Origin of the sequence: Luteimonas galliterrae (assembly GCF_023374055.1) — a bacterium.
Lineage (GTDB): Bacteria > Pseudomonadota > Gammaproteobacteria > Xanthomonadales > Xanthomonadaceae > Luteimonas_C > Luteimonas_C galliterrae.
In genome coordinates this window covers 1031976-1089646 of record NZ_JAMBEP010000001.1, presented here as the reverse complement: position 1 = coordinate 1089646, position 57671 = coordinate 1031976, and the positions used below count along the sequence as shown (strand labels likewise).

The 57671-nt window shown below is 65.4% G+C and carries 49 protein-coding genes and 2 tRNA genes (2 of these 51 cut by a window edge); 22 read left to right on the top strand and 29 right to left on the bottom strand.

The window, feature by feature from the left end; translation table 11 throughout:
* The 3 genes in view from M2650_RS04920 to M2650_RS04910 are tightly spaced (each overlapping or abutting the next) and all read right to left on the bottom strand, a layout consistent with a single transcriptional unit that may run on beyond the window.
* On the bottom strand, positions 1-551 hold the 5' portion of the coding sequence (locus M2650_RS04920) for an IMPACT family protein (RefSeq protein ID WP_249471976.1). 34 nt of this gene lie to the left of the window's left edge; the window shows 551 of its 585 coding nt (coding positions 1-551); the start codon lies at positions 549-551; its stop codon lies off the left edge, out of view.
* Complete coding sequence (locus M2650_RS04915; RefSeq protein ID WP_249471974.1) at positions 548-1519, bottom strand: hypothetical protein; 972 nt, start codon at positions 1517-1519, stop codon at positions 548-550. The genes M2650_RS04920 and M2650_RS04915 overlap by 4 nt, the downstream gene beginning before the upstream one ends.
* Positions 1516-2070, bottom strand: a complete 555-nt coding sequence (locus M2650_RS04910; RefSeq protein WP_249471972.1) for an RNA polymerase sigma factor — start codon at positions 2068-2070, stop codon at positions 1516-1518. Before M2650_RS04910 ends, M2650_RS04915 begins: the two co-directional genes overlap by 4 nt.
* A 196-nt stretch (positions 2071-2266) precedes the next feature.
* Between M2650_RS04910 and M2650_RS04905 the strand changes: the two genes are divergently transcribed.
* Positions 2267-5143: an EAL domain-containing protein gene (locus M2650_RS04905; RefSeq protein WP_249471965.1), complete on the top strand. Its 2877-nt coding sequence runs from the start codon at positions 2267-2269 to the stop codon at positions 5141-5143.
* Positions 5144-5299: 156 nt separating this feature from the next.
* Here M2650_RS04905 and M2650_RS04900 read toward each other — a convergent pair whose 3' ends face one another.
* Entirely contained in the window at positions 5300-7825 is a 2526-nt protein-coding gene (locus M2650_RS04900; RefSeq protein WP_249471962.1) for a TonB-dependent receptor plug domain-containing protein, read from the bottom strand.
* A 230-nt stretch (positions 7826-8055) separates the two neighbouring features.
* On the opposite strand from M2650_RS04900, the gene M2650_RS04895 reads away from it, so the two are divergent.
* On the top strand, positions 8056-8550 hold the full coding sequence (locus M2650_RS04895) for a DUF1579 domain-containing protein (protein ID WP_249471959.1): 495 nt from the start codon (positions 8056-8058) through the stop codon (positions 8548-8550).
* Between the two features lie 92 nt (positions 8551-8642).
* Here M2650_RS04895 and M2650_RS04890 read toward each other — a convergent pair whose 3' ends face one another.
* Together M2650_RS04890 and xseA are read right to left on the bottom strand one after the other, a co-directional pair.
* On the bottom strand, positions 8643-10070 hold the full coding sequence (locus M2650_RS04890) for an aldehyde dehydrogenase family protein (RefSeq protein ID WP_249471956.1): 1428 nt from the start codon (positions 10068-10070) through the stop codon (positions 8643-8645).
* A gap of 185 nt (positions 10071-10255) precedes the next feature.
* Positions 10256-11602 carry an exodeoxyribonuclease VII large subunit gene (gene xseA / locus M2650_RS04885; protein WP_249471953.1) on the bottom strand — a complete coding sequence of 449 codons (1347 nt, stop codon included), beginning with the start codon at positions 11600-11602 and terminating at the stop codon, positions 10256-10258.
* Between the two features lie 47 nt (positions 11603-11649).
* Between xseA and ispG the strand changes: the two genes are divergently transcribed.
* Both ispG and M2650_RS04875 read left to right on the top strand, forming a co-directional pair.
* Positions 11650-12927, top strand: a complete 1278-nt coding sequence (gene ispG / locus M2650_RS04880; protein ID WP_249471951.1) for a flavodoxin-dependent (E)-4-hydroxy-3-methylbut-2-enyl-diphosphate synthase — start codon at positions 11650-11652, stop codon at positions 12925-12927.
* Complete coding sequence (locus tag M2650_RS04875) at positions 12911-13636, top strand: phosphatase PAP2 family protein (protein WP_249471949.1); 726 nt, start codon at positions 12911-12913, stop codon at positions 13634-13636. Before ispG ends, M2650_RS04875 begins: the two co-directional genes overlap by 17 nt.
* Before the next feature lie 86 nt (positions 13637-13722).
* Here M2650_RS04875 and M2650_RS04870 read toward each other — a convergent pair whose 3' ends face one another.
* The 7 genes from M2650_RS04870 to M2650_RS04840 form a co-directional block, all read right to left on the bottom strand.
* The gene (locus M2650_RS04870) at positions 13723-14283 is read right to left on the bottom strand and encodes a hypothetical protein (protein WP_249471945.1); all 561 of its coding nucleotides are present in this window, start codon (positions 14281-14283) and stop codon (positions 13723-13725) included.
* A 220-nt stretch (positions 14284-14503) separates the two neighbouring features.
* Positions 14504-15418 (bottom strand): DMT family transporter, encoded by a 915-nt coding sequence (locus M2650_RS04865; RefSeq protein WP_249471944.1) that lies wholly within the window; start codon positions 15416-15418, stop codon positions 14504-14506.
* 210 nt (positions 15419-15628) lie between these two features.
* Positions 15629-16669 (bottom strand): UDP-N-acetylmuramate dehydrogenase, encoded by a 1041-nt coding sequence (murB, locus tag M2650_RS04860; protein WP_249471941.1) that lies wholly within the window; start codon positions 16667-16669, stop codon positions 15629-15631.
* Positions 16666-17721 (bottom strand): quinone-dependent dihydroorotate dehydrogenase, encoded by a 1056-nt coding sequence (locus M2650_RS04855; RefSeq protein WP_249471936.1) that lies wholly within the window; start codon positions 17719-17721, stop codon positions 16666-16668. Before M2650_RS04855 ends, murB begins: the two co-directional genes overlap by 4 nt.
* 2 nt (positions 17722-17723) lie before the next feature.
* Positions 17724-18005, bottom strand: a complete 282-nt coding sequence (locus tag M2650_RS04850) for a DUF4190 domain-containing protein (protein WP_249471933.1) — start codon at positions 18003-18005, stop codon at positions 17724-17726.
* A 19-nt stretch (positions 18006-18024) separates the two neighbouring features.
* A complete protein-coding gene (gene amaB, locus M2650_RS04845; RefSeq protein WP_249471930.1) occupies positions 18025-19560 on the bottom strand; it encodes an L-piperidine-6-carboxylate dehydrogenase in 1536 nt (511 codons plus the stop codon).
* A gap of 77 nt (positions 19561-19637) precedes the next feature.
* Positions 19638-19714, bottom strand: a tRNA-Arg gene (locus M2650_RS04840).
* A 53-nt stretch (positions 19715-19767) separates the two neighbouring features.
* On the opposite strand from M2650_RS04840, the gene M2650_RS04835 reads away from it, so the two are divergent.
* Positions 19768-21888, top strand: coding sequence for a TonB-dependent receptor family protein (locus M2650_RS04835; RefSeq protein ID WP_249471928.1), 2121 nt, complete (start codon positions 19768-19770; stop codon positions 21886-21888).
* A gap of 866 nt (positions 21889-22754) precedes the next feature.
* Here M2650_RS04835 and M2650_RS04830 read toward each other — a convergent pair.
* Entirely contained in the window at positions 22755-23567 is an 813-nt protein-coding gene (locus M2650_RS04830) for a transporter (protein ID WP_249471925.1), read from the bottom strand.
* 126 nt (positions 23568-23693) lie between these two features.
* The gene (locus tag M2650_RS04825) at positions 23694-25265 is read right to left on the bottom strand and encodes a sensor histidine kinase (RefSeq protein WP_249471922.1); all 1572 of its coding nucleotides are present in this window, start codon (positions 25263-25265) and stop codon (positions 23694-23696) included.
* A 202-nt stretch (positions 25266-25467) separates the two neighbouring features.
* Between M2650_RS04825 and M2650_RS04820 the strand changes: the two genes are divergently transcribed.
* From M2650_RS04820 to M2650_RS04810, 3 genes are all read left to right on the top strand, one after another.
* Positions 25468-26439, top strand: a complete 972-nt coding sequence (locus M2650_RS04820) for a helix-turn-helix domain-containing protein (RefSeq protein WP_249471920.1) — start codon at positions 25468-25470, stop codon at positions 26437-26439.
* A gap of 272 nt (positions 26440-26711) precedes the next feature.
* On the top strand, positions 26712-27368 hold the full coding sequence (locus M2650_RS04815) for a response regulator (protein ID WP_249471916.1): 657 nt from the start codon (positions 26712-26714) through the stop codon (positions 27366-27368).
* A 144-nt stretch (positions 27369-27512) separates the two neighbouring features.
* Positions 27513-27923, top strand: coding sequence for a response regulator (locus tag M2650_RS04810; protein WP_249471912.1), 411 nt, complete (start codon positions 27513-27515; stop codon positions 27921-27923).
* A 5-nt stretch (positions 27924-27928) separates the two neighbouring features.
* Here the strand turns inward: M2650_RS04810 and M2650_RS04805 are convergent, their stop codons facing one another.
* A complete protein-coding gene (locus M2650_RS04805; protein ID WP_249471910.1) occupies positions 27929-29095 on the bottom strand; it encodes a hypothetical protein in 1167 nt (388 codons plus the stop codon).
* Positions 29096-29521: 426 nt separating this feature from the next.
* Between M2650_RS04805 and M2650_RS04800 the strand changes: the two genes are divergently transcribed.
* From M2650_RS04800 to M2650_RS04775, 6 genes are all read left to right on the top strand, one after another.
* Entirely contained in the window at positions 29522-30463 is a 942-nt protein-coding gene (locus M2650_RS04800) for a formylglycine-generating enzyme family protein (protein ID WP_249471908.1), read from the top strand.
* Positions 30460-30819 (top strand): DUF1622 domain-containing protein, encoded by a 360-nt coding sequence (locus tag M2650_RS04795; protein WP_249471906.1) that lies wholly within the window; start codon positions 30460-30462, stop codon positions 30817-30819. The genes M2650_RS04800 and M2650_RS04795 overlap by 4 nt, the downstream gene beginning before the upstream one ends.
* A 192-nt stretch (positions 30820-31011) precedes the next feature.
* Entirely contained in the window at positions 31012-31824 is an 813-nt protein-coding gene (locus tag M2650_RS04790; RefSeq protein ID WP_249471904.1) for a DUF2092 domain-containing protein, read from the top strand.
* A complete protein-coding gene (locus M2650_RS04785; RefSeq protein ID WP_249471901.1) occupies positions 31821-32411 on the top strand; it encodes a DUF6515 family protein in 591 nt (196 codons plus the stop codon). Before M2650_RS04790 ends, M2650_RS04785 begins: the two co-directional genes overlap by 4 nt.
* Before the next feature lie 156 nt (positions 32412-32567).
* Positions 32568-33104: a DUF4136 domain-containing protein gene (locus tag M2650_RS04780; RefSeq protein WP_249471898.1), complete on the top strand. Its 537-nt coding sequence runs from the start codon at positions 32568-32570 to the stop codon at positions 33102-33104.
* A gap of 261 nt (positions 33105-33365) precedes the next feature.
* Positions 33366-35621 (top strand): patatin-like phospholipase family protein, encoded by a 2256-nt coding sequence (locus M2650_RS04775; protein ID WP_249471895.1) that lies wholly within the window; start codon positions 33366-33368, stop codon positions 35619-35621.
* Between the two features lie 7 nt (positions 35622-35628).
* On the opposite strand, the gene M2650_RS04770 is transcribed toward M2650_RS04775, so the two are convergent.
* The 7 genes from M2650_RS04770 to M2650_RS04740 all read right to left on the bottom strand — a co-directional run bounded on the left by M2650_RS04770 (position 35629) and on the right by M2650_RS04740 (position 39628).
* On the bottom strand, positions 35629-36255 hold the full coding sequence (locus M2650_RS04770) for a DUF4136 domain-containing protein (RefSeq protein ID WP_249471892.1): 627 nt from the start codon (positions 36253-36255) through the stop codon (positions 35629-35631).
* A gap of 179 nt (positions 36256-36434) precedes the next feature.
* Positions 36435-36956, bottom strand: coding sequence for an iron chaperone (locus M2650_RS04765; RefSeq protein ID WP_249471889.1), 522 nt, complete (start codon positions 36954-36956; stop codon positions 36435-36437).
* Positions 36957-37009: 53 nt separating this feature from the next.
* On the bottom strand, positions 37010-37237 hold the full coding sequence (locus M2650_RS04760) for a hypothetical protein (protein ID WP_249471887.1): 228 nt from the start codon (positions 37235-37237) through the stop codon (positions 37010-37012).
* A 98-nt stretch (positions 37238-37335) separates the two neighbouring features.
* On the bottom strand, positions 37336-37746 hold the full coding sequence (locus M2650_RS04755; RefSeq protein WP_249471885.1) for a VOC family protein: 411 nt from the start codon (positions 37744-37746) through the stop codon (positions 37336-37338).
* 29 nt (positions 37747-37775) lie between these two features.
* On the bottom strand, positions 37776-38231 hold the full coding sequence (locus M2650_RS04750) for a helix-turn-helix transcriptional regulator (protein WP_249471883.1): 456 nt from the start codon (positions 38229-38231) through the stop codon (positions 37776-37778).
* A 101-nt stretch (positions 38232-38332) separates the two neighbouring features.
* The gene (locus tag M2650_RS04745; protein ID WP_249471881.1) at positions 38333-39280 is read right to left on the bottom strand and encodes an alpha/beta fold hydrolase; all 948 of its coding nucleotides are present in this window, start codon (positions 39278-39280) and stop codon (positions 38333-38335) included.
* A gap of 87 nt (positions 39281-39367) precedes the next feature.
* Positions 39368-39628, bottom strand: coding sequence for an Arm DNA-binding domain-containing protein (locus tag M2650_RS04740; RefSeq protein WP_249471879.1), 261 nt, complete (start codon positions 39626-39628; stop codon positions 39368-39370).
* Between the two features lie 178 nt (positions 39629-39806).
* Here M2650_RS04740 and M2650_RS04735 point away from each other — a divergent pair.
* From M2650_RS04735 to M2650_RS04725, 3 genes are all read left to right on the top strand, one after another.
* Positions 39807-39882 (top strand) — tRNA-Ala (locus M2650_RS04735).
* A gap of 399 nt (positions 39883-40281) precedes the next feature.
* Entirely contained in the window at positions 40282-40674 is a 393-nt protein-coding gene (locus tag M2650_RS04730) for a hypothetical protein (RefSeq protein ID WP_249471875.1), read from the top strand.
* Between the two features lie 656 nt (positions 40675-41330).
* Complete coding sequence (locus M2650_RS04725; RefSeq protein WP_249471873.1) at positions 41331-42194, top strand: acid phosphatase; 864 nt, start codon at positions 41331-41333, stop codon at positions 42192-42194.
* Positions 42195-42214: 20 nt separating this feature from the next.
* Here M2650_RS04725 and M2650_RS04720 read toward each other — a convergent pair whose 3' ends face one another.
* The 5 genes from M2650_RS04720 to M2650_RS04700 form a co-directional block, all read right to left on the bottom strand.
* A complete protein-coding gene (locus M2650_RS04720; RefSeq protein ID WP_249471872.1) occupies positions 42215-43471 on the bottom strand; it encodes a dicarboxylate/amino acid:cation symporter in 1257 nt (418 codons plus the stop codon).
* Between the two features lie 169 nt (positions 43472-43640).
* Positions 43641-44456: a L,D-transpeptidase family protein gene (locus M2650_RS04715; RefSeq protein WP_249471869.1), complete on the bottom strand. Its 816-nt coding sequence runs from the start codon at positions 44454-44456 to the stop codon at positions 43641-43643.
* Entirely contained in the window at positions 44453-45298 is an 846-nt protein-coding gene (locus M2650_RS04710; RefSeq protein WP_249471864.1) for a MurR/RpiR family transcriptional regulator, read from the bottom strand. Before M2650_RS04710 ends, M2650_RS04715 begins: the two co-directional genes overlap by 4 nt.
* A 16-nt stretch (positions 45299-45314) precedes the next feature.
* Complete coding sequence (locus tag M2650_RS04705) at positions 45315-46412, bottom strand: dipeptide epimerase (protein ID WP_249471861.1); 1098 nt, start codon at positions 46410-46412, stop codon at positions 45315-45317.
* Positions 46413-46428: 16 nt separating this feature from the next.
* Positions 46429-47856, bottom strand: a complete 1428-nt coding sequence (locus M2650_RS04700) for a C40 family peptidase (RefSeq protein WP_249471857.1) — start codon at positions 47854-47856, stop codon at positions 46429-46431.
* Positions 47857-48027: 171 nt separating this feature from the next.
* On the opposite strand from M2650_RS04700, the gene M2650_RS04695 reads away from it, so the two are divergent.
* From M2650_RS04695 to M2650_RS04680, 4 genes are all read left to right on the top strand, one after another.
* Positions 48028-49542 (top strand): transglutaminase-like domain-containing protein, encoded by a 1515-nt coding sequence (locus M2650_RS04695; RefSeq protein WP_249471855.1) that lies wholly within the window; start codon positions 48028-48030, stop codon positions 49540-49542.
* A 68-nt stretch (positions 49543-49610) separates the two neighbouring features.
* Positions 49611-52595: a TonB-dependent receptor gene (locus M2650_RS04690; protein WP_249471852.1), complete on the top strand. Its 2985-nt coding sequence runs from the start codon at positions 49611-49613 to the stop codon at positions 52593-52595.
* Positions 52596-52697: 102 nt separating this feature from the next.
* Entirely contained in the window at positions 52698-54269 is a 1572-nt protein-coding gene (locus M2650_RS04685; RefSeq protein ID WP_249471850.1) for a serine hydrolase, read from the top strand.
* A 79-nt stretch (positions 54270-54348) separates the two neighbouring features.
* A complete protein-coding gene (locus M2650_RS04680) occupies positions 54349-54990 on the top strand; it encodes a M15 family metallopeptidase (protein ID WP_345779836.1) in 642 nt (213 codons plus the stop codon).
* A gap of 882 nt (positions 54991-55872) precedes the next feature.
* On the opposite strand, the gene rnd is transcribed toward M2650_RS04680, so the two are convergent.
* Positions 55873-56976 carry a ribonuclease D gene (rnd, locus tag M2650_RS04675; RefSeq protein WP_249471845.1) on the bottom strand — a complete coding sequence of 368 codons (1104 nt, stop codon included), beginning with the start codon at positions 56974-56976 and terminating at the stop codon, positions 55873-55875.
* Between the two features lie 117 nt (positions 56977-57093).
* On the opposite strand from rnd, the gene M2650_RS04670 reads away from it, so the two are divergent.
* On the top strand, positions 57094-57671 hold the 5' end (the start) of the coding sequence (locus tag M2650_RS04670) for an SUMF1/EgtB/PvdO family nonheme iron enzyme (RefSeq protein WP_249471840.1). Its footprint extends 1336 nt past the window's final position; the window shows 578 of its 1914 coding nt (coding positions 1-578); it begins with the start codon at positions 57094-57096; its stop codon lies beyond the right edge, outside the window.

Sequence of the window (57671 nt, the reverse complement as noted above, 5' to 3'; positions counted from 1 at the left end):
TCGCGTAACCGCGCTTTCAAGCCGTCGACGCGCTCCAAAGGCATCGAAAGCACGAAATTGACGCCTTCGGCATCGAAATTCTCCTCTTTCTTCTCCGCTCCGAACGCTGCCAGCGCCGCATGCACTTCGGCGACGTCGGCGAAGGGGCAGAACAGCCGGACTGGGGCCATCACAATCAGGGGCGTTCTTTCGGCGCGGCGCAGGCATTCCGCCGCAGCGCCGCCGTAGGCGCGCACCAGGCCGCCGGCGCCCAGATTGATGCCGCCGTACCAGCGAGTAACGACCACGATCACCCGGTCCAGCCCCTGTCCGTCGATCGCCGCCAGGATCGGCCGCCCGGCCGTTCCGGACGGCTCGCCATCGTCGCTGGAACGGTACAACTCGCCGATCCGGTAGGCCCAACAATTATGGGTGGCGTTCCGGTCGCTGTTCGCGGAGAGCCAGCCGAGCGCCGCTTCGGGCGAGTCCGCCGGCGCGGCATGCGCCAGGAAACGGCTGTGCTTGACCTCGATCGCATGCGAGGCCGGTGCGGCCAGCGTGTGCGGGCTCACGGAAGGATCGGATCCGTTTTCGTCTGCTGGAAGCGCTGCAGGTCATCGGGCAGCGGCTGGCCCGGATAACGCCGTTGGAACTCGTGCAGGCTGTCGTGCGCCTGCTGCAGATTGCCTTCGGCGATCAGTTCGCGCACGCGCCGCAGCCAGGCTTCGCGTACTTCCGGCGAATTGGCATAGGCCGGCGGTTCGTCGCCGGCATCGCTGGCACTGTCGGCATCGACGATCGGCATGTCTTCGAACGCTTGCGCTTCGCGGCGCAGTTCGGGGGCTTCGGCCGCCCTTTGCGCATTCGATGCCGCCGATTTGGCGCGCGCCGCGCCGGCGGCTTCCTGTTCCGCAGGCATGACGGCATCCGCTGCGGACAAGTCGTTAGCGGCCGGCGGCGCCATGGCTGCGGCGGCGGGCGCAGGCGGCGGAGGCGGAGCGGCGGGAGCGGGCGCTTGCACTTCCATCGCGCGGCTTTCGTCGATGGCGGTCGGCGGCTCTTGCGGTGCCGGAACCGAATCGCGCTTGGGCGCCTGTGTGACCGCATCCTGGCGCGATTCGGCCGACGCGGGGGCTTGCTCCGCCTGCTCCGGTACGGCCTGTTCCGGCACGGCCTGTATCGAAACATCGGCGTCGTACTCCGGTGCAGGTGCGGGTCCTTTGACCGTCGCCGTCGCGGCCGATCGGGCAGCCGGCGCACGCATTTGCGGCGGCTCCGGCAACGGCCGCAATCGCCAGGCGATGCCGACCGCCAATACCAACGAAGCCGCCACGCCCAACGCCACCGGCCAGCGCCGCGCACTGCCTGGTTTCGGGCGGGGGCGCGACGCGACCGCATCGTGCGCGGCGGCCAGGATGCGCGCGTCGACCGACGACGGCGGGCCGGCGCTGGGGCCGAGCCGCGACAGGCGCTGCGCCAGTTCGCGTTCTTCCGGCGTCAACGGTTCGCGTTCGGCGGGCAGGCGGGGATCGATGCTCATTCCTGCAACCTCGTGCGCAGCTTGTCCATCGCGTAGCGCAACCGCGATTTGACCGTTTCCCGGCCGACGCCGGTGATGTCGCCGATCTCCTCCAACGTCAGTTCCTGCTCCAGCCGCAGCGACAGCACTTCGCGCTGCTCGTCGGGCAATTCGTCGAGCGCCAGCTGCAGCCGGCGGCGTTGCTCGAACTCCGACAGCGTGCGCTCGGGCGTGTGAGGATCGGGCACGCGCGCGGCGCGCTCGTCGGCGTCGTCGGGCGCCGCGGGGCGGTGCTTCTGCGCGCGCCAATGGTCGTTCATGCGGTTGTGGGCGATGCGGAACAGCCAGGTCGAGAAGGCCGCATCCGGTTTCCAGTGCTGGCGGGCCGAAATCACCCGCTGCCAGACGTCCTGGAAGATCTCGTCGGCCAGGGCCGGATCGCGGGCCTGGCGCAGCAGGAACCTGTACAGGCGGCCGCGATGGCGCGTGTACAGCCGCTCGAACGCGGCAACGTCGCCGGCCGCATAAGCGAGCATCAGCGCGTCGTCGCCGGGTTCCGTGGCAGCATCCATGCTGCGCAGGGTAAGCGTAGAGGCCCTCGCCGGGAAGCCGGCGCAAGGCTCGGCCCACCCCGGCATGGCGGGTGTCAGACAGTGCATATAGTCAGGAACGGCTTCCAAACAGCGATGGGGTTGGCCGTTTGCCTGCCGCCGCACGCGTTATCCTGATTGCATGGCAGGGGGCCTGACATCGCAGCGGGTCGAAGGGATGGCTGACGAGGGGCTGCTGGCGCAACTGGGCATGCCGACGTCGGGCCTGGCGGGCATGCTTGTCGAAACGCTGCCCACCGGTTCGCAACTGGTGGTGCGCTGGCGCGACGCGAGCGGGCGCGAGGGCAATGCCGCCACGGCCGGCACCTCGCGGCTGATGGACCGTTCGGCGCGGCTGCTCGCGGGCGAGGCGGTCGCCGCCGGCAGCGACGAAATCCTGGAAACCTGGATCGCCGACGACGAGACCCGCATCGCGATCGCCGCGGCCTTGGCCGAAACCCTGCCGGTCGCCTCCCAGCAGGCCTGGCTGGCCCTGGCCCGGCGCACCGTGTCCGCCACGCTGGCCACGATCCGCGCCCAGGCGCGGATCGAATCGCTGCAGAAATCCGAGCGGCTGCAGCAGGCGCTGTACGAAATCGCGGACCTGGCTGGCTCGGGCCTGGAAATGAACGACATGTTGCGCCGGATCCACGCCGTGGTCGGCGGGCTGATGTACGCGCGCAATTTCTACATCGTGCTGTACGACGATGTCGCCCGCACTTTGCGCTTCCTGTATTTCGCCGACCAGATCGATGCGTTCGAGTCCGAACCGGACCGCGCGATCCCGCTCGACGACATGCCCAGCAGCCTGACCGTCGGATTGCTGCTGCACGGCGAGCCGCTGCGCGGGCCCTCGGAGGAAATCCGCAAGAAGCTGGGCATCCCGCGCGACCCCGAACACGGTCCCGACAGCCAGGACTGGCTCGGCGTGCTGATGCGGCGCGAAGGCCGGGTCAGCGGCGCCATCGTCGTGCAGGCCTACGATCATCCGGCCAGCTACAGCGACGAGGACCGGGTGCTGCTGGAATTCGTCGCGCAGCACATCCAGACCGCGCTGGACCGCAAGCACGCCCAGGTCGAACTGGAGCGCCGCGTGGGCGAGCGCACCCGCGAGTTGCAGCGCGCCAACGAGGAATTGCAGGCGGAGATCGTCGAGCGCCAGCGCGGCGAGGAACTGCAGCGCGCCTTGTTCCGCATCGCCGAACTCACCGCCACCAGCGACAGCCTCGAACGCTTCTACGCCCAGGCCCATGCCGTGGTGGACGAGCTGCTGTACGCGCGCAACTTCTATGTCGCCATGCTGTCTGCGGACGGGCAGCATCTGGAATTCCCGTACTCGGTCGACGAACGCGAGAGCAAGCGCAAGACGCGGCGCCTGTCCTCGGGCCTGACCGAATACGTCCTGTCCACGGCGCAGCCGTTGCTGGCGCACCGCAGCGACATCGTCGCGCTGGAAACGCAGGGCAGGGTGCGCAGCTTCGGCGAGCAGGCGCATTGCTGGCTCGGCGTGCCGCTGTTCCGCGGCGACACCGTGGTCGGCGTGATCACCGTGCAGAGCTATCAGGAAGGGATCAGCTTCACGCTGCGCGACCAGGAACTGCTGACCTTCGTCGCCCACCAGATCGGCAGCGGCCTGCAACGCAAGCTGGCGCAGGACAACCTCAAGGCCGCGCACCTGGAACTGGAGCAGCGCGTCGAAGAGCGCACCCGCGAGCTGGAGGAAAGCAACCACAAGCTGTTGGCGCAGATCGGCGAGCGCTTGCGCGCGGAGCGGCGCCTGACGCACCAGGCCCTGCACGACGCGCTGACCGGCCTGCCCAACCGTGCGCACCTGCTGGACCGAATGAACGAGGCGATCGCACGTGCCATAGACGATCCCGCCTTCAAGTTCGCGGTGCTGTTCCTCGACCTGGACCGCTTCAAGCTGGTCAACGACAGCGTCGGCCATGCTTCCGGCGACGAGATGCTGGTGGAAGCGGGCAGCCGCATCGTCTCGGCCGTGCGCCCGGACGATGTCGTCGCGCGGCTGGGCGGAGACGAATTCGCGGTGCTGGTGGAAGGCGTCGACAGCGCCTCGGCGGCGGAAAACCTGGCGGCGCGGATCCTGCGCGCGCTGGGCGCGCCGGTGTGGATCGCCGGACGCGAACTGTTCCCGGCCGCGAGCCTGGGCATCGCCATGTGGCAGCCGCGCTATCGCAGCGGCGAGGAACTGCTGCGCGACGCCGACGCCGCGATGTACCGCGCCAAGGCGCTCGGCCGCGGCCGCAGCGCGGTGTTCGACGAGCACATGCGCGAGCATGCGATGCGCCTGCTCGACCTCGAGGCGGATCTGCGCCGCGCCATCAACCGCGACGACTTCGAACCCTGGTACCAGCCGATCGTGCGCCTGACCGACGGTGCCGTGATCGGCCACGAAGCCCTGTTGCGCTGGAACCACGAGCAGCGGGGCGTGCTGGTGCCCGGCGATTTCATGGGCCTGGGCGAAGACAGCGGCCTGATCGAACAAGTCGACTGGATGCTGTACCAGCAGGTCGCCATGGAACTTTCCAACGGCGGCGAAGGCTATGTTTCGGTCAACGTCTCGCCGCGGCATTTCCGTTCGCCGGATTTCGCCGACCGCTTGCTGCGCATGCTGGACGTGTGCGGCGCCGATTCGCACCGTCTGCGCATCGAGATCACCGAGGTGGCCCTGCTCGACGATGCGCCGCGCGCGCTGCGCATGCTGCGCACGCTGCGCGACCATGGCGTGCTGGCGCAGCTGGACGATTTCGGCACCGGATTCTCGGCACTGTCCTACCTGCACAATTTCCCGATCGCCACGCTCAAGATCGACCGGAGCTTCGTGGCCGGCCTGCACGGCGAATCCAGCCCGGAGAGCATGGCGGTGACGCGCGCGATCCTGGCGCTGGCCAGCGCGCTGGGCATCGAGACGATCGGCGAGGGCATCGAGACCGAAGAGCAGCGCATCTCGTTGCGCGATCTGGGCTGCGAGTACGGGCAGGGCTACCTGTTCGGCCACCCCGTGCCCGCCCCGCGCAGCGCGGCTAGGCTCTAGCTGTTCCTCCCCCTTTGAAAAAGGGGGATCGAGGGGGATTTGCTTTTGATCTTGCTCTTCGGGGCAACAACAAAAGCAAATCCCCCTGTGTCCCCCTTTTTCAAAGGGGGAGAAAGCAAGAAGGCGCGGGCAGCTGGGTCGCCCGCGCCCGGTTGCTCAGAATCGGAAATCCAACCTGGCGTAGTAGCTACCGCCATTCATACCGAACGGCATCGTCTCCCAGCCGTAGGTGAAGCCCGCCTGGGGGAACGGGAAGCCCACGTCCGGGTCCCACTTGTCGGGATAGACGTCGAATATGTTGTTGCCGCCGACGGTCAACTTGATCTTGTCGCTGAACTTGTAGGCCACCGCCAGGTCGGCCAGCCATTTGCCGTCCCCTTCATACGGGCCGAAGCCCAGGCCGGCCACCTCGCCGAAGTAGTTCTCGCGGACGGTGACTTCCCACTTGTCGTTGCTCCAGATGCCCTGCAGCACGTGGTGCTCGCGCGGCTGGCCTTGTTCGATCAGGGTTTCCTGGACGATGCCGAAGATCGACGACTCCGGGATGATCGGCGACTCGGAATGGACGTCGGTCACCTCGGTCTTGTTGAAGTGCAGCAAGGCCGTCAGGTTGAGGTTGCTGCCGCTGGCGAACTTGTGTTGCGCGTTGGCCACGATGTCCAGGCCGGTCGTGCTGGTGTCGATGGCGTTGGTGAAGAACTGCACCACGCCGGCGCGGAACGGCGCCAGGGCGGCGGCGATGGGGCAGTTGCTGTTGGTCGGCGTGCAGGGCAGGCCATCGGTGCCGATGGTTTCCGGCGTGATGCCTTCCGAATACACCAGGCGGTCTTCGATGTCGATGCGGAAGATGTCGGCGGTGATCGAGAAATTCTCGATCGGCTTGAACACGATGCCGAACGACTTGCTGAGCGAGGTTTCTTCCTTCAGCGCCGGAATGCCGAGGGCGCGGGCGACGTCGCTGTCGTTGCGCGCGGTCAGCACTTCGGTCAGCACGCCGTTGTTGAGGTTGGTCGACACCTGGCTGAAGAATTCCTGCTGCACGCCCGGGGCGCGGAAGCCGCTGGCGATGGTGCCGCGGAACGCGAACACCTCGCTGGCGTCGTAGCGCAACGACAGCTTGCCCTTGGTCGTGTTGCCGAAGTCTGAGTAATCCTCGAAACGCACCGCGGCGCCCACCAGCAGCTTTTCGGTGAGATTGGTCTCGGCGTCGAAGTAGACCGCCATGCTGTGGCGGCCGTCGTCGACTTCGGTCGCCGGTGTGAAGCCGGGGAAGCCCTGGGTGCCGGACGGCGCCGGGTCGCCGGTCTGGCCGAAGATCGGGATGCTGGGATCGTTGGTGCGGCCGTAGGTGTAGGACACCGGATCGCCGGCTTCCATGATGTAGCGGTCCTCGCGCCATTCGAAACCCGCGGCGAGATAGAGCGGATTGTCGCCGAAGCCGTCGACATCGCCGCTGAGGTCCAGGTTGAAGGTGGTCTGTTCGAATCGCAGCGTGCCGGTATCGGCCTGCGTGGGCGTTTCGCCGTAGATGCCGCCGCCGGGCGCCGGCTCGTACCACCAGCTGACGTTGGCGGTGTTGTGTTCCTCGAACGAGAATTTATTGCGGCCGTGGTTGATCGAAACGTCCCATTCCCAGTTCTCGCCCAAGTCGGCGCGATAACCGACCGCCAGCGAAGCGTCCTCGACCGTAGTGACGATCTTGGGCAGGAAGCCGTCCGGATACAGATCCGGAATCGTGCGGTTGTCGTGCGGGCCGCGATAGAAGCCGAAAGATTCGCCTTCGCGCTTGGACAGGCCGCCGAACCAGTACAGCGCGCCAGGTCCGATCGGCAGTTCGCCGTTCATCCACAGATAGGCGTCTTTGGCGTCCGCATCGCCCAGATGCAGTTTCACGTCGCGGCGGCCGGCATCGAACTCGGCCTGGTCGTACCAGCCCAATGCGTTGGTGGTCGCCTTGCCGGCGCGGTTGGTTTCGCCGCGATCGCGGTACTCGCCAGTGAGGTTGATGAAGCCGCCGTCGCCGAGCGCGAAGCCGGTGTTGACGCTACCGTGCAGCACGCGGCCGTCGCCCTCGTAGGTTTCGCCGGCCATCAGCGAGACGTCGGTGTGGTCGGTCTGGGTCTTGAGGATGATGTTGATCACGCCGGCGATCGCGTCCGAACCGTATTGCGCCGCGGCGCCGTCGCGCAGCACTTCGATGCGTTCGATCGCCGATACCGGTATCGCATTGATGTCGGTGCCGGCCGAACCGCGCGCGATGGTCTGCTGCACGTTGACCAGCGCCTGCTGGTGACGGCGCTTGCCGTTGACCAGCACCAGCACCTGGTCGGGGCCGAGCGCGCGCAGCGTGGCCGGGCGCAGGATGTCGGTGCCGTCGCTGACCGTGGTGCGCGAGAAGTTGAAGCTGGGCTCGAGCAGTTGCAGCGCCTGGCCGACTTCCATCGCGCCGGTATTGGCCAATTCTTCCTGGCCGATGATGTCCACGGGCGCGGCGGTTTCTTCGGCGGTGCGGCCGAGCACGCGCGAGCCGGTGACCCGCACCGCGTCGAGGGTCTTGGCGGCTTGGCCGTCGGCGGCCGTTTCCTGGGCGAAGGCCGGCAGGGCCAACAACAGGGAAGCGGCGAGGGTGCTGATCGGCAGGGCGAGAAGAGCGGACGAAGGCTTGTTGCGTGAATTGGGCATCGCGGATTCCTCATGTCATCCAGATCAAAGGCACGGCCCATGCCCGCATCCCATGCATCGGGCCGCGCCACCGTTTCACGGATCCCCCTTCATCGATTTGTAACACTCCGTTCCAGTTGTGGAAATGCGCTTGCAACGATGCAAACGATTACATATGCGCCAGGCGCGGTCGCGAACGTCGAAATGTGAAACGTGCAACACTTCCCGCCCCTCATTCAGGTGAGCGAGCCATGGCTAAAAAGGAATTCGAAGCCTCGAAAGCCGAGGGTGCGCACCGGCGCCTGGCGGCGATGGCCGGCGACTGGGAAGGCACTTTCAAGCTGTGGTTCGAGCCGGGTGATCCGGTCTGCGAATCCAAGCAAACCGGCAGCATCCGCTCGGTGCTCGGCGGCCGTTTCCTGCTGCACGAATACGAAACGGAGATGAACGGCGAACCGATCTCCGGCATCGCGCTCTACGGCCACCATCTGGATGGCGGAACCTGGGAGGCGGCCTGGGGCGAGAGTTTCGGCACCGGCACCCAGCTCATGTATTGCACCGGACCGGCCGCGGGCGGTTTCAACGTGCTCGGCAGCTACGGCGACGGCCAGGGCGGGCCGGATTGGGGCTGGCGCACCGAAATCGAGCAACCCGATGCGGATACGCTGGTGATCGTGATGACCAACATCTCGCCCGACGGCGAAGAAGCCAAGGCCGTCGAGACGCGCTACACCCGCAAGCGCTGACCCTTGCTTTCGTAGGTGCGAATTTATTCGCACGCTCTTGATCGATCGAAAAGCGTGCGAATACATTCGCGCCTACGAGAGCAGTACCGTCGCTATTGCTTGATGATCAGCAATCGCAGCTCGGTCATGTCCTCGATCGCATAGCGCACGCCTTCGCGCCCCAGGCCCGACTGCTTGACGCCGCCGTACGGCATGTTGTCGACGCGGAAGCTCGGCACGTCGCCTACGATCACGCCGCCCACTTCCAGCGCGTCCCAGGCGCGCATCGCATGCGCCAGGCGGCCGGTGAAGACGCCTGCCTGCAGGCCGAAATCGCTGTCGTTGACGCGTTTCAGCGCATCGTCGAAATGGCCGAAGGCTTCGATGCAGGCCACCGGACCGAAGGCTTCCTTGCGGTACAGGTCGCTGCCGTGCGGCACATTCTCGAGCAGGGCGGCGGGCAGCATATTGCCCGCGCGCTTGCCGCCCGCAAGCCGGATCGCGCCGCCTTTGACTGCGGCTGCGATCCATTTTTCGACGCGCTTGGCGGCGTCCTCGTCGACCATCGGTCCGACGAAGACCTTCTCGTCGCGCGGGTCGCCCATTTTCAGTTTGCCGGCCGCGACGGTCAGTTTTTTCTTGAGCCTGTCGTAGACCGCGGCATGCGCATAGATGCGCTGCACACTGATGCAACTTTGGCCGGACTGGTAATAGGCGCCGAAGACCAGGCGCTCGACGACCTTGTCCAGGTCCATGCCGGGATCGTCGTCGACGATGCACGCCGCGTTGCCGCCCAGTTCCAGCGTCACTTTCTTGCGTCCCGCGCGGGTTTTCAATTCCCAGCCGACCAGCCCGCCGGTGAAGCTCAGCAGGGCGATGCGCTCGTCCTCGACCAGCAGGCCGGCGTCTTCATTCGAGCAGGGCAAGATCGAGAACGCGCCTTTCGGCAGGTCCGTCTCTTCCAGCACTTCGCCGATGATCAGCGCGCCGATCGGCGTCTTGATCGCGGGCTTGAGCACGAATGGACAGCCGGCGACGATCGCGGGCGCGACTTTGTGCGCGACCAAGTTCAACGGAAAATTGAAAGGCGTGATGAAGGCGCAAACGCCGACCGGCACCCGCTTGACCATGCCGCGGTAGCCGCGCGTGCGCGGGCCGATTTCCAGGTCGAGGACCTCGCCGCCGATGCGGGTGGCCTCGCCGGCGGCGATGCGGAAGGTGTCGATCAGCCGCGTCACTTCGCCGCGGGAATCCTTGATCGGCTTGCCGGCCTCGATGCACAAGGCCAGCGCCAGCTCCTCCTGGCGTTCGGCGAAGCGCTTCACGCAGTGCTCCAGCACGTCGCGGCGCTTGTCCGGAGGGAATGCCGCCATGGCCGGGCGCGCCCGGTGCGCGGCCACGATGGCCTTACGCACTGCGGTGGCGTCGGCGAAGGCGACGCGGGTGGCGCGCTTGCCGGAGTATTTGTCCAGAACCTCGAGGTCCTTGTTGGCCGCGACGGCGTGGTTGGCCAGGTAGTAGGGGTAGGACTTCTTGAGCATCTGATTCTCCTTTCGCCAAGCATCCGGCAAGCAGGGTTAACTTCACATGCAGACTGAGGATGCCGCTTTGCCTTTCGTAGGTGCGAATTCATTCGCACGCTTTCTGCCGTCGACCAAGAAAAGCGTGCGAATGAATTCGCACCTACGAGAATCCAAGGCAGCTCGAGAGGCGATGGTGCATAGGGTTAGGGGTCGGTGCCTTCTACCCGCACCCGTAGGCGACCATCAGATAGGCGTGCGTCGAGCTCGTCGCCGGCCTTCGTGTCGCCGACGCTGCGTACGATACGGCCATCGTCATGCTGCAAGATGGCATAGCCGCGCGCCACCGTCGCCAGCGGGCTGACGGCTTCGAGCGAACGCGCCAGCGCGCGCAGGTGCAATGCGTGTTGTTGCAGCCGCCGCGCGATGCCGGCCTGCGGCCGCAGCGACAGCGCCGCCAGGCGCGCATGCAGCACGGCTAGGCGGCGTTTCGGATCGGCCGCGCGCAATACCGCGTCGATGCGGCGCAGGCGCGCGCGCCGATGTTCGAGTTGCGTGCGCCAAACGGCGTCGAGCCGGCGCCGCGCATCGGCTTCGCGCCGGCGCAGCAGCTGCAGCCGCGCCTGCGGCCGCAACGCGTTGAGCCGCAGCGCGGCGCGATCCGCGCGTTGCGCGTCCTGGCGCAAGCGGTGCCGGGCCAAACTGCCGATGCGCCGCTGCAGCGCGGCCAGGCGCGCGCAGAGTTCGCGCTGGTCCGGCGCCAGCAATTCGGCCGCGGCCGACGGCGTCGGCGCGCGCAGGTCGGCGGCGAAATCGGCGAGGGTGAAATCGGTCTCGTGGCCGACCGCGGACACGACCGGTACCGGCGATGCGGCGATAGCGCGCGCCAGCGCTTCGTCGTTGAAGGCCCACAGATCTTCCAGCGAACCGCCGCCGCGGGTCAGCAACAGCGCGTCGTAGCGATCCGAGCCGGCAGCGCGATTGAGCATGGCGAGGATCTGCGCCGCGGCGCCGCTGCCTTGCACCGGCACCGGGAGGATCTCGACATCGGCCAGCGGAAAGCGGCGCGCCAGCACGCTCAGCACATCGCGCACCGCCGCGCCCGATGGCGAGGTGATCACGCCCAACCGACGCACGTAGACGGGCAGGGGACGCTTGCGGGTTTCGTCGAACAGGCCTTCGGCGCCCAGCCGCGCCTTCAATTCTTCGTAAGCGCGCCGCAGGGCGCCTTCGCCGGCTTCTTCCATGTGGTCGAGCACCAGCTGGTAATCGCCGCGCGCTTCGTAGAGCGTCAGCCGGCCGCGCGCCAGCACGCGCAGGCCTTCGCGCGGCTGGAACGGCAGCCATTGGCTTTTCGGCTTGAACATCGCGCAACGCACCTGCGCGCGGGCGTCCTTCAGGTTGAAATAAAGGTGTCCGGACGACGGCCGCGACACGTTGCCCAGCTCGCCTTCGACCCAGATCAGCGGGAAGGCGCTTTCCAGCAGGTCGCGGGCCAGCGTATTGAGCTGGCTGGGGGTCAGGATTTCGCCGGTGGGCGCTGCGGCATTCATTCGGTCAGGATAAACGCTGCGCGCCCTGCGGCGGGTAAAATGGCGCCATGTCCGCCGCCCAGCCCTTGCCCTGCCACCACGAGCCCGCGCCGCCGTTCGGCCCCGCGCCGCGCCGCGCTACGCGCCAGGTGCGCATCGGCAACGTCGCGGTCGGCGGCGACGCACCGGTGGTGGTGCAGTCGATGACCAATACCGATACCGCCGATATCGCATCGACGGTGAAACAGGTCGCCGAACTGTGGCGCGCCGGTTCGGAACTGGTGCGGGTGACGGTCAACAATCCCGAATCGGCCGCGGCCGTGCCGCGCATCGTCGAAAAATTGGCGATGATGGGCATCGAAGTGCCGATCATCGGCGACTTCCACTACAACGGCCATCAGCTGCTCGCCAACGAGCCGGCATGCGCCGAAGCCTTGGCCAAGTACCGGATCAATCCCGGCAACGTCGGCTTCGGCAAGAAGCGCGACACCCAGTTCGCGCAGCTGATCGAGTTCGCGATCCAGTACGGCAAGCCGGTCCGAATCGGCGCCAACTGGGGCTCGCTGGACCAGGCGCTGGCGACGCGGCTGATGGACGAGAACCACCTGCGCGCCGACCCGTGGGACGCTTCGCGCGTGCTGCGCGAAGCCCTGATCCGCTCGGCGCTGGATTCCGCCGCGCGTGCGGTCGAACTCGGCCTGCCGGCCGAACGCATCGTGCTGAGCTGCAAGGTCAGCGGCGTGCAGGAACTGATCGCGGTGTACCGCGATCTCGCGCAGCGTTCGGATTTCGCCTTGCATCTGGGCCTGACCGAAGCCGGGATCGGCAGCAAGGGCATCGTCGCTTCCAGCGCCGCGCTGTCGGTGCTGCTGCAGGAAGGCATCGGCGACACCATCCGCATCTCGCTGACGCCCGAGCCCGGCGCGCCGCGCACGCAGGAAGTCGTGGTCGCGCAGGAGCTGCTGCAGACCATGGGCTTGCGCGCCTTCACGCCGATGGTGACCGCGTGTCCGGGTTGCGGCCGCACCACCTCGGAATTCTTCCAGGAACTGGCGAAAGTGGTGCAGGAACATGTGCGCGCGAAGATGCCGGAATGGAAGATCAGCCATCCCGGCGCGGAGAATCTGACGCTGGCGGTGATGGGCTGCGTGGTCAACGGGCCGGGCGAATCGCGCCATGCCGATATCGGCATCTCCCTGCCCGGCACCGGCGAAGCGCCGGCCGCACCGGTGTTCATCGACGGCGAGAAGAGCGTGACGCTGCGCGGAGAGAACATCGCCCGGGAATTCGTCGCGCTGATCGACGGCTACGTCGAGCGCCGTTACGGCCGTGACGCCGGGGCCTGACACCGGCGAAGCGCTGAAGCAGGAAGCGCGCTTCGGTGCGGTTTTCCTGCGCGTGCATGGGTGGCGCTTGCTGATCCTGTTCGGCTGCCTGTTGCTGCCGTTGTGGGGCTTCATCGAGATCGCCGACGAGGTTCACGAGAGCGAAGCCTTCGTTTTCGACGAACCCGTGCTGATGTTCGCGCACGACATGGCGCGTGCCGGTTTCGACCGGTTGTTCCTTTTCTTCTCCGCGATCGGCTACCAGTACGGCGTGGTGCCGTTCGACCTGCTGCTGGTGCTGGGGCTGGCGTTCGCAGGCCACTATCGCGAAGGCCTGTTCGCCGCGGTCGCGCTGGGCGGTTCGGCGCTGCTGAATCTGGCGACCAAGCAGTTCTTCGCGCGCGAACGGCCGACGTTATGGGAATCGATCTCGCCGGAGCACACCTACAGCTTTCCCAGCGGACATGCGATGGGTTCGGCGACGCTGGCCTGCGTGCTGATCCTGCTGGCGTGGCGCACGCGCTGGCGTTGGCCGGTAGCCGTTGCGATGCTGGTTTTCGTGGCGATGGTGGGCTTGTCGCGGATATATCTGGGCGTGCATTACCCGTCCGACATCCTGGCCGGTTGGCTCGCCGCAACGGCATGGGCGATCGGCTGCTACGCCGTCGTCTTCAACGGCCACCTGCGGCCGTGGAAACGGCCCGGTCGCTCGATTCCGCCAGTGCGCTGAAGCTTTTCGTAGGTGCGAATTTATTCGCACGCTTTTCGGCAGTTAAAAACGTGCGAAATAAATTCGCACCTACGAAAGCCCTGCATTCATGGCGAATTTGGCAAGTACTCCTTCGGCAGCGGCATGCCGGGGCGCTCGGCTTCCCAGAACACCGACACGACCCACCAGCGGCTGCCGTCGTTCATCAGCTGGATGCTGTTGATGCCGCGCAGATGCACGCTGGCATCTTTCTCCATCTTGCCCTCGTAGGTGCTGAAGACGTGGGCGATATGGCCGAACTTCTCCACCCGGCGCGCCAGTTCAATCTCGGTGAAGCCCTTCTCGAACATCAGCGCGCCCGAGGTCGCGATGAAGTCGTTGACCTCCAGCAGGCGAATGCCGACGTCGCCGTCCGGGCGTACGCCGGTGGGCATCAGCCGCCCGCCGGGGATGAACAGCGAACGCATCCGGTTCCAGTCGCGCGCCTTGCCGGCCGGACCGGAGATGACGTCGTAGAGCGCGGCGACGATGGCGTCGATGCTCTCGACGTCTTTCGGCGCGGCGGCGGGTACTGTGATGGTCACGGGCTGCTTGGCGGTCGGCGGCGGCGTTTGTGCGAATACGGACGGTGCGACGGCGAGGAGAACTATCAGCAGATACGAGCGCATGCATTCACCGATGAAGAAGCGGCTGGTTTGCCGGAGGTTATGGTTAACATCCCGCGCTCGTTTCGGAAAGTGCAGGAAGACCGCTTTCCTTCTCCCTTCGGGAGAAGGTGCCCGAAGGGCGGATGAGGGTACGGTGTGTGGTTGCAGCACCGCATTCGCGCCGTACCCTCATCCGGCGCTGCGCGCCACCTTCTCCCGAAGGGAGAAGGAAAAGCGTGGCTTACTCCCCCGGCTTGGCCGCTTCCACCGGCGCGGAAGTGGCCGCGCGCCGCGCCAGCTGGGCCTCTCGGTGCGCGATGTAGGCGTTGGCGGTGAAGATGACCGCGGCGCCGATGGCCGTCCAGCGAGAAATGCCTTCGCCGAACAGCAGCCAGCCCGCCGTAGCGACGATCGGCAGCTGCATGAAGCTGATCGGCGTCAGCGCCGACACGTCGCCCAGCTTCAAGGCGCGCGTCCATAGCAACTGGCCGCCGGTGCCGAGCACGCCGGTGCCGATCGCCCACAGCCAGGCGATGCCCTGCGGCCATTGCCAGACGTACAGCGCCGGTACCAGCGAGATCGGCACCCAGAACAGGTAGGTGTACAGCACGATGGTGTCGGCCGAGTCGACCCGCGACAGCTGCTTGATCTGGATCGCGACGATGCCGCTGAGCACCGCCGCCGACAGCGCCACCAGCGTGCCGAGGGTGAAGCTGGCGCTGCCCGGCTGGACGATGATCAGCACGCCGACGAAGCCGACGATGACCGCGCTCCAGCGCCGCAGCCGCACCTGCTCGTGCAGGAAGATGGCCGCTGCGATGGTGACGAACAGCGGCGTGGAATAGGACAGCGATATCGCCTGCGCCAGCGGCAGGTGGCCGATCGCCCAAAAGCCGCACAGCATCGACACCACGCCGATCGCGCTGCGCAACAGATAGCGCGGCAACTGCTGCGTCTTGAGCACGCCGGGCCAGCTGCGGCGCAACAGCGGCAGCAGGGCGAGCAGGCCGAACAGGTTGCGGAAGAAGGCGATTTCGTAGGTCGGCAACGTTTTCGACGCCAGACGGATGAGCACCGCCATCAATGCGAAAAAAACGGTGCTGCCGAGCATCAGCAGCGCGGCGCGGGTGTGGGTGGTGAGGGGGCGGGCGGTCATTTCGGTTTTGCGGTTGTCATTTTTAGCCGTCATTCCCGCGAAGGCGGGAATCCAGCGACTTTGCTTTAGCCCTCTCCCGCCTGCGGAAGAGGGTTGGGCGAGGGCGCGCGTAATGGCAGGTCGCCTCGTCGCGATCTGGAGAGGCCTTAAAGTCGCTGGATTCCCGCCTTCGCGGGAATGACGGCTTATTAAAGGCAAGAGCGGGTTGCCTTACCACTTCGCGCCAATCACTCGGGGTTCCGGTTCGAGAGCGACGCCGAAACGTTCGCGTACCGACGCCGCAATCCGCCGCGCCAAATCCAACAGCTGCATCCCGCTGGCATTGCCGTGATTGACCAGCACCAACGCATGCTTGTCGGAAACGCCGGCGTCGCCGTCGCGATGGCCCTTCCACCCGCAGGCGTCGATCAGCCAAGCCGCCGACAGCTTGCGCGTGGCTTCGCCATCGCCGCGGAACACCGGCAGCGTGGCGTGTTCGGCCTGCAAGGCTTCGGCCTGCGCTCGAGGCACGATCGGATTCTTGAAGAAACTGCCTGCGTTGCCGATCGCGGCCGGGTCCGGCAGCTTGCGCCGGCGCAGGCGGATCACCGCTTCGGCCACCTGCGCGGCATCGGGCGCATGCTCTACGCCCATCGCAGCGAGTTCGTCGCGGATGCCGGCGTATTCCACGTGCGGCGCCGTGCTGCGCGACAGCGAGAATTCGACCGCGGTGACGATATAGCGGTCCGGTTCGCGCTTGAACACGCTGTCGCGATAAGCGAAACGGCAATCATCCCGGCCCAGCCGCGCCATGCCGGCGCCGTGCTCGTAGACTTCCACCGCATGGATGCGATCGCAGACTTCGACGCCGTAAGCGCCGATGTTCTGGATCGGCGCAGCGCCGACCGTCCCCGGTATCAGGGCCAGGTTTTCGAGGCCGCGATAACCCTGCCGCAGCATCGACATTACCAAGCCGTGCCATTCCACGCCGGCGTCGGCGCGGATGAGGACGGCATCGCCGCCATCGTCGGCGACCACCTCGACATTCTTCGCCGCCAGCGCCACCACCGTGCCCGCGGGATCTGCGGCGAACAGCAGATTGCTGCCGCCGCCTAGCACCATCGGCGGACCGTCGCCGAACGCGGTCGCGGCCAGATCGGGCAGGGCGCGGGCGTCGTCGACCTCGATCAATCGCGCGGCGCGGGCGTCGACGCGGAAAGTGTTGCGTGCGCGCAGCGAAGCGTCGCTCAGTACCCGGTAGCCGGCGCTCATAGGCGCGGCACGCCGCCCGTGCTCGGCGCTTCCTTGCGACGCCGGATCGCGTCGACGCATTCGCCGATCAAGGCCGGGCCGCGATAGATCAGGCCGGTGTAGATCTGCACCAGGCTCGCGCCTGCGGCGGTTTTGGTCACCGCGTCCGGCGCCGACAGGATGCCGCCGACGCCGATCAGCGGAATCGATTCCGGCAGCCGCGTCCGCATCCGGCGCAACGCCGAAGTCGACTTGCCCAACAGCGGCGCGCCGGACAGACCGCCGGTCTCCTGCGCGTGCCGGTGTCCCTGCACGGGGAAGCGCGACACGGTGGTGTTGGTGGCGATCACGCCGTCCACCTGCAGGTCGGCGAGCACGCGGCTGGCGGCATCGATGTCCTCGTCGGACAGGTCCGGCGACACTTTCACCAGCAGCGGCACGCGCTTGCCGTGCTGCGCGGCCAGCGCCTCCTGCGCCTCGCGCAAGGTGCCGATCAGGCGCCGCAGCGATTGTTCCTCCTGCAGCTCGCGCAGGCCGGCGGTATTGGGCGAGGAGATGTTGACGGTCACGTAATCGGCGAGCGGGTACACGCGTTCCAGGCAGACCAGGTAATCGCGTTCGGCCGAATCGTTCGGCGTGTCCTTGTTCTTGCCGATGTTGATGCCGAGGATGCCGTCTTTGCGCTTGGATTTCTCGACATTGCGCACCAGCGCATCGACGCCGTCGTTGTTGAAGCCGAGCCGGTTGATGATGGCCTGATGCTCGGGCAGCCGGAACATGCGCGGCTTCGGGTTGCCCGGTTGCGGACGCGGCGTCACCGTGCCGACTTCGACGAAGCCGAAACCCAGCGCCAGCAGCGCATCGATATGCGCGCCGTTCTTGTCCAGGCCGGCGGCGAGGCCGACGGGGTTCGGAAACGTCAGCCCAAAAGCTTTGGTGGGGAAGGGCTGCGGCCGCCGCGCCAGCAGCGGATTGAAGCCGCTGCGGTACGCCGCCTCGATCGCGCGCAGGCCGATGCCGTGCGCGAGCTCCGGATCCAGGCCGAACAGGAAAGGGCGGGCGAGGGAATACATCGTCAGTGCTGCAGCCCCAGCCACATCAGGCCGCCGAAGAACACGACGAAGATCATGACCGCCAGCAGGCCGAGGATCAGCGACGCATAGCCCAGCACCAGGCCGGCCACGGCCATGCCGTCGCCTTGCAGCCGCTCGGGCTCGCGGCGGATTTCGCCGCGGGCCAGGTGCCCGGTGATGATCGCCACGATGCCGCCGATCGCCGGCAGCAGCGTCCAGCCGAGAAAACCGAAGATCAGGCTGACGATGGCCAGCGTGCTGGTCTGGCGGAAACTGGCGTTCATCTCATTCCCCTTATCGGTGTCAAAGATCGAACTTGATCCCCTGCGCCAACGGCAACGCGTCGGAGTAGTTGATGGTATTGGTCTGGCGGCGCATGTACGCCCTCCACGCATCCGAACCGGATTCGCGGCCGCCGCCGGTTTCCTTCTCGCCGCCGAACGCGCCGCCGATTTCGGCGCCGCTGGTGCCGATGTTGACGTTGGCGATGCCGCAGTCCGAACCGGCCGCCGACAGGAAGGCCTCGGCCGCTTTCAAGTTGGTGGTGAAGATCGACGAGGACAGGCCTTGCGGCACGGCGTTCTGCATTTCCAGCGCTTCGTCCAGCTTCGAGAATTTCATCACGTACAGGATCGGCGCGAAGGTTTCGGTCTGCACGACTTCGGCTTCGTTCTTGAGTCCGGTGATCAGCGTGGGCAGCACGAAATTGCCCTTGCGGTCGTCCAGCGCCTTGCCGCCGCTTTCGACCGTACCGCCGGAAGCCTTCGCCTTCTCGACCGCGGCCAGGAAGCCTTTCACCGCATCCTGGCTGTTGAGCGGGCCCATCAGGTTGGCCGGATCGGTGGGATCGCCGATCTTCTTCTCGACCTGCGCGTAGGCGGTCTTGAGCTTGGCCAGCACGTCGTCGTAGATCTTGTCCTGCACGAACAGGCGGCGCGTCGTGGTGCAGCGCTGGCCGGCGGTGCCGACCGCGCCGAACACGATCGCGGGAATCGCCAGCTTCAGGTCCGCGGTCTCGTCGACGATGATCGCGTTGTTGCCGCCCAACTCCAGCAGGCTGCGGCCCATGCGCTGGGCGACGCGCTCGCCGACGTTGCGGCCGACCTTGGTCGAGCCGGTGAAGCTGATCAGCGGGATGCGCCTGTCGTCGACGAAGCTCTGCGCCAGTTCGGTGCCGGCGTCGTTGAACATGTAGAACAGGTCCGGGAAGCCGCCTTTCTTCAGCGCCGCGTTGCAGATCTTCATCGAGGCGATCGCCGACAACGGCGTCTTGGGCGACGGCTTCCAGATGCTGATGTTGCCGCATACCGCGGCGACGAAGCTGTTCCAGGCCCAGACCGCGACCGGGAAATTGAAGGCCGAGATGATGCCGACCAGGCCCAGCGGATGCCATTGCTCGTACATGCGGTGGCCGGGGCGCTCGCTGTGCATGGTCAGGCCGTACAGCTGGCGCGACAGGCCGACGGAGAATTCGCCGATGTCGATCATTTCCTGCACTTCGCCGTCGCCTTCGGGCTTGCTCTTGCCCATCTCCAGCGCGACCAGCGAACCGAGCTGATCCTTGTGGGCGCGCAAGGCTTCAGCGCAAAGGCGGATCGCCTCGCCGCGGCGCGGCGCCGGCGTGGTGCGCCACACTTTGAAGGCGGCTTGCGCGCGCTCGACGATCAGGTCGTAGTCGGCTTGCGAAGAGGCCTGCACCCGCGCCAGCACGCTGCCGTCGGTCGGGTTGACCGGTTCCAGCACGCCGGCGTCGGCGGTCTTGGACCACTCGCTGTTGCCGAGATAGGTGCCGGATTCGTTGTCGGCCAGGCCGAGCGCGGTGAGGACGGGGTGGGTCATGAAAAGCTCCTAAGCATTGAATAGTCCGGCCATGGATGGCCGGGCTCTGGCACATGGGTGTGCGACCTGTGCACGACTGGCGGCCCCGATACGATTCGAACGTACGACCTTCCCCTTAGGAGGGGGACGCTCTATCCAGCTGAGCTACGGGGCCATAAGCCGTAAATTATCCCAGATGCCCCCCGATTCCGCAGCTATTCTTGCCGCATGCCCCGATTCCCCGCCTTTTGCGCTTGCCTTGCCGCCTTCGTACCGCAGTCCTACGCCGTCGAGCGCACGCGTCCGCAGACCCTGGACACCGTGGTCGTCACCGCCACCCGCGGCGAAGACGATGCTCTGGATGTGCCCGCCGCGATCGACCGCATCGACGCCGAAGCGATCCGCCGCGCGCAGCCACGGGTGGATCTTTCCGAATCGCTGCAGCGCGTGCCCGGCGTGATGGCGCGCGATCGCCAGAACCAGGCGCAGGATCTGCAAATATCGGTTCGCGGCTTCGGCACGCGCGCCAGCTTCGGCGTGCGCGGCGTGCGCCTGTACACCGACGGCATTCCGGCGACGATGCCCGACGGGCAAGGCCAGGTCTCGCACTTCGCGCTGGAAGCGGCCGAGCGCATCGAGGTATTGCGCGGGCCGTTCTCGGCGCTGTACGGCAATTCCTCCGGCGGCGTGATCCAGTCGTTCAGCGCGCCGCCGCCGCTGCAGCCGGAATTGGCGGCAGGATTCGCGGCGGGCAGCGACGGCCTTCGGCGCGGCTCGATATCGTGGCGCGGCCCCTGGCAAGGCGGGCAGGGCGGCTATCGGCTTGATGCCGGCGCGCTGGCCGACGATGGCTATCGCGACCACAGCCGGGCGCGTCGCGATTCGGCGCAGCTCGCGCTCGGCGGCATGTTCGGCGCGGACGGCGAATTCCGCGTGATCGCCAATGCGCTCGACCTCGAGGCCGACGATCCGCAAGGCCTGACCCGGGAGCAGGTCGAAGCCGATCCTCGCGCCGCCAGCGAAGGCGCCTTGCGATTCGACACGCGCAAGACCGTGCGCCAGCAGCAGTTGGGTGCGCGCGTCGAGCACGGCGCCGGCATCGGCCGGCTGGGCCTCACCGCTTACGGCGGCGGCCGCGACACGGTGCAGTTCCTGTCGGTGCCGCCGGCTTCGCAGGCCAATCCGCTGAGCGGCGGCGGCGTGATCGATTTGGATCGCAGCTATGGAGGCATCGACGCGCGCTGGCAGTGGCAGGGCCAGCTGGCGGCGCGTCCGTTCTCGGTCGCCGTCGGCGCCGAGTACCAGTCGTCCGACGAGCATCGCCTCGGCTACGAAAATTTCGTCGGCGCGCAGCTCGGCGTGCGCGGCGCGCTGCGTCGCGACGAACGCGATCGCGTGGCGGCGTACGACCAATACTTGCAGGCCGATTGGGCCATCGCGCCGCGCTGGCGCGTCGACCTGGGCGTGCGGCGCAGCCGCGTCGCGTTCCGTTCGCGCGATGCCTACATCACTTCGGACAATCCCGACGACAGCGGACGGGTCGAATACGCGCGCACCACGCCCGTGGCCGGCGTGCTGTTCCATGCTGCGGAATGGCTCAGCCTCTACGCCAACGCCGGCAAAGGTTTCGAAACGCCGACCTTCAACGAGTTGTCCTACCGCAGCGACGGCCTCAGCGGGCTCAACACGGCTTTGCTCGCGGCGCGCAGCGAAAACGTGGAGGCCGGCGTGCGTGCGCGCCGTGGCGATATCCGCTTCGGCTTCGCATTGTTCCGCAGCGATACCGAAGACGAACTGGTGGTCGCCGCCAACCAGGGCGGGCGCAGCACGTTCGCCAACGCCGCCCGCTCGCGGCGGCAGGGCGCGGAGCTTTCGTGGTCGGGCGCGTGGTCGCCGCGCTGGCGTTATGGACTGGCCTACACCTGGCTCGATGCGCGCTATCGCGATGCGTTCGCCGTTTGCGGAGCCGCGCCGTGCGCGACGCCGGACAGCATGGTCGCCGCGGGCAACCGCATTCCGGGCTTGCCGCGCCACAACGGCTGGGCCGAACTGCGCTGGCTGGCCGCCGACGATTACGATTTCGCCATCGAAGCGCGCGGCATCGGCCGCGTATACGCCGACGATGCCAATACCGCACCAGCGCCGGGGTACGTGAGCTTCGACCTCAGCGCGCAACGGCGCTGGCGGATCGGTGGTTTCGAATTCGTCGGCTTCGCGCGCATCGACAACCTGTTCGATCGCGACGCGGTCGGTTCTGTCATCGTCAACGAAAGCAACGGCCGATATTTCGAACCCGCGCCGGGCAGGCGCTGGCTGCTCGGACTGGATATCAAGGCCGTCCGGCGTTGAAGGAAAGGCCGTGCTGACGTTGGCGTTGCCGTTGTCCTTAGCCGTCATCCGGCGAAGGCGGGAACGCTCAGGATGCTGGGGCGAACACCTGCAACAGATGCCGGGTATGCCGCAGGAGCGCGCGTCATCCAGCGCCTTGCTCTTGCCCTAGCTCTTGCCTTTGCTCTGTAGAGCGGAGCCTGCTCCGGTGCTCTTCGCTCTTAAGCCGTTCGCTCTTAAGCCGTTCGCTCTTAAGCCGTTCGCTCTTAAGTCGTTCGCTCTTGAGCCGTCATCCCAGCGAACGCTGGGACCCATCTTGCTCTTGCTGTTGCCCCTAAGCCGTCATCCCGGCGAAGGCCGGGATCCAGGCCCGCGTCCTGGCGGCTTGCGCTACGACTCGCGCCATGGAAAAAAGCTTCCGCGCTGCGCGCGGGTCACTTTCTTTGTTGGCCCAAAGAAAGTAACCCAAGAAAGGGCCTGAACTGCGGTGCGATGCGTCGCACCTGAAAGTCCGCCAGCGGACCTGCTGTCGTCGTAGGTGACCTTCTTACGCAGGTATTAGATTTTGATTCGCCGCGATTGTGGTGACGTGGCTTTTGCGGATTTGCGCTAAGGAGGCATTCTTGTCGATCGCCTCGAATCTGAATGTCGAAGCGAGGGAGGAATCCCGAGGGCCGGCGAGCGGTAGCCAAGAACATTCCACCCCCCTTTTTTCTTTGGTGACTTCTCTTTTGGGCCCACAAAAAGAAAGCATGCCATGAGCGTGCCGAAGGGTCATTCGGCCGCGGTTTGAGCGGACGAAACCCCGGCCGGGACGGCCGGCAGGTCGCGACAAACCCCCAAGTCAAGGCAGCGGAGCAAGCTCCGCTCTACAGAACGAAACAAGATCAATGCTTGGGATACAGCAAAGTGAGCGTGAACCTCACGCCCCAATCGGGCCCGTCGCCTGGCGTTTCGGCGAAATAGCGCACGCCGCCTTGCAGGCTCAGCATCTGGCCGCCCCAGCGCGTGACCTTGGCGTAGCCCACGTTCAACGGCGCGTTCCATTTCTCGCCTTTCCAGTCGTAGCTCGATTCCACGTTGAACGACAACGTGCGGCCGCCCGGGAATTGTTTGGCGAAGAAGGGCTGCAGGAACGTACTGCTGACATCGGCGCGGTTGTGATCGCCGGCGACCGACCAGATGTGGTTCACCAGCGCGCCGTAGGTCCAGCCGCCCGGGGTCTGTTTCAGCGCCAGCGCGCTCGGGCCCAGCCCCCATTTTTCCGAACCGAGGAGTTCATCTGTGGCTGTAGGCAGCAAGAAGACGGGTCCCGCGCCCCAAATCCAGCCGTTCGCGGTGGGCTTCTTGGGCGAGAAGAACAGCGTCGGCGTCGTATCGCCCAGCCCGAATTGGCTGCCGGAATCGCCGAAGATGTCGTCCTGATAGATCACCGGCACGATCACCCGCGCGATCAAGTTCCAGTCGTCCGAGATCGGTTTGGGGATCACCGGTTGTATGTTGAGGTATTGCCTGGCGCCGTCCTCGGAGCCGAGCTTGAAGTCCGCGTTGTATTGCAGCGGCACGCTGGTCAGCGAGGCGACCGGATTGGATAGCTGTTTGGCGAGTTCGTCCGCGCCCTGCTGCGCATGCGCAAGGGCCGGGTATGCGCCTATGGCCGCGATCGCCAATCCATATCGCCGGCGGAATCGGATCGTCATGCGGGCTCCCTGTCGTGCGGCGATCAAACGCCTCGGCCCGACATTGCGCCGCCCGCTTAGGCGCCTACAAGCGGATTTACACCTTACTCGGATAGGTATTTTTACCGAAGCTGCGCCGTTGGCGCCTCAGTCGGCGCCGTGCGGCTGCGCGCCGGCCCTGAAGCGGACTTCGACGCGCGTGCCGCCCGTAGGCCCGCGTGCGATATCGAAATTTCCGCCCAAGGCCTTGGCGCGTTCTTCCATGCTTATCAGCCCGAGGCTGGGCGGCGGCGCATGCTTGATCTCCGGCGCGTAGCCGATGCCGTTGTCTTCGATGGTGAGCGATACCCCGTCCCGATCGCCTTCGAGCAGGATGCGGGCGAGCGAGGCATGCGCATGCTTGTCGATGTTGTTGACCGCTTCCTGGACGATCCGGAACAAGCCGAGCTCCTGGGCCTCCGACAAAGGCGGAAGATTTCGGGTCGAGCAGTGCAATCGCAGTTCGCCGCTGGCGTTGTGCTTCTCGCACAGGCCTTCGATCGCGCTGGCCAGGCCGGTGAAGCGCAGGATGCTGGGGTGCAACTCATGCGAAATGTCGCGGATGTCCTTGGAAATCGACATCAGCTGTTCCTGTATTTCGTCGATCGATTCGCGCTGGGCCTGGCCGAGTTCCCGCTTGATCGCGCTCAACTGGATCGAGACGGCGGCCAGCGACTGGTTGATGTCGTCGTGCAGATCCCTTGCGATCCGGGTCCTTTCCTCTTCCTGGACCACCAGCATGCGTCCGGTCACCTTGCTCAGCCGTTGGTAGGCCCGCTTCAGCATCAACCGGCTCGTCGTCCGTTGTTCCGCCAGCACCGCAAGGAACAGCAGCGAAATGGCGGTCCCGATCGCCCAGAATTGCGCGCTCAGGATCGTTTCCGCCAGATCGGGCGCTGCAAACGGGCCGAAGCCGTTCACGCTCATCCGCATGCACAGGAATGCGACGAGCAGCATCGCGACCGACGCCCCTGCGATGCCGAACGAGGCCAGCGCCCACACGAGAAAAGGAATCGGCGCCAGGATCAGCAGCCGTTTCACGATGATGTCGTCCCAGGGAAAGCTCCAGGTCAGCCAAAGCAAGCCGGCGAGCAGGACGACGGCGACGAAACTGGCGGTGCTCGCCGGATTCCTCCGCTCTGGTTGCTTCGCCGCGCTCACGATGCCCACGACGGCGGGAACGACCAGCACGTAGCCCAGGCTGTGCGCCAAGGCTACGTTCAACCAGTCGCCGATGTAGGGATTCAGCTCGTTGCGGCGGGCGAGCGTCGTGACCCACCAGGCGCTCGTCGCAGGCAACAACAGGCAGGCGAACAGGATGAAGCGGCCGATGTCGGCAAAACTCTCCATCAGCCGCTGGCCGTCGCGGTATCGCAGCAAGACCGCCGCGGTCGCTGCGACCAGCAGGTAATCGCCGCCTACCGTCACGAGCACGTCCCACGCGGAAATGCGGAACATCGAAACCGCCAGCACGCCCAGCAACGAGCCGATCAGGCAGGCAGGCCATCGCGCGCGCGGCAAGAGCAGCAAGCCGCACAGCAGCGTCGCGCCGGGCAACCACACCATGTGGGCTTTAAGCGCCGGCGCCCACGCCGCAACCGAGAGCAATTGCGCGATACAGCCGGCGCCGAAAAACGCCGCGCCGGTCGCCAGTTGCCGTTGTGCGCTGCTTATGGCCATTGCGGTCGCCAAAGCTGCCGAGTCGTAACGCTCGCGCAAGAGAGCTCCGGCGCTCCAATCGGCCTTCGATACGCCGGGTGTGTGCCGGGATTTCACTTGTCCTTCACCTTTCCGGACGAACGCTGTATGCCCTCGCGGCGAAATCTATGCCGGTTGCCGCCTCGGTCGCTATCCGGATTCCGTCTTCCAATGGTGGAGCGGCATGGTCGATCTGTCTGTCCTGTATCAGCGCTCGGTCGTCGACGGTTTCGATGCGCAGGCCCTGTTGGGCGCCGTGCGCGATACGCGTTTCGAGCAACGCCTGCTCGGGGCAGGGCATTTCCGGGCTTGCCTGCAGCGCGTCGTGTTTCCGCATTTCAGCCTCGATAGCGGTGCCTATTCGCTGCCCATCTTCGCCAGCGGCAGTTTCGGCAAGGGCGTGGTCTCGTTGGCCCTGGCCCTGTCGTGCAGGGATCCGATGTGGGCCAACGGAAAACTCGTCGAAGCCGGCCAGGTGATGGTTTTCGCCGAAGACAGCGAGCTTAACGTCAGACCCGGCCCCGGCGACTGGCGTTGGGCAGTGCTGCTGATAGAACGAGAACGGTTGCAGCAAGCGGCCGAGGGGCGGTTGGGGAGGCCGTTGGCGATTCCGATCAGCGGCTGGTATTGCAACGATACTCCGCCGAGCGCGTCGGACGCTTTGTGCCGCACGGTGCGCGCCGTGCTCGACGACGCTTCGCGGTGGGGGCCAACGGTCGACGATGGCAGGGTCGCAGCGCAAGGCTCGCTGCTGCTGGGCGCCTTCCTCGATGCGGTGGGCGGCGACCGTTCTGCGCCGGGTCTGCAGACGCGAGGCGAATGGATGGTCCGCCGGCGCGACGAGACGATCAGAAAGGCCGAGTGCTTCCTAAAGGCGCAATTGGACCGGCCGTTCGACAGCCGGTCGCTCGCGACGCTGCTGGGCATCGGCGAACGCAGGGTGGAGCGCCTCTTCCATGAAGCATATGGCCTGAGCCCCAGCCGCTGGCACCACATCGCCAGGCTCAATGCGGCCAGGCTGGCGCTGCTGCAGGCCGAGGACGGGGAGCGGGTCACCGACATCGCCTCGCGCCTGGGCTTCGGGCACCTGAGCCGCTTCTCCAGCGAATACCGGCAGATATTCGGAGAGTATCCGCGCGATACGCTGCGGGCCTGATCGCGTCCGGCAACGAATATCGTTGCTGCGGCTCGGCCTGTTCCTGTCGCGGACTGCGTTCTCTACTTGAACCGCGTAAGTAGATTTACCTACGCCGCCGCGATCGTTGCGACGAAACGCCGGCAGGATGCGACCAAGCGCGGTGTATTGGCATTCGCCTTGCGGCGATGGCGGGAATGCGGTGGAGGTAGTATCGTCGGCGGCAAGGCGAAGCGAACAGGGGCGATCGCAGCAAGTCCGGTTACGGGGTAACGCTCGCGGGGGAGTATGCCATGAGTGCTTTGCTGGAAGAGTCGTTTCAATACGGCCATTCGCCGCTGCGGGTCCTCGTCGCAGACGACCACTTGCTGGTGGCGCAAGGCGTAGAACGGTTGCTGCTGGAATGCTTCGAGACGGTCGAACTGGTGTCCTCCGGCGAGGACCTGATCGCGTCGGTGCGCCGCGAGCGGCCCGATGTCGTTGTGACGGATATCAGCATGGCCGGCGTCAACGGCATCGATGCGATGCGTATCCTGCACGAAGAAGGATATGCGATGCCTTTCGTTTTCCTGACGATGCATTCTGATTCGGTGGTGGCCGCCGAAGCGGTCAAGGCGGGCGCGAGCGGCTACATCCTCAAGAGCTCGGCCGGCGAGGAACTGGTCCGCGCCATCCAGGAAGTGGTGGCCGGCCGCACTTACGTCACGCCGACGTTGGCGGTGAACGCCATCATTTCGTCGGAACGGCGGCATTACAACCTGACCGACAAGCAGCGCCGCATATTGCAGTTCGTCGCCAAGGGCCTGCGCTCCAAGCAGATCGCGTACGAGCTCGGCGTGTCGGTGCGCACCGTCGAATCCCACAAATACGCCATCATGCAGGAGCTCGGCGTGCACGGCACGGTGGAGCTGGTGCGCAAGGCGGAACAGGAAGGCCTGATCGGCGCCTGAGCCGCGCAGCCGCGCCTGCGGCCGGGCGCGAGCGGCACTGGCCGCGCCGCAAGTAGATTTACTTGTCCCGGTACGGTTGTTTTCCTATGTCGGCCAACGCCGTCTGGGAACAACATTCGGGCGGGTGGACCTCCTGCGAGCATCATGAGCCGCGTGCGCGTACTTCTGGCGGAAGACGGTCCAGCGATGGCCAAGCAGTTGCTTGTGCTGCTCTCCAAGGAATTCGACGTCGTCGGCATGGTCGAAGACGGTTTTTCGCTGGTCCAAGCCGCGCGCCGGATGAATCCGGACGTGGTGGTGACCGACATCTCCATGCCCGGTCTGGACGGCCTGGAGGCGATCCGCCAGCTCAGGCGCGAACGAGCGGACCTGCATGTGGTGTTCATCACGGTCCATGCCGACCGGCGTCTGGTCGAGCGTGCGATGAAGCTCGGCCCCTGCGGTTACGTAGTCAAGTCGGTCGCCGGCGAGGATCTGCTGGCTGCGGTCAACGCCGTGGTCGCAGGGGAGTCCTACGTTTCGGGGTCGATCGGCAGCGCCGGCGACAGGGCTTGAACCGCTCAGGCCAGGATGCCGAACAGCTTGCGCACCAGTTCGTCCACCGACATCGCGAAGAAGATCAGCGGCGTCAGCGGAACCGCTCCGTGCACGGCGATCCACAGCAGATTCCAGCGCGTCACGGGGACGATCGACATCGAGCGCACCGTACCGTAGACGCTGGTGAAATCCGCCAATCCCGAGGCGTCTGCCTGGTCCAGCAACGTCGCCGCGTCCGCGGCTTGCCTGCCCCGGCGCCAACGTCGGTCGAACGCGCGGACCGTACGGTTGCCCAGGGCGTCGTATTTCATCAGCGCATGGCGCTTGGCCGCCATCATCCTCGGCGCCAACAGCAGCAATGGCGCGACGAGCAGCATCGTGGAGCCGATGATGTAGCCGGCCAACAGATGGGTCAGGCCTGCGACGGTTTCGCCGTAATAGAGGATCCGGTTGATGCAGTAGCCGAGCAGAACCAGCCCGCCCGCCGCCGAGAGCGCGCCGAAACGTTCCTGCGCCAAGCCGAGGAAACCGAGGCCTCCGGCGCCGTCCGGGTGCGCGGGGTGCAGATCCAGTTCGATGCGGGACAGCCGCCACAACAGATAAGCCCACAGGCAAAATCTCCATAGCCATATCAGCGCGACGAACCTGAAGGCCGGCACCGATACGGCGTTGAACCATTGCCCGGCCGCGCTGAGCGAGCCGGTATCCGACATGCGCCAGTCCGCATGCCCCGTTGCGGCGCCGGGCACGGCCAATGCAGCCAGCGAAGGCAGCACCGCCAGCGCCACGCAGACCAGCTCGGGCAGGTTGGAATCCCTGAGCCGGCGCATCGCGACGAATATCGCTGCAAGCGACGATCGGCGGCCGCGGCGCGTCAGGTCCGAATACGCGAGTTGGCGGGCGGCGCCGCGAAGGATCCTGTCGGACCACGGCGCCGCCAGGATCAGCATCGGCATCGCCAACAGGAACCGGCTCAGCACGGCGTAGTCGCCCAGCAGCGGCATGGCTGCATGCTGACCCAGCAGCGTGCCTTCCCAGGTGGAGATGGCCAGCAGCGGCAGGAAGGCGATGCCGATCAGGATCGCGGCTACCCAGGACGTCGTCGGCGTACCGGGGTGCAGTGCGCCGATCGCCGACAGCAATCGGTAGACCAGGCCGCCCTTCATCAGCGAGAAATTGTCGTTGATCATCGCAGCTCCGCGACTTCCGCCGGCATGGCGGCAGGGCTGGACGCATCTTCGGCCGGCCGCGCGCGCGGCGCCGCAGTAAAAATACTGACGGCGGAACGGTGGGAATCTCTGTTGTGCGTGCAGGACCGGCGGCAGAAGCTCTACGGCGAGCTCAAGAGGCACGCCGATGGACGCTGGGCCCGACCTGGTGCACCGCTTCTGGACGGATCTGATGGCGAGGACGGACGGTCCGCTGGCCTTCCGGTTCTTTCTGCAGCCTCCATCACGACGATGCGGACCGCGAATTCGCCTGCGACCGCGATTTCAAACGGAGTCCATTGAAAGGAGGGCTGGATCGCGGCGGCGAGTACCGCATCTGGCGAGTCGGCATGAAGAACGATTGGAACCGTGTTTTCGCGGATTGACGGCGCCAGCGGAGAGACGCTCTTGAATGCACCGAACGACAACATGACGATGATTCCCGGCGGCGTCTTCACGATGGGCTCGGACGAGCACTATCCCGAGGAGAAGCCCGCGCACAAGGCCAGCGTCGGCGCCTTCTGGATGGACCGGCACACGGTCACCAACCGCGAGTTCGCGCGGTTCGTCGAAGCCACCGGCCACGTGACGCTGGCCGAGAAGGCGGCCGATCCCGCCGATTATCCCGGCGCCGATCCGGCCTTGCTGGCGCCGTCGTCGGTGGTGTTCGTGCCGCCGCCGGGGCGCGTCGACCTGCGCAATCATTACAACTGGTGGAATTATGTGCAGGGCGCGGATTGGCGCCGCCCGCGCGGGCCGGGCACGTCGATCGAAGGACTCGACGACCACCCCGTCGTTCACGTGGCTTTCGAAGACGCCGAAGCGTATGCGGCCTGGGCCGGAAAGTCGCTGCCGACCGAAGCGGAATGGGAATTCGCCGCGCGCGGCGGCCTGGAAGGCGCGGAATTCTGCTGGGGCGACGAGCTCAATCCCGGCGGGAAATGGATGGCGAACACCTGGCAGGGCGAATTCCCCTGGCAGAACCTGGATGAAGACGGCCATCGCTGGACCGCGCCGGTGGGTTCGTTCCCCGCCAACGGCTACGGCTTGCACGACATGGCGGGCAACGTCTGGGAATGGACCGCCGATTGGTACCAGGACCACAGTCGCATTCCGCAACACGCGTGCTGCACGCTGCGCAATCCGCGCGGCGGCGCGCGCGAGGACAGCTACGATCCGAGAAACCCGCAGGTCACGATCCCGCGCAAAGTCATGAAGGGCGGCTCGCATCTGTGCGCGCCGAACTATTGCCGGCGCTACCGGCCCGCAGCGCGCATGGCGCAGCCGATCGACACGTCTACCAGCCACCTCGGTTTCAGGTGCGTCGTGCGCGTGCCGGAGGCGCCGTGAACGCTTGGTTGGCCGCGGTGACCGAGCCCACGGTGGTCATCATCGACGCGATGGCGTACCTGATGATCGTGTTCGGCACTGTGCAGGCCTTCATCGGCGTGGTCGGGTTGGCGATCCGTCGCGGCGGGCAGGGTGCCGATCGTCGCGAAGTCTGGTTGGCGTATGCGCGCTGGCTGGTCGCAGGCCTCACGTTCCAGCTGGCGGCGGACATCATCGAATCGTCGGTCGCGCCCACCTGGCAAAGCATCGGCCAACTCGGTGCGATTGCGGTCATCCGCACCTTCCTCAATTACTTCCTGGAGCGGGATTTGGTCGAGGTGCGCGAACGCCGGCCGCTCGCCGGAGCAAAGCCATGAGAGCGCATCGGTTCGTGCGAAACGACCGCATGGGTACGTTTAAGGCGCAAGCCACGCGAGGGCGCCGACCGGCATCCATGTCTAATTCCAGTCCCGCTGTATCAGCTTCTGATTCCAGTTGCCGGCGCGGCGCCCTGCGCGAGCCCGCCGTCGCCGCAATCCGCGGTTCGCGCCGTGTCGGGAGGAACGACCATGCTTGTCGACAATAGATGGATGGGATTGGCGCTGGCGGGCCTGGCGCTGATCATGCCGGCGGCGGCGGCCGCGCAAGCCCGCGAAACTCCGGATAAACCTGCGGCTCAGGCTGCGATGCCGCCGTCGATCGATCCGGCCGCGCTCGCCGCGCTGGACAAGATGGGTACGGCGTTGCGCGCCTTGAAGCAGTTTTCGTTGACTTCGGAAACCAGCATCGAATACGTGCTGGAATCCGGCGAGAAGATCCAGCTCGGCGGAGACGTGGTCTACAAGGTCAGGCAACCCAACGAGTTCTTTGCGGAGGTCAAGAGCGACCGGCGCCAACGCCAGTTCTTCTACGACGGCAAGGATCTGACCGTTTACTCGCCGCGTCTGAAGTACTACGCGACGATGGATGGCGTGAACGCGTCGTTGCGTGAAATGGTGCTGGGCGCGTCGCAGGATTACGGCATCGAGCTGCCGCTGGCGGACCTGTTCCTGTGGGGCACTGAATACGCGCCCAGGGACGCGATCAAAGGCGCCAGCTATGTCGGCGCCGGTACGTTGGGCGGCGACGCTATCGACCAGTACGCCTTTCGCCAGGTGGGCGTGGACTGGCAGGTATGGATTTCGAAGGTGACATCGCTGCCGCGCAAGCTGGTGATCACGAGCTTGGACGACGAAGCGCGCCCGCAGTATGCGGCGCGCCTGAACTGGGACACGAAGAAAGCGATCCCGGCATCCACTTTCAGCTTCGTGCCGCCCAAGGGCGCGAGCAAAATCGTGTTCGTGCCGGTGGATGTCGCCGTGGTCGAGGAGGATGCGCCATGAACATCCGTACCGGCACCTCTTGGAGGTTGCTTGCCGCGGCGATGCTGATGTCGGCGCCGGTGCTGTGCGCGATATCGCCGCAGGCCGAAGCGCAACGCCGCGCAGGCGGCCATGTTGGCGGCGGGCATGCCGGGACTGCGCGCGCATCGGCACCCACCAGCGTCAACCATCAGGCGATGCGAGGCAGCGGCAGCGGCGGCCACCCATCGGCGGCCACACGGCCGGGCGATGGCGGTCACGGCATCAATAGCGACGCAAGCCGCACCGCGAACTACAGCGCTAACCAAGACGTCAACCGCAATACCAATATCAACAACAACACCAACATCAACCGCAACGTCAATGTGAATATCGACGACCACGACCATTGGAACGACTGGGACGATCGCCCGTTCGCCACCGCAGCGGCGGTGACCGCCGGCGTCGCGGTCACTTCGGCCGTCATCGGCTCGATCGTCTATTCGGTGCCGCCCAGCTGCACCACCGTGATCGTCGACGGTATCGGTTACTCGCAGTGCGGCAGCACCTGGTACCAGCCGCGCTATTCGGGCACGACGGTGCAGTACGTGGTCGTTAATCCGCCGTGATCGAAGCCAGCGGCGCCGTCGCATGCGCCGCGCCTAGGTAAGTTTTCCGGCGGCATTACCGTAGTTATTCGCATTACTTGCGATGCGGCCGGGCATAGCTTTGGCAGCGTTAGGCACGATACGTCCACAAAGGCCCGGCAAGGGCGGAGGCTCGCGATGAAGGCACTAGCTACGGCGGTTCTGGCCATGGTCCTGTCGGCTTGCGCGTCGACGCCGACGGTCCATACGGATGCCGATCCGTCGGCGAACTTCTCCAGCTACCGTACCTATTCGTGGGCGGCCAAGCCGACGGGCGGCTCGCCGCTGGTGCAGCAGCGGATCGTGGACGGGATCGACGCGCGCCTGCGCGCCAAGGGTTGGACGCTATCGCCCAGCGGCGGCGACGTGGCGGTGGCCGCGCATGTCGCCACTAGCCAAAAACAAACTCTGGACACGTTCTACAACGGCACCGCGATGGGCGGTTGGGGTTGGCGGGGCGGCATGGCGATGGGCAGTTCCACCACCACCGTGCACACCTACGATGTCGGCACGTTGATCGTCGACATGTTCGATGCCAAGACCCAACAGGCGGTCTGGCGCGGAACCGCCAGCAGCACGGTGCCCGATTCGCCGGAAAAAGTGAACGCGGCGGTGGAAGCGGGCCTGGACAAGCTGTTCGCCGCGTTTCCTCCCGGTACGGCGGCGTCGCCTTGAATGCCGCCTCGCACGGAATTCCAAGTGTAAGTCGCGAGCCCGGCTCTTCCTGCCCCCCAGCCTGTCGGGCCGGGCTCGCGCAGCTGTCTGCGCGCCATGGATAGCGAGTGGGCCGAAGAAGAGCGCCGCTCGTGAGCGCAAGATGATGATCGATCCGCCAGCGGACTGACACCATGCCTAATCGGCATGGCGAGCGGTAGGATTCGTCCTTAATGGGGATTTCTCCGCCGGCCAGAGGTGTGCATGCAAACGGATAGCGCCATGCGCCGCCTGTGCGCCTTGCTGCTGCTTGCTGCGATGTTGATGTCGCTTTCCGCGACCTGCATGGCGCAGGAGCGCGCAGCCGATGTCCCGGCGGCGAGCGGCAGTTGCGGCGTGCGGGAACCCGGCGATACGCGGCCCAGGATCGGCCTGGCGCTCGGCGGCGGCGGCGCGCGCGGCATCGCGCACGTGCGGATCCTCAAGAAGTTGGAAGAGATGCGCATCCCGGTCGACTGCATCGCCGGCACCAGCATGGGCGCGCTGGTGGGTGCGCTTTACGCTACCGGGAAAGACGCGGGCGAGATCGAAGCGCTGCTGCAGACCATCGAATGGAAGCAGCTGTTCACCGACAGCCTTCCGCGCCGCGACCGCTCGCTGCGCCGCAAGGACGAGGACGCCACGCGCCTGGCGACGCTCGGCGTGGGCATCCAGGGCAGCAAGGGGCTGAAGCTCGCGCCCGGCTTCAGCGAGGGCGAAAGGTTGATCGCATTCTTCGAGAACCAAACCGGCAGCGGCAGGATCAACGGCGATTTCGATCGCTTGCCGATCCCGTTCCGTGCGGTGGCGACCGACATCAACACCGGCAAGCACGTGGTGCTAGGCGATGGCAGCCTGCCCATGGCGATGCGCGCGAGCATGTCGTTGCCGGGCATATTCCGGCCGGTGGAGATCGACGGAAAGATCCTGGTCGACGGCGGGCTGGCCGATCAGGTGCCGATCGATGTGGTGCGCCAGATGGGCGCCGATCGCGTCATCGCAGTCGATGTAGGCACGCCGTTGTCGGTGTTGGACCGCGATGCCAGCCTGGTGGACGTGCTGGACCAGATGAGCGGCTTCCTGACCACCGGCAGCGCCGCTCGCCAGCTGGCGACGCTGGGCCCGTCGGACGTGCTGATCACGCCCGACCTGACCGGGCAGGTCTCCACCGGCGATTTCGAGAAAGCGGACCTGGCGCTGCAGATCGGCCAGGCCGCGGCCGACGCCGCCAGCGCCGCGTTGGCGCCGTTGTCCGTGGCGCCCGACCAGTACGCGCGCTTCGAGGCGCGGCACAAGTTCACGCCTTTCGAACCGCCGCGGATATCGGCGATACGCTTCGAGAACCACACCGGCTATGCCGACGAGGTGTTGTTGTCCTACCTGCCGGTCAAGGTCGGCGAGCCGCTCGACGCCGTGCAGATGCGCAAGGGCATCATCAATGCCTACGGCCTGGGTACGCTTTCCAGCATCACTTACGACGTGACGGGCGTGGACGGCGCCGCCGAAGTCGATATCAAGGCCTACGAAAAGCCGCACGGCCCCAGCTATGTGCAGGCCGGCCTGACGCTCAGCGACGACCTGAAGGGAAACCACGAATCCAACCTGAGGGCAGGGCTGCTGTTTTCGCCGATCTCGCGCTACGGCGCGGAGGCGCGCGTGCTCCTGCAATTGGGAAGCGAGCCGGCGCTGACCGGCGAGTATTACCATCCGTTCGACTATAGAAGCCGCTACGTCGCCGAGTTCCGGGGCGGGTACGAAACGGCGAACTTCAACCTCTTCGACGACTTCGGCAACAAGGTGCAGCGTTACCGCGCCGAACGCAGCGGTGCCAGGGCCCTGTTCTCGCGGAACGTTTCCAACGCCTTGCAGCTCTCGCTCGGGCTGGAGCGGTTCACCGGTGGAGCGCGGCTGGAAGTGGGCGACCCCAGCAATCCGGACGTGGATTTCGACGAAGGCGCGGCGCTCGCGCAGGTCGGGCTCGATACGATCGACAGCCTGTATTTTCCGCGCGAGGGTTTCCTGATGGCCATGGGCTATCGCATGTCGCGCGAAGGCCTGGGTGCGGACACCCGGTTCGACCAGGCCGATTTCGATGCGGTGGGTGCGAAGAGTTTCGGGGCGCATGCGGTGCAGCTCGGCGCCAGATACCACGTGACCACTTCCGGCGTTGCGCCGTTTCAGAGCCTGTACCGCCTCGGAGGACGTTGGCGGCTGGCCGGTTTCCAGAACAACCAGCTCACCGGCCAGAACTACGCGCTCGCGTTCCTGGGCTACTCGTACCAGCTCGGCACCGTATTGGGACGCTCGGCGCAAGTGGGCGCCACCATAGAGTATGGCAATGCCTGGCAACGGCGCAGCGACATGGCCTGGGACGACGGCATCTTCAACGGCAGCCTGTTCATCGGCTTCGATTCCTGGGTGGGTCCGCTGATCTTCGGCTACGGCATGAAGGAGGGCGGCGACGGCGTCATCTTCATCGAACTGGGGCAATCGCTGTAAAAGCCGCTCATTCCGTCGGCGCGCCCGCTTTGGGCAACTGCGTCAGCGTTTGGCTCGCGATGGCGTCCAGATGCGCCTGGGCGCCGTCTTTGGGCCCGCGCACGGTGCCTTTGTAAAGCGCGCGCCACAGCACGCGGATCTGACCCGGTTCGAGGACTTCGACCATCAGGCCGCCTTCGACATAGTCGGTCGTTTCGACGTGCATCTGCAGGGAGCCGTCGCCGCCGCGGGTGATGATCTGCGAGCAGCCGCCCTGGCGGCATTCGATCGCCGCTTCGGGCGCCGACGCGGGTCCGGCGTCTTCGATCTTCGCGCTTTGCGCATCGAGCACGCCGACCCGGTACGCCACCTGGAAATCGGCTTGCGAAGCGTTGTCCGCCAAACGATAGCCTTTCGCCTGCAGCGCCTTGTCGACAGCCGATTGGATCCGGGCCCGCAGTTGCAGGTCCTGCACGCGGATGTCGGCTTCGGCTTTCAGGCGTTGCGGCATCGCAATCCATGCGTACCGCGGTCCGGGCAGGGACGTGGCGGCTTTGGAAACGGTGATCTCGGTCGGCGTCTGCGCAACGGCGCTCGGCCCTGCCGAAAGGCCGAGCGCGAAGACGAGCGACTGGGCGTATGCTTTCCGTAACACGGCGGATCGGATCTCCAGCCCTGATCCGCCGGGTTCATGCCAGAGAAGGCCCATGGCTGCACACCCGCAAGGCTCCGAGAGCGGTAGCCCCTTTTTAGGCGCGCGTTCGAGGCGGCACAACCGTATTTCTACGTATGCCGCTTCGGTGTAAACGCTGATCCGGCACGATCATAAGGCGTTCAGCTCACCGATTTCTTCACCAGCGCGCCGATCTTCGCCTCTACCGCGGAAGTCCACTCCTTCAACGCGAAGGAAGTCGGCCACATCGCGCCGTCGTCGAGGTTCGCCTTGTCGTTGAAGCCGAACGTCGCATACCTCGATTTGAACTTGTCCGCGGCTTGGAAGAAGCAAACCACCTTGCCATCGCCGTTGGCGTACGCGGGCATCCCGTACCAGGTCTTGGGCGACAGGTCCGGCGCATTGGCTTTGACGATCGCATGGAGTTGCTTGGCGATCGTGCGGTCCGGTGGCGGCATTGCGGCGATCGCCGCGAGTACGTCTTTTTCCCCGGCCGCCCTGTTCGCGCCGCGGCGCGCCTCCGCCTTCAGCTCCTGGGCACGCTCCTTCATCGCTGCGCGTTCTTCGTCCGTGAACCCCTTGGATGCCTTGCTTGTCGCAGCCGCGTTCTTGACGGATTTCTTCGTGGTCTTCTTGGTCGCCTGCTTGGCGGTCTTGTTGGTTCTACTGGCGGTCTTGGCCATTTTTTGCATTCCTTATCGTGATTCGTTGGGCGATCCGGCGTGCTAGTCCCGCATCAAGCTTCGCCAGTCGCGCGTTCGCCGCCGCGCCGTTTGAGGACATAGGGCAGGGCGAACAAGTACAGGCCGGTGACGAACAGCAACGCGAGCGGGAACAACGGCACGTAGGATACCCAGACGACCGGATTTTCCCGCGTCAGGGCGATGAAAGTGACGACCACCGTCAATGTGAAGAGGATGGACATCCAGCGGTGGAACTGCCTGATCCACTTGTTCCAGTTCATGAAACCTCCTATGGAGACGTACTGCACGGGTCGGTGATTTGCCGGGATGGACGCACAGGCAGTTCTTGCCGGATTCGACAAGACGATCGTCGAACGGCTCAGCGCATTTCGTTGATGCGGATGTGGTTGCCGGAAGGGTCGCGGAAAGCGCAGTCGCGAATCCCGTACGGCTGGTCGGTAGGTTCTTGCACGACCTCGGCGCCGCTGGCCTGCACGCGCTCGAAAGTGCCGTCGAGGTCGGCGGTGGCCAGGATGAGCATCGCATAGGTGCCTTTGGCCATCATCTCGGCGATGGTGCGGCGCTCGTCGTCGGTGATGCCGGGCGTGGCCGCCGGGGGGTGCAGGACGATATTCGTATCGGGCTGGCCGACGGGGCCGACCGTGATCCAGCGCATGCCCTTGTAGCCGACGTCCTTGCGGACTTCGAAGCCCAGTGTGTCGCGATAGAAGGCCAGCGTCGCGTCCGGATCGTCGTGCGGGAGGAAACTCGAGTGGATGGTGAGGTTCATGGCAGTCGTCCTGGGTGCGGGTGGAGCTGTCATGCTAGGTCAGGCTGGGTAGCCGGCGCTTCTCGATTCCTGATCGGTCTGGTCACTTGTTTGGCCACGCAGGAGGGCATTCCCGCCGTCGCCGATGCCGCCTGCTGCCGATAGACGCTAGGCGGCACGCCGACCAGCTCGGTGAAGCGCGTGCTGAAGGTGCCCAGCGACGAGCAGCCGACCGCGAAGCAGGTTTCGGTGACGCTGAGGTCGCCGCAGCGCAGCAGCGCCATCGCGCGCTCGATGCGCCGCGTCATCAGATAGCTGTAGGGCGACTCGCCGTAAGCGAGTTTGAATTGCCGGCTGAGATGCCCGGCCGACATGTGCGCGCCGCGGGCGAGCGCCTCGACGTCCAGCGGCCGCGCGTACTCGCGGTCGATCCGGTCCCGCACGCGGCGCAGGCGGGCGAGGTCGCGAAGGTGCAGCGCTTCGGCGGAGATGCCGTTCACCTGCATGATCCTGCCATGTCGCACCGGGGGGGTGAACCAGGCGCGAAAATACCAAAAAGCCCCGGAAAATACGAACTTTCAGGTCTCCGTCGCGTACGGCGGCGATGTCATAGCGCCAGGAAAGCCTGTGCGGCTGCGACGGTACCCTTCGGGTCTTCCTCGTGAGGCACATGGCCCAGGCCATCGAACACGGCCAAGCGGCTGCCGGCGATGTCCTTATGGAAGCGGTCGGCGGTGTCGGGCGGGATCAACTTGTCCTGCCCGCCCCAGATGATCAGCGTCGGCTGCTTGACTTGCTTGATCTGGGCTTCGAATTCGCCACCCTTGCTTTGCGCGAACCGGCCACGCAGCGCGGCGCGGTTGCCCTCGCGCAAGGTCAGCTCGTAATAGCGGTCGATCAGTTCGGGCGTGACGCGCGATGGGTCGCCGTACACGTTGCGCACGCTGGACTCGATCATGCGGCGAGGCAGCAGGTTAGCCATGAGGGGCTTGAGCGCCGGGATCTGCGCGAGCTTGAAGGCGATCGGCATGGACTGCGCTTTGTAGTAATACCCAGCGGCATCGATCAGGATCAGTTTGCTCACGCGCTGGGGATGGTCGATAGCCATCTTCCAGGCTACATAACCGCCGAAGGAGTTGCCCGCCACCACGGCCTGTTCGACGCCCATCTGGTCCATCAGCCTGGCTACGAAATCGGTGTAGATGCCGATGTTGTACTTGCCATCGGGCGTCGGGCCCGTCAGGCCGAAGCCCGGCATGTCGACACGGATCACGCGACGCCGCTCTTTGAGCGCGGCGACCCAGCCATCCCAGGCGTGCAGGCTGGCCGAGGTGCCGTGCAGCAGCACGATGGGCAGGCGGTCGTCGCGCGGCCCTTCATCGCGCACGTGCGCCTTCATGCCATTGATGTCGATGAATTTCGAAGGCGCCGGAGCCCAACGCGCCTTGAGCGTGTCGACCGGGCGATCCGGCGCCCATGCCATGCAGATACCCACGCCCGCCAGCGCCACGGGCACACTCGCTACAACGCCTACCCACGTGAGGAACGTTTTCATAAGCGCGTCTATATCACTTTCGCGCGATCGAATAAATGAGACGGCAGGCAATACACTGATTCAGCCACTGAATAAATAGCTGTGGCCTTAGGCAATGGGCAAGCTTGTTGCGATGGAGACCTTCTTGCGGATCGCCTGGGCGGCATGCGCCCGAGCCTGCTCCAGCGTCAGATGCCCGAACGCCCCGAGCGTACGACGCTTCCCACGCGACCATTCAATGATCCAGGCCTTGTACCCTGAAGGCTGGACCCGAAAGATCAGCCCCGGGATGCTGATATCCCTGAGCTCATAGGGACGATCCTGGGGCTGAGCCGATGTGACGAGCTTTTTGGTGAGCTGGGCGCGCATTGCACTGGGTTCCTTAAGTGGGCCTTAAGTGCAAAGTAGGACGGCCGCAGAAACGGTGCCCGGTGAGGATCATCCGCATCGGTAGTCTCAGAGCTCGGTGGCCCAGCCAATTCCAGCCCACCGATCCTCGTGTCGCCGGCTGGCGCGCCCGGGCCCGGCTCGCTAGAATCGCCGGCATGGGGCGGTAGCTCAGCTGGGAGAGCGTCGCGTTCGCAATGCGAAGGTCGAGGGTTCGATCCCCTTCCGCTCCACCAATTCAAAGACTTGCAAATGCCCTGCGGACCTTGGTCTGCGGGGCTTTTTCATTGGGCACGACGACGCTGAGGGCTGCACGAGCGGCCGAGGCGAGGTGAGCATTTTGATGATGCTCCGGGATGCGCGGCATCGCGGCGAGAATGACGCGGCAGCGTCCCAGGCACCGCGCGCCCTCGTCGGTCGGTGGATGCGCGCGTGGCGCCTTTCAGCTGCGACGCCGAAGTGGCGCTCGAGCGCGGCGAGGGAGCGCGCCGCCATCGGCAGGAGGCGTCGAGCGACTCCGCGATGGCCGTCTGGCTGCCGTTCTCGGCGATGGCTGAGACGATTCAGCAGGGTCTAGCTGTGATAGGCATTGGGACCGGGCTGGTTGGCCTGAATGAACGATTGGAGCAGTGCACATGCACAACAAAATGATGGTCCGCTTCACTCTTATTACTATGGCTTGGTTGATCGGGGCCTATTGTTACTTCGTAGCTTTACTACCGACTTTCGGTGCCTCCGAGGCAACGCAGAAAGTGCACGCGGTTGCCGCTGCGGTCGCGTTTTCCATCGTGGGTCTCGCCTTCTGCACTCCCGCCTATCACCGCATGTTGATAACTGGAGATTGGAAAGCACGTGTGAAAAATCCGCAGTTGAGCATAATCAGCGCGGTGTTGCTGTGCGGCACTCTTGTCCTGATGGCCGCTTACTTTTCCGAGAATGGCACGCAAGGAAGCCGCAATGCCATTAGGTTTCACGGCCTGACGGGATTGTTTAGCTATTTCGGAGGAAGGTGGATTTATAAGCGATAGCCCAGAGCGGGCGGTTTGTCGCGCGGAGCGAATCATTTGCCAGGGTCGAAGTTGGCGGCTCGCGTGGCTCCTGGCGTAGAAATGGGGGCAGAAGTCAAAACGTCCTCTGGACCCTTTCGCTGAATACATATGCCTATGTCGAGAACAGCCCGGTTGGTTGCCCAGGTGCAGGCTCTCTGATTTCCCACACGGATGAGCCGCTCGTGCCTTGGAGGCGCGGTAGTTCGGTTATGGGATGTTTCCAGCGCTTGCTTGTAGGTTCAGTTCGTGTAACCGAGGGTCGTCCTCGATTACAGCGCAGCGCAACGAGCCCGGCTTATGACCCAGTTACGAAAACACCCGCGCACGGCGGGTGTCGGTCAAGTTCTTGATCGGGTAGGGGATTCGGAAATCGATCGACAGCTCAGGTCGGCATTGCGAACGCGACGCTCTCCCAGCTGAGCTACCGCCCCATGCGGGCAATTCTAGCGAGCCGCGCCCGGCCGCGCCAGCCGGTGGCGTGGCGCAACCCCGGTAAGGGCCGCCGTCCGCCCGAGGGGTGCGTACATTTACGCATCGCGCGAAGTGGTTTTTTCGGTCGCCTCCGCTGTGCCGCAACGGCAGACTTCGCGGTACCCGCTTGGCCGTTCGAAAGCAAGCGCTCCAAGGTACGGCTTATGAACCATTCGCGCCGGTCGTGCAATCCGCCCATTGCGGCGGGGCTATCGATCGTCCTGGCGACCTTCGCAGGCTGCGCATCGACGCCGCCGAGCGCCCGCAGCAAGGACGCGCTGGCGTCGGTGCCCGAGATCCGTCCGGGCGTGCCCGCAGGCTATCTCGGCCATCGCGTGCCCGACAGCCTTTTGCTGTTGCCGCCGCCGCCGCCGCCGGGTTCGGCCGGTTTCAGGCAGGACCAAGCGGTGAGCCGCGCGTCGCAAAGACTTCACGGCACATCGCGTTATGCGCTGGCCGCCGCCGACGCCGATCTGGCTTTTCCGCACGCCCCCAACGCATTCGCCTGCGCGCTCGGCGCGCCTATCTCGCAACAGGATACGCCGCGCCTCTACTTGCTGTTGAAGCGCGCCATGACCGACGCCGGGCTCGCCACTTACGGCGCCAAAGACGAATACAGTCGTACGCGTCCTTTCGTCCACTATGGGGAAGGAACCTGCGCGCCGGCCGACGAAGCGATGCTGCGCAACGACGGCTCTTATCCCTCCGGCCACACTTCGGTCGGATGGGCATGGGCCCTGATCCTGGCGCAACTGGCGCCGGCGCGCGCCGACGCGCTGTTGGCGCGCGGCCGTTCCTTCGGCGAGAGCCGGCTGGTCTGCAATGCGCATTGGTCGAGCGATGTGATCGAGGGCCGCGCTATCGCATCGGCCACGGTCGCCAAGTTGCATTCGGAAGCTGCGTTCAACGCCGACATGAACGCCGCTAGCCGCGAGATCGAAGCGGTTCGACGGCGCAGCGTTGCGCCCGGTCGGGACTGCGCGTCGGAAGCGGCGGCATTGGCGATCAAAATTCCCGGCGCGCTCTAAAAGCGGGAGCTAGCCCGGTTTCAGGTCTCGGTCGTCTGATCGGGCGCGATATCCGGCGGCGCGCCCTTGGCGACAACCCCGGTCGCCGTCAGGTCCGCGGTGACGTTGCCGAGCGTGGCGAACACGTCGGGAATCGTATCGACCGCCAGCAGGATGCCCAACGGCTCCACCGGCAGGCCCATCGCCTGCGTCACCGGCATGTTGGTGGCCATGAAGCTGGCCTGGCCGGGCAGGCCGACCGAGCCCATGCTGATCACCACCGACAGCGCCACCGCCACCGCGTATTGCGCCACGCTCAGGTCGGTGCCGAACACCCAGGCGATGAACGCGATCACGCTGATGTATTGCACCGGACTGTTGATCCGGAACAGCGATACCGCCATCGGCAGCACCAGCGAGGTGACCGACAACGGATAACCCAGCCGCGAGCGTGCGCTCTCGATCATCGCCGGCAACGAGGCCAGCGAGGACTGCGTACTGGCCGCCACCACCTGCGCGGGCAGGATGCCGGCGGCGAAGCGCCGCACGGGCACGTTGCCGAAGAAGGCCGCCACCAGGTACATCAGCAGCGTCACCGACAGGTAGATCACGCTCTGTAGTGCGATGTAGTAGCCCAGCGCGCTGATCATGCTCAGGCCGACCCGCGCGCACACCGCGAACACCAGCGCGAATACGCCCAGCGGCGCGGCCCACAGCACCCAGCGCACGATCACGATCATCGCGTCGGCGATGGTCTGCAGGAAATCGATCATGCGGCCGCGGCGTTCGCCGTCGATGCGGGTCAACGCGAAGCCGAAGAACAGCGCGAACACCACCAGCGGCAGCATCGCACCCTGCGCGGCGGCGTTGATGGCGTTGCTGGGCACGATCGAGGCGATCCAGTCCGACAACGAAGTCGGCGCCGCCGCGGCGGCCGTCGTCGACGAGGCTTGCAGGCGTTCGGCCAGCGCGGCGTCGTGCGGGAGCAAGGACAGCAGGAATTCCGAAGCGACCGCGGTGAAGGCGGCGCCCGCGGTCAGCAACACGATGAACACGATCATCGCCTGCCGCGCCGTGCGGCCCGAGGCCGCGGCGTTGCTCGCCGTGTTGACGCCGATCACCACCAGCGCCACGACCAACGGCACCACCGTCATCTGCAGCGCGCTCAGCCACAGGCGTCCGATCGGTTGCACTGCGTCGGCGGCCTGGATTGCGACAACCGGATCCCACATCGCCAGCAGCAAGCCGCCGGCGGCGCCAAGGATCAAGGCCAGCAGTACGCGGGTGGTCAACGACATGCGAACGTCCTTCTGCAGAGGATTTCAGGGTGTTTTTCTCCTTCCCCTTCAAGGGGAAGGCCGGGATGGGGATGGTTTTGAAGCGCGGCGGGCAGCAGGCTCGAGCGAAAACCATCCCCACCCAACCCTCCCCTTGAAGGGGAGGGCTTATGCGCGACGCGGGCTTGCCTCATGGCGGAAGACCCCACGCCTCTTTCAAGCGAAGATATTCGGCATCGGGAAGCAGCACGAACACCGGCTGCGATTCCGGTTCCAGCCAGCCGTACAGGCGCTGCATCGCCGGCTCGGCCATCGCCGTGCAACCCGCGGTGGTCTGGCCGGGCGCCTTCCACAAATGCGCGAAGATGCAACTGCCGGCGCCGGGCTTGGCGTCCGGGTTGTGTTCGATGACGAAGCCCAGCTTGTAGCGTTGGTCGCCTTGGTTGTGCAGGTCCAGGCGCATCGGCTCGGTCGAGCCGGCGACCGCGGCTCGACCGACTTCATCCGCATCGACGATCCGGTTGTAGAGCGGCGATGCGGCGACATCCATGCAGTAGCTCGATTCGCGCATCGCGGCATAGGGCAGGGCGGTATCCGCAGCGTTGGCATAACCGAACGCCGTACCGATGCGGAACACGCCGGCCGGTGCGCGGCCGTCGCCTTCGCGTTTGCCCGGCCCGTTGCTTTGGGCCGGATGCAGTCCCAATCCCCAGGCGGATCCCGAACGGCCGACGGCGACCGGCGTCGCCGCGCCGATTTCGCGCCAGCCGCCTTCGTCGCGCACGAAAGTGCGCAGGCTGCCGTCGGTGGCGTTCCAACCGGAAGTGGTCACCACGACCATCTGCCGTGCATCCGACCAGGGAGAAGAAGCTTCTTTTCGGAAAAAATTTTGGCTGCAGGCGCCCGCCGCCAAGGCGACGAATGCCACCAGGCATAGCGCAACGGTACGGAGGATCCCCTTTCTTCGGAGAAGGGGCGATTGCGTCGGGTCGTGGGGTCTTTTCATGGTTCGAGCATAAGCTGGATCCGCTCGCGATTGGCGTCCAGCCGCGCCATGCGATCGTCGCCCTCGCACAGCAGCACGAAGATCAGGTCCAACAGGTGCTGCAGCGCTGATTGGTACAGCAGCGGCTCGATGTGCATGCGCTCGTCGTGCGCGGACACCACCAGGGACACGTCGGCATACGCGCGCAACGGGTTGGCGGTGTGGCGGGTGACCGACACCACTTTGCCTTTGCGTTCGTGGAACTGGCGGCTGATCTGGCTCAGCGCGACTTGGTTGCCGTGCTCGGAGAACACCAGCAGCACATCGCCGGGATTGGCCGCGGAAACGCTGGTGGCCATCAGCACCGGGTCGAAGTGGTGCACGGTCAGGATGCCCAGCAGCGACAGCTTCAACGCGAACGCGCGCGCCGCGACGCCGTCCTCGTCCAGCCCGATCACGAACACGCGCCCGGCGCCGGCGATGGCGGCCGCGATCGCGTCGATCTTGTCGGGCGGATTGATCAGCCGCGTTTCCTCCTCGGCCTGCGCCTTCTGCCGCCACAGGTCCTCGGCCAGCGCGGCGTGCGGATGGTCCGCCGTGGAAGGCTGGCGACGGTCTTCCTCGCCGCCGGTATTGCGCGCCACCGCTTCGCCCACCGAGTACTTCAGGTCCGGATAGCCCTTGAAACCCAGCTTCTGGCTGAACTTGACGACGCTCGACTGGCTGATGCCCAAAGCGCTGGCCAGCTGCTGCGACGAGTAGTCGCGCAGCAGGTGCGCGTTGTCGAGGATGAAGTCGGCGATGCGGCGTTCGATCGCCGACATCTGGTCGCGTTCGGAGCGGATCTTCAGCAGCGGCGGCATGGCGGTCGCCTCCGGCTCAGACTGCGATCGGTTCCAGCCCGCGGATCTCGCGGATGCCCAGCCCGGGCGCATCGGTCACGGAGATCTCGGACTCGTTGAAGATCACGCCGCCGTCGACAGGATTGAACTGGCTCAGCGACGGACCGTCCAGGTCGATCTTGGTGATCACGTTGGCTTTGGCCACGGCCACGTGCACCGCCGCGGCGACGCTGATGCTGGTCTCCAGCATGCACCCGATCATGCATTCCACCCCGTACAGGGCGGCGATGTCGGCGATGCGGATCGCGTTGGAGATGCCGCCGGTCTTCATCAGCTTGATGTTGATGATGTCGGCGGCGCGCATCTTGATCAGCTCCACCACTTCCATCGGGCCGAACACGCTTTCGTCGGCCATCACCGGCGTATGCACGCGGTCGGTCACGTACTTCAGGCCGTCGATGTCCTGCGCCTTCACCGGCTGCTCCAGCAGCTCGAGCAACACGCCGGCGTCTTCCAGCGTATGCATCGCGTAGACGGCCTGCTTGGCGGTCCAGCCCTGGTTGGCATCCAGGCGGAGCAGGGCGCGACCTTCGACCGCGGCGTAGATCGCCTTCACCCGCTCGATGTCCAGGCCGATGTCCTTGCCCACCTTGATCTTCAGCGATTCGAAACCGCGGTCAACCGCGGCGATCGAATCGGCCACCATCTTGTCGATGTAGTCCACGCTGATGGTGATGTCTGTCGTGATCACCGGGTCGCCGCCGCCGAGCATCTTGTACAGCGGCGCGCCGTAGAGCTGTCCGAACAGGTCGTAGATGGCGATCTCGACCGCGGCCTTGGCGCTGGTGTTCTTCTCCAGCGCGGTCTGGATCAGCTGGGTTATGCGGTTGAGATTGGCGATCTCCTGGCCGATCAGCCGCGGCGCGATGAACTTGTCGATGGCCTCGACGATCGAGCCGTGCGTGTCGCCGGTAATCACCGCGGTGGCCGGCGCTTCGCCGTAGCCGACGTGGCCACTGTCGGTGTGCACGATCACCACGATGTCCTCGACCGTCTCGACGGTGCGCAACGCGGTCTTGAATGGGGTTTTCAGCGGTACCCGCAGCATGCCGAACTTGATTTCGGTGATTTTCATCTGTTTTTCTGGTCCGTCAGGGGCGGATGCGTTGGATGTTGGTGATGCGGTCGATGTAGCTCTGCTCGTCGTTGAACATCAGCACGGACAACGGGGTGACCGACACGCCGTTGAGCTTGCCGCCGATCACCTTGCCGTCCGGTCCGCGCCAGGAACCGCCGTTGGTGTCGTGGATCACGTACGGCATGCCGTTGTCGTGGCCGATCACCATCATCACGTGGCCGGGGATGTAGACGAGGTCGCCGACCTGCAGGTCGCGCACGACGGGATCGCGCTTGTCGCGGCCGTCGCCGGGTTCGAAATGGATCCGGTCGAGCGCCGGGCTCACGCTCTGGTCGCTGGTGTTGCGGGGCAGGGCGATGCCGAAGCTGCGGTACACCTCGGACACGAAGCCGCTGCAATCGCGGGTGTTGTAGGAATGGCCCCAGCCGTAGCGTTCGCCCAGGAACTTGAAGCTCTGCCGCAACACGTTGGCGCGATTCAGCGGCAGGTAATCCGCGCTGACGTCCGCATTGCGCGGCAGCAGCGCCGGCGAGAATTGCAGCGCGCCGTCCTTGCCGCGCACCGGCAGTTCGATCACGTGCGACGAATACGGGTGCTGACCGTTCACCGGCTTGTCCGCCGGCCAATCGCGCAGTAGCGGCACGCGCACGCCCATCTCGAGCTGCAGATCCGAGACCTGCGGTTGTTCGGGCGTGAACACGGTGCGCGCGGTGGCGCCGGTCACCACCAGGTACGGCGCCTTCCGCGTGTATCCAAACACCGCCTGCTTGCCGCCTTCGGCGACCTTATCCTTTTCGATCCACGCCGCGTACAGCGCGCTGGCCACGAACCACCATTTGCGGTCGCGGCTTTCGTGGACGATGGCCACCGGCGTGCCGGGGAACAGCGCGCTTTCCTGGAAGCGGTCGATATCGGTATCGCCTTGGCGGCTGAACACGCGCAGCCGCGTCGGGAACGTGCGCAGATCGGCGCGATGCACGACCAGGCCGTAGCGCGTGACTTGCGAGGCGGGTACCGCATCGATGCGCACGTCCCTGACCAGGGCGTCCAGCGTCTTCGCCGGTACTTCGCGGCCTTGTTCGTCGTACAGCGTCCTGCTCGGGCGCTGCGAAAGATCGCCGATCCATGTTTTGACTTGCGCGCCGTTGAGATGGTCGGGCAGGGCTTCGATGTCGCGCACCGAATTGTCGGTCCGCTGCAGGCGCGCGTTTTGCGCGACGATCGCGGCGCGGTCGAGCACGATGCGATCGGCTTGCGGCTGGCGGCGTATCCAATAGTCCGCATCCAGCTGCGCATCCTGGACGCCGGGAACGCCGCGGGTGTCGGTCGCTGGCGCTCGCGGCGCGGGAGAAGTCGGCCCTGGGGCCGTAGCGCAGCCGCCGAGCAGCAGGATCGCCGCCAGCAGCGCATGCCCGAAACGGGATAGGTAGGCCTGGTCCATCGTCATGTCTCCCCTGCAGCCGCCATGCGCCATGCCTGCCTGTTCTTGTGCGCTGCGGAATACGTATTTCTTATAGCATAGATCAAAAGAATAAATTATTGACGATGGGCACAGGCACATGTTACACAGCCGTTACCGGGGCTTTTGTGGGGAAGCCGCACGTTGGACAGCATGCGACCAGTCAGCCACCGCCCGCCAGGGCGCTCGCGCCCGTGTCTCCGGGTGGGGTTGCTCGTGGCCGCGTTGCTTGCCGGCTCGGTCGCCTGGGCTAGCGAACCGGCGGCTCCGCCAAACGGTGCCGATGGCCAGGCTGCGATCGTCGCGCTGATCGATGCCGGTCAGTTCAAAGTCGCCGAGGCGCAGATCGCCCAATCCCTTGCCGACGACCGGCTCGCGCCGCAGACGCGCGAGGCGCTCGAATTCCAGCGCGAGCGCATGCGCCGCATCCTGATCGATTTCACACTGAGCGAAGACGAGGCGAAAGCCCGCGTCCGCAAGCAGATCCCGGATCTGAAGGACGACGAGTTCGCCAAATGGGACGCCGCCGGCCTGCTCGAACACCAGACCATCGACGGCCGCAAGCTGTATTTCAGCCGTGCGCCCTCCAACCTGTTCCGCCTGAGCGCGGAAGCCCGCGCGCGTCGCGCGCAGCAGACGCCATTCAACGACAGTCCGCTGGAAAAATCGCACCCGCACCATAAACAAGTGCATGACGAAGCGATCGCCAGCGGCCGTTCCAGCGCCGCGCCGCATTCCGTGCGCGTGACCCAATCGATCACGGTCGATGCCGATGCGGTGCCCGCCGGCGAAACCTTGCGGGCCTGGGTGCCGTATCCGCGCGCCATCGCCGGCCAGCAGGAAAACATCCGTTTCGTCGCAAGCGTCCCCGCCAAACACCAGATCGCGCCGGAATCGGCGATGCAGCGCACCGTCTATCTCGAGCAGCCGGCCGAAGCGGGCAAGAAGACCACGTTCTCGATCACTTACGAACTGGACATCTACGGCCGCTACCACGCCATGGACCCCGACAAAGTCGTGCCGGTGCAGCCGACGCCTGAGCTGGCGCCTTTCCTGGGCGAACGCCCGCCGCACATCGTGTTCACCGACGACATGCGCAAGTTCTCGCGCGAAGTCGTCGGCGACGAGAAGAATCCGTACCGGATCGCGAAGAAGCTGTACGAAGCCGTCGACCGCATCCCGTGGGCCGGCGCGCGCGAGTATTCTACCATCACCAACATCAGCGACTACGCCTTGCACGCGGGCCACGGCGACTGCGGCCAGGTCACGCTGCTGCTGATGACCTTGCTGCGCATGAACGGCATCCCGTCGCGCTGGCAGTCCGGGATGATCTTTTCCGACGGGGAATACAACAACCTGCACGACTGGGGCCAGATGTACCTGGCCCCTTACGGTTGGGTACCGGTGGACGTGAGCTTCGGCAGGCTCGCCGACGCGCCGGCCGAACTGCAGGATTTCTATTTCGGCGGCATCGACGGCTACCGCATCGCCTTCAACGACGACTACGGCCGCGACTTCGCGCCCAAGAAGGAATTCTTCCGCTCCGAAACCGTCGACCTGCAGCGCGGCGAGGTGGAATGGAAGGGCGGCAATCTGTATTTCGACCAGTGGGATTACGACTTCGAATGGAAGGTGCTCCCGCGTGGGGCGGCGAAGGACACGCAGTAGCACGAACGCACGAGATATCTACGCGCAACATCAACAACGACACCAGACCGCAACACCCTGGAGGGGGCATGAAAAACATGGCACTGAAGAGAACTGCAATTTGCATCGCCATGGGCGCATGCCTGGCGACGCTGTCGCCCCTTGCACTTGCGCAGAACGCCACTGGTGCGGTGGCGGGTCGCGCCGACGCCGGTGCGCAGGTTACGGTGACCAACACCGCGACGGGCTTGAGCCGTAGCGTGACGGCGAACGCCGATGGCAGCTATCGCCTGAGCCAACTACCGGTCGGCGAATATCGCGTGCAGGTCAGTCGCGATGGCCAAGCGGTCGGCAGTCCCATATCCGCGAACGTCGCGTTGGGCGGTACGACCACGGTGAATCTTGGCGGCATCGGTGATCTCGATACGGTGACCGTGGTCGGATCCCGCGTCATCAACCGCGTCGACGTCCGTTCTACCGAGTCGTCGACCAACCTCGACCGCCAGGAACTGGCGCGGCTGCCGGTTGACCAGAATCTGACTTCGGTCGCGCTGCTGGCGCCGGGAGTGGTCAACTCGGGCGCCACCTTCGGCGGCCTTACATTCGGCGGCTCGTCGGTTGCTGAAAACGCCGTCTACATCAACGGCCTGAACGTGACCGACCCCTATCTCCGCCGGGGGTTTTCGTCGGTACCGTTCGGCTTCTTCGAACAGTTCCAGATCAAGACCGGCGGTTATTCGGCGGAATTCGGCCGTACGACTGGCGGCGTCATCAATGCCGTGACGCGCTCCGGCAGTAACGAATTTCACGGCGGCGTCGAGTTGACATTTGAGCCATCTGCGTGGAGCGAGCAGAAGGACGACCATTTCCACAGCGACGGTTCCGACGATGAGCGTGGCCTCACGAGCCGGGACGACAGCTCGCTCTTCAAGACCAACGTATGGGCATCCGGACCCATTGTGAAGGACAGGCTGTTCTTCTTCGGGATGTATGAGAGGCGCGATGCCGACTCGAGGGACATCGACAGGGAAGAGGCGTTCTACACGAACAGCCCGAACGACTTCTGGGGCGCCAAGTTCGACTGGCAGATCACCGACGATCACCTGCTGGAACTGTTGGCCTTCTCCGACGAGGCGGAGTCGACGATCTCCAACTACGATTACACCTGGGACGCCTCGGCGTTGGGTGATTACAACGGCGACAGCACGTCGGGCTCCGGCGGCGATAACTGGTCGCTCACCTACACCGGCCATTTCACCGACAATTTCGTCGCCAAGGCGATGTATGGCGTGAACAAGCGAAGCGCCTTCAGCGGTAGTCCGCGGGATGTCGATTGCAGCATCGTCTCGCTCGGCGGCACCTACACCTCCTTGTATGGCGATCCCGGGCCCGAAGGCTGCCATCCTACTAACGTTTCCATCAGCGACCGTGCCGACCGGCGCGAGGCGGCACGGCTGGATTTCGAGTGGACGCTCGGCGACCACCTGCTGCGCTTCGGTGCGGACCAGGAAGTGATGGATTCCAACAGTTCGACACTGTATCCGGGCGACGGCGTGAGCTACACGGCGCAGGCCATTACCAACGACGACAACGACCCAAACATCCCCGGCGAGGTCAACGGCGTCGTTCTTCCCTATGGCACCACCTACGTCGATGCGCGCCGTTACATCACCGGCGCCCCGGTCTCGACCAAGGCCCAGGCGTTCTACATCGAAGATAATTGGAACGTGACGCCGAACCTGCTGCTGAACCTTGGCGTGCGGGCGGACAAGTTTGAAAACACGCTCGCGTCGGGCGCTACCTTCGCCAAGGCCGATTTCAGCGACATGATCTCGCCGCGCATCGGTTTCAGTTGGGATATGAAGGGCGACGGCACGACCAAGCTATTCGGTAATGCCGGCCGGTATTATTTGCCGCTGACCAACAAGCTCACCGACTATTTCGGCGGCGGCACCACCGACGAACATGCCTACTACATGCTCAATGGCTGGACTGAGCAGATCGATCCTGTCACGGGTGGTACCTATCTCCTCCCGAACATCGGCGCGCAGATCGGGCCGCTCAATACCGACGGCAACGCGCCGGCGCCCGACGATGTGCGCACGGCAGTCGCCCGTGACCTGGAAATGGTGTTCCAGGACGAATACATCGTGGGGTTCCAGCAGGCGATCAACCAGGCATGGTCGTATGGCGTCAACGCTACCTACCGCAAGGTAAGCAATGCCGTGGAAGACACGCGCATCAACCATTCCAATTGCCCGGGCAACTGGAACTTCCCCATCATCAATCCCGGCGAGACGAACACCCTGTGGTGCGAGTCGACCCAGTCTTGGGTGGATATCGATACCTCGGTTGATGGTTACCAGGCGTCCGGCAGCGGCATGGTCACGGGATACAAGAAGCCCAGGCGCACCTATAAAGCGGTGGAGTTCCAGCTCGATCGGGCTTGGGACGACAAGTGGGCGTTCAACGCCAGCTACGTCTGGTCCAAGAGCGAAGGCAACATCGAAGGCCCGGTGAATTCGGATACGGGCTATGCCGATACCAACTTGGTGCAGTTCTACGACCATCCGGCCGTCAACGAACGCTACGGCGTGTTGTTCAACGACTTCCGTCACCAGATCAAGCTGCGCGGCAGTTACAAGCTCAGCGAGATGTGGAGCTTCGGCGCCACGTTCTCCGCGCGTTCCGGCGGCCCGATCACCGCCTTCGGCACGCGCTGGCCCAACGACAACCGCGGATTTGGCCCCGGCGAGTTCAGCGGCGGCGGCTCGGGCTGGCTGTGCGTGGCGGAATGTTCCAGCTTGGACCGACAGATGGTCTACACGGAGCGGGGCGCGTTCGGCCGCATGCCGTGGGTCAAGGACCTGGGCCTCAACGTGACCTTTACGCCGTTCCAAGACATCAACCTGAAGGCGCGTTTATCCGTGTACAACGTGCTCAACGACCAGACGGTCGTCAATGTGCACTCGCGCTACGAAAGCACCCCGGGATCGAAGATGCCTTATTTCGGTGAAGGAACGGTGTGGCAGTCGCCGCGCTACATGCAACTGGTCGTGTCGTACAGCTATTGAGTGTGATTAGCCCCCGGCTTGGCGGCCCGCTCGCGCGGGCCGCTTTTTTTCGTTTACGGACCGCGGCAGGATGTCCGATAACGCCATCGAGGTGCCGATAGCATGAACAAACCGCGTTTTCACCACGTGTTCGCTCTGCTGGCGGCCATGTCGTTGTCATCGCACGCGGCGAAGCCGGGCGATGCCGCCATCAATGCGGCCTTCGACGACGCGGTCGCCCGCTACCATCTGCCAGGGCTGGCCGTCGGCGTCGTGCAGGATGGCGAGATCGTCTATTCCCGCACATCGGGCGAGCTGGCCGCAGGCACAGGCAAGAAGATCGACAACGGCACGCTTTTCAAGATCGCTTCTAACAGCAAGGCCATGACCGCCGCGGTGCTCGCGCGGTTGGTGGATGCCGGCAAGCTCAAGTGGACCGATCCGGTCGCCAAGCATCTGCCGCAATTCCGCATGTACGACCCGTGGGTCGCGCGCGAGATGCAGGTGCGCGACCTGCTGATCCACAACAGCGGCATGGGCGCCGGCGCCGGTGACCTGATGCTGTGGCCGGAGCCGAACGAATTCACCCGCGCGGACGTCATCAAGGGCCTGGCCTATCTCAAGCCGGTCTACAGCTTCCGTTCGCGCTACGCCTACGACAACACGCTGTACATCGTCGCCGGCGAGGTGGCCGCGGCGGCGGGCGGGGCGCCTTACGAGGAACTGGTGCGCCGCGAGATTTTCGGCCCGCTGGGATTGTCGCGCTGCCAGGTCGGCGAATGGAGCCGTGACGCGGTCGGCAACGTCGCCCAGCCGCATACGCGCAGCGGCGGCCGCAACATCGTCGTCAATGCGGACGGCGAAACGATCCGTGCGATCCCGATGGCGGCGGCGGGCGGCATCCGCTGCAGCCTCAACGACATGCTGAAATGGGCGCAGATGTGGCTGGCGCCCGATCGTTTCGGCGTTGTCGACAGCAAGCCCTGGCTGTCGCAGGCCCAGCGCGATGCGGTGTGGACCGCGCAGATGACGATGCCGCTATCCAAGCGCATGCGCGATTGGGACGACAGCCATTACTCGGCTTACGGTTATGGTTGGCGGCTGACCGACGTCGACGGTACGCAAAAGGTGTCGCACACAGGCACGTTGTCCGGCATGTACTCGTCCCTGACCTTGCTGCCGGAAAAGAAAACCGGCTTCGTGATCCTGATCAATGCCGACGCCGACGAAGCCAGAACCGTGCTGAACCAGACGCTGGTGAAGCACTTCACTGCGCCAGCGCAGAAGCGCACCGTCGCGTACTACGCGCAGCGGATCGCCGAGGAAGAGCACGGCGGGAGCGTCGCCGCCAAGGCGCCCGATACTTCATCGCGCAAAGCGGTCGCGGCTCCTGCAATGCGAGACAAGCTCGGCATCTACCGGGATCCGTGGTTCGGCGAGGTTTCGATCTGTCCGAAGGACGCCAGCGTCCATTTCGAATCAAAAAAATCGCCGATGCTGGCCGGAACCGTGATGCGCGTAGGCGACCGACTGCTGGTCGATTGGGATAATGACCGCGTCGATACCGAAGCCTGGCTGGATTTCGCCATGGGCGAGGATCGTCCGGTCCTGACGATGGCCAAGACCGACCCCAACGGCGATTTCAGCTACGACTATGAAGACCTGCATTTCGAACGAATCCGCGATTGCCCCTGAATCGCGAAGCGCGACGGCTCGCCCGCTTGCTGCCGCAACGCTCGCATGCGTCGCACTGGCGACGGCCGCCTGCGCTTCGGTGGAAGTCGCGTCGGCGCCGACGCCCGCTGCGGCCGGCATGGTCGACATCCGCAGCCTGGTGCCCGACATCGCGCTGGAAATGCGCTACGCCGGCACGGAAAACTTCGTCGGACGCCGCGTCGACGGTTACGATGCGCCGAAGTGCTACTTGCACAAATCCGTGGCCGAGGCCTTGCGGCAGGTCGAACAGGATCTCCGCGGCGAAGGGCTGCGCCTGAAGCTGTTCGATTGCTACCGGCCGCGCCGCGCGGTGCTGGATTTCATGCGCTGGGCCGAAGACGAGACGGACCAGCGCACCAAGCCGCAGTACTACCCGGAAATGGAGAAAAGCCAATTGGTCGGCGAGTATATTTCGCCGACTTCCGGCCACAGCCGCGGCGCGACGCTGGACCTGACCTTGATGCGCTGCGAGGCCGACGGTCGCTGCGAACCGTTGCCGATGGGCACGGGATTCGATTATTTCGGGCCGGTCGCCAATACCGAGTCGCCGCGGATCACCGAGGCACAGCGCGCCAACCGCGAACGGCTGCGCCAGGCGATGGAGAAGCACGGCTTCGAGAATTATCCGAAGGAATGGTGGCACTACACCTTCAAGCCGGAGCCGACGCCGGATACGGCCTTCGATTTTCCGGTGCGCTGAGTTTTTTAAGCCGTCATCCCCGCGAAGGCGGGGATCCAGCGTCTTTGCGGTTGCTCTGTGTAGAGCGGAGTTTGCTCCGCTGCCTTTGCCGTTGGGTTTGTCGCGATCTGCCGGCCTTTCAGGCCGGGGTTTCGTCCGCTAAAACCGCGGCCGAGTGACTTTCTTTTTGTGGGGCCCAAAAAGAGAAGTCACCAAAGAAAAAGGGCCTTTGGAAGGGATCCCGGCGATGGGGTTCCCCCCGTGTTCTTGGCCACTTATCGCTGGCTCTCGGGATTCCTCCGTCGCTTCGACATTCAGATTCGAGGCGATCGACCCGAACGCCTCCTTAGCGAAACTCCGCAAAAGCCACGTCACCCATAGGCTGCGAATCAAAATCTAGTACCTGAGTAAGAAGGTCAGCCACGACGAAAGCTTAGGCCGCTGGCGGACTTTCAGGCGCGACGCATCGCACCGCAGTTCAGGCCTTTTCTTTGGTTACTTTCTTTGGGCCAGCAAAGAAAGTGACCCGCGCGTAGCGCGGAAGCTTTTTTCCATGGCGCGAGTCGCAGCGCAAGCGGCGAGGACGCGGGCCTGGATCCCGGCCTTCGCCGGGATGACGGCTTAGGGGCAAGAGCAACATGGGTCCCAGCGTTCGCTGGGATGACGGCTTAAAAAAGCAAACGGCATTAAAGCAAACGGCTTAGGAGCGAACGGCTTAAGAGCGAAGAGCAGCGGAGCAAGCTTCGCTCTACAGAGCCGGAACAAGAGCAGCGGGGCAAGCCCCGCTCTGCAAAGGCGGAGCAAAAAACAGGGCAAGCAAGGACAGCGGAGCAAGCTCCTCTCTACAGCGCGGAGCGAAGTGTTGGATGACATCCTGCTTTTGCGGAAGAATCTGACCGCATCTTACTTTCCTTCAGAGGCAGGCTCGCCGGGCGACGCAAGCAATGCCGACAATACCGGCTCCAACTGCCGCTTGCGCCAGCCAGAAAGCATGTCCGGCCACACGCCGCTTTCCAGCAGCACCTCCAGATAACGGCGCGAGGCGAGCACGCCGTCCGGCAGGCCGAGTTCGGCACTGCGTGCCGAGACCGCGTCCTGCATGCGCTTGAGCCGGTGCTTGTCGCGGTCGCCGGCGCTGGCCAACGGCATCGTGGGTTCGTCAGGCAACGGCGTCGCCAGAGCCTGCCAGATCGCGGCGCCGAGTTTGCGCGGCGCCTTGGGATGCGCGTCCAATTGCGCCTGCAGCGCAGGCGCATCGGCCGGTGGCGTGCGGGCCAGCGCGACCGCCAGATCGTTGTCCAGGATCCAACTGCGCGGCCGGTCGCTGTCGCGCGCCTGCCGCTCGCGCCAGCGCAGCAGGCGCAACAGGTGGCGTTGCGCGTCGGCGTCGAGGAACTGCGCAGTGCGCATGCCCAGATGCGGCCAGCGTTCGCCGGCATCGGCGGCGCTGCCCGACGCCAATCGCGCGGCATCTTCGGCCAGCCAGTCGTGGCGGTCGAGTTCGCGCAGACGCGTATCCAGCCGGTCGTGCAACGCGAACAAGTGGCGGACATCGTCGGCGGCGTATTCCAGCTGCGCAGCGGACAGCGGTCGTCGCAGCCAATCCGAACGCGTCTCGCCCTTGTCGAGCGTCACGCCCAGCAATTCCTGCACCAGACGCTGATAGCCCATGCCGGCAGCGATGCCAGACAGCGCGGCCGCGATCTGCGTATCGAACAGCGGCCGCGGCACCGTGCCGCAGGCGCGCTGGAAGGCCACCAGGTCTTCGCTGGCGCTGTGCATGATCTTGAGCACCGCCGGATCGTCCAACAGCGGCGCGAGCGCCTGCGGCATGCCCGGCACCAGCGGGTCGACCAGCAGTACATCGTCTTCGATGGCGATCTGCACCAGCGCCAGTTGCGGCCAATAGGTGCGCTCGCGGATGAATTCGGTGTCCAGGCCGATGCGCGCCGGGCGCGTGTCGAGGCGGCGGATCAGGGTATCGGGGTCGGAAATCCAGAGAGACAATGCGGGTCAACGGAATGGGTAAGTAGGCGAGCCTAACGGCTCTGGCGGTGTGCTTGTCAAACGCGGCGTCGCGCTGCCGGGTGGCAGGAAAGGGCGCGGCCAGTTAACGTGCCGGCCATGATCCGCATTGCATGGTGCCAGAAGGTCGGCGGAAAGCATCGCCCGGACGGAGGCAGTTTGCGCATTCTCGCGTGTTCCGCATTGCTGTTGGCGTTGTCCGCCGCTGGTTGCGGGGGCGACGAAACCGCGCCCGAACCCCGTCAGCAGGTGCCGCGCCCCGCAGCGTCCGCGAAAGGGCCGGCGCCCAGCGTGACGATCAGCGGCGACGACAGCGCCGCGCGATCGCTCAACTGGACCGCCCCGGCCGTTGCGCTGGACAGCGAGCGATTGTCCGCCGCCCGGCGCGATGCCGCCAAAGCGGTTAGGGAGCGGCGCTGGTACGCCGATGCGCAGTCGGCCATTCCCTTGTACCTGGCGATCCTGAAATTGGCGCCGGACGACACCGAAGCGCGCGCGGGTCTGGCGCGCGCATTGGACGGACTGCTGAAAGAAGGCGAAGCCGCGCTGGCGCAGACCGATCAGGACGAAGCGGCGCTCGGGCGCGCCCACGAGATCGCCGCGGTGGCCCGTACGGTGAATCCCGCCGATCCGGAAGTGATCGTCTACCTGACCCAGGTCGACCTGGCCGATCGCCT

What these genes read in the sequence shown, in the direction of transcription:
- M2650_RS04865 (WP_249471944.1), bottom strand. Translation starts at nt 15,418, where the DNA reads ATGACCGCCCGCCCCCTCACCACCCACACCCGCGCCGCGCTGCTGATG.
- M2650_RS04825 (WP_249471922.1), bottom strand. Translation starts at nt 25,265, where the DNA reads ATGGCCATAAGCAGCGCACAACGGCAACTGGCGACCGGCGCGGCGTTT.
- M2650_RS04790 (WP_249471904.1), top strand. Translation starts at nt 31,012, where the DNA reads ATGCTTGTCGACAATAGATGGATGGGATTGGCGCTGGCGGGCCTGGCG.
- M2650_RS04810 (WP_249471912.1), top strand. Translation starts at nt 27,513, where the DNA reads ATGAGCCGCGTGCGCGTACTTCTGGCGGAAGACGGTCCAGCGATGGCC.
- M2650_RS04695 (WP_249471855.1), top strand. Translation starts at nt 48,028, where the DNA reads ATGCGACCAGTCAGCCACCGCCCGCCAGGGCGCTCGCGCCCGTGTCTC.
- M2650_RS04850 (WP_249471933.1), bottom strand. Translation starts at nt 18,005, where the DNA reads ATGAACGCCAGTTTCCGCCAGACCAGCACGCTGGCCATCGTCAGCCTG.
- M2650_RS04685 (WP_249471850.1), top strand. Translation starts at nt 52,698, where the DNA reads ATGAACAAACCGCGTTTTCACCACGTGTTCGCTCTGCTGGCGGCCATG.
- M2650_RS04740 (WP_249471879.1), bottom strand. Translation starts at nt 39,628, where the DNA reads ATGCGCGCCCAGCTCACCAAAAAGCTCGTCACATCGGCTCAGCCCCAG.
- M2650_RS04905 (WP_249471965.1), top strand. Translation starts at nt 2,267, where the DNA reads ATGGCTGACGAGGGGCTGCTGGCGCAACTGGGCATGCCGACGTCGGGC.
- M2650_RS04750 (WP_249471883.1), bottom strand. Translation starts at nt 38,231, where the DNA reads ATGCAGGTGAACGGCATCTCCGCCGAAGCGCTGCACCTTCGCGACCTC.
- M2650_RS04780 (WP_249471898.1), top strand. Translation starts at nt 32,568, where the DNA reads ATGAAGGCACTAGCTACGGCGGTTCTGGCCATGGTCCTGTCGGCTTGC.
- M2650_RS04835 (WP_249471928.1), top strand. Translation starts at nt 19,768, where the DNA reads ATGCCCCGATTCCCCGCCTTTTGCGCTTGCCTTGCCGCCTTCGTACCG.
- M2650_RS04745 (WP_249471881.1), bottom strand. Translation starts at nt 39,280, where the DNA reads ATGAAAACGTTCCTCACGTGGGTAGGCGTTGTAGCGAGTGTGCCCGTG.
- M2650_RS04730 (WP_249471875.1), top strand. Translation starts at nt 40,282, where the DNA reads ATGCACAACAAAATGATGGTCCGCTTCACTCTTATTACTATGGCTTGG.
- M2650_RS04765 (WP_249471889.1), bottom strand. Translation starts at nt 36,956, where the DNA reads ATGGCCAAGACCGCCAGTAGAACCAACAAGACCGCCAAGCAGGCGACC.
- M2650_RS04725 (WP_249471873.1), top strand. Translation starts at nt 41,331, where the DNA reads ATGAACCATTCGCGCCGGTCGTGCAATCCGCCCATTGCGGCGGGGCTA.
- xseA (WP_249471953.1), bottom strand. Translation starts at nt 11,602, where the DNA reads ATGAATGCCGCAGCGCCCACCGGCGAAATCCTGACCCCCAGCCAGCTC.
- M2650_RS04890 (WP_249471956.1), bottom strand. Translation starts at nt 10,070, where the DNA reads ATGCTCAAGAAGTCCTACCCCTACTACCTGGCCAACCACGCCGTCGCG.
- M2650_RS04705 (WP_249471861.1), bottom strand. Translation starts at nt 46,412, where the DNA reads ATGAAAATCACCGAAATCAAGTTCGGCATGCTGCGGGTACCGCTGAAA.
- M2650_RS04855 (WP_249471936.1), bottom strand. Translation starts at nt 17,721, where the DNA reads ATGTATTCCCTCGCCCGCCCTTTCCTGTTCGGCCTGGATCCGGAGCTC.
- amaB (WP_249471930.1), bottom strand. Translation starts at nt 19,560, where the DNA reads ATGACCCACCCCGTCCTCACCGCGCTCGGCCTGGCCGACAACGAATCC.
- ispG (WP_249471951.1), top strand. Translation starts at nt 11,650, where the DNA reads ATGTCCGCCGCCCAGCCCTTGCCCTGCCACCACGAGCCCGCGCCGCCG.
- M2650_RS04690 (WP_249471852.1), top strand. Translation starts at nt 49,611, where the DNA reads ATGAAAAACATGGCACTGAAGAGAACTGCAATTTGCATCGCCATGGGC.
- M2650_RS04870 (WP_249471945.1), bottom strand. Translation starts at nt 14,283, where the DNA reads ATGCGCTCGTATCTGCTGATAGTTCTCCTCGCCGTCGCACCGTCCGTA.
- M2650_RS04710 (WP_249471864.1), bottom strand. Translation starts at nt 45,298, where the DNA reads ATGCCGCCGCTGCTGAAGATCCGCTCCGAACGCGACCAGATGTCGGCG.
- M2650_RS04830 (WP_249471925.1), bottom strand. Translation starts at nt 23,567, where the DNA reads ATGACGATCCGATTCCGCCGGCGATATGGATTGGCGATCGCGGCCATA.
- M2650_RS04805 (WP_249471910.1), bottom strand. Translation starts at nt 29,095, where the DNA reads ATGATCAACGACAATTTCTCGCTGATGAAGGGCGGCCTGGTCTACCGA.
- M2650_RS04820 (WP_249471920.1), top strand. Translation starts at nt 25,468, where the DNA reads ATGGTCGATCTGTCTGTCCTGTATCAGCGCTCGGTCGTCGACGGTTTC.
- M2650_RS04755 (WP_249471885.1), bottom strand. Translation starts at nt 37,746, where the DNA reads ATGAACCTCACCATCCACTCGAGTTTCCTCCCGCACGACGATCCGGAC.
- M2650_RS04910 (WP_249471972.1), bottom strand. Translation starts at nt 2,070, where the DNA reads ATGGATGCTGCCACGGAACCCGGCGACGACGCGCTGATGCTCGCTTAT.
- M2650_RS04900 (WP_249471962.1), bottom strand. Translation starts at nt 7,825, where the DNA reads ATGCCCAATTCACGCAACAAGCCTTCGTCCGCTCTTCTCGCCCTGCCG.
- M2650_RS04700 (WP_249471857.1), bottom strand. Translation starts at nt 47,856, where the DNA reads ATGGACCAGGCCTACCTATCCCGTTTCGGGCATGCGCTGCTGGCGGCG.
- M2650_RS04720 (WP_249471872.1), bottom strand. Translation starts at nt 43,471, where the DNA reads ATGTCGTTGACCACCCGCGTACTGCTGGCCTTGATCCTTGGCGCCGCC.
- M2650_RS04895 (WP_249471959.1), top strand. Translation starts at nt 8,056, where the DNA reads ATGGCTAAAAAGGAATTCGAAGCCTCGAAAGCCGAGGGTGCGCACCGG.
- murB (WP_249471941.1), bottom strand. Translation starts at nt 16,669, where the DNA reads ATGAGCGCCGGCTACCGGGTACTGAGCGACGCTTCGCTGCGCGCACGC.
- M2650_RS04715 (WP_249471869.1), bottom strand. Translation starts at nt 44,456, where the DNA reads ATGAAAAGACCCCACGACCCGACGCAATCGCCCCTTCTCCGAAGAAAG.
- M2650_RS04815 (WP_249471916.1), top strand. Translation starts at nt 26,712, where the DNA reads ATGAGTGCTTTGCTGGAAGAGTCGTTTCAATACGGCCATTCGCCGCTG.
- M2650_RS04785 (WP_249471901.1), top strand. Translation starts at nt 31,821, where the DNA reads ATGAACATCCGTACCGGCACCTCTTGGAGGTTGCTTGCCGCGGCGATG.
- M2650_RS04775 (WP_249471895.1), top strand. Translation starts at nt 33,366, where the DNA reads ATGCGCCGCCTGTGCGCCTTGCTGCTGCTTGCTGCGATGTTGATGTCG.
- M2650_RS04915 (WP_249471974.1), bottom strand. Translation starts at nt 1,519, where the DNA reads ATGAGCATCGATCCCCGCCTGCCCGCCGAACGCGAACCGTTGACGCCG.
- M2650_RS04760 (WP_249471887.1), bottom strand. Translation starts at nt 37,237, where the DNA reads ATGAACTGGAACAAGTGGATCAGGCAGTTCCACCGCTGGATGTCCATC.